The sequence below is a fragment of the Ruegeria sp. CF8 genome (assembly GCF_056537285.1).
This window is the reverse complement of sequence record NZ_JBQFRG010000012.1, coordinates 56,617-109,249: the sequence shown is the minus strand read 5'-3', so window position 1 is coordinate 109,249 and position 52,633 is coordinate 56,617. Positions and strand designations below refer to the sequence as shown.

71 protein-coding genes (1 of these 71 cut by a window edge) are annotated in these 52,633 nt (G+C 57.9%); 34 read left to right on the top strand and 37 right to left on the bottom strand.

Features of this window, described 5'->3' with window-relative positions; all coding sequences use genetic code 11:
• Positions 1-268: the 3' portion of a multicopper oxidase family protein gene (locus ACR0EV_RS21705; protein ID WP_480801997.1), read on the top strand. It extends 1,115 nt beyond the left edge of the window; the window shows 268 of its 1,383 coding nt (coding positions 1,116-1,383); the start codon falls outside the window, past its left edge; it ends in the stop codon at positions 266-268.
• A 121-nt stretch (positions 269-389) separates the two neighbouring features.
• Here ACR0EV_RS21705 and rnc read toward each other — a convergent pair whose 3' ends face one another.
• From rnc to folK, 9 genes are all read right to left on the bottom strand, one after another.
• Positions 390-1,070, bottom strand: coding sequence for a ribonuclease III (rnc, locus tag ACR0EV_RS21700; RefSeq protein ID WP_480801996.1), 681 nt, complete (start codon positions 1,068-1,070; stop codon positions 390-392).
• Complete coding sequence (gene lepB / locus ACR0EV_RS21695) at positions 1,067-1,906, bottom strand: signal peptidase I (protein WP_480801995.1); 840 nt, start codon at positions 1,904-1,906, stop codon at positions 1,067-1,069. Before lepB ends, rnc begins: the two co-directional genes overlap by 4 nt.
• A 59-nt stretch (positions 1,907-1,965) precedes the next feature.
• Complete coding sequence (acpS, locus tag ACR0EV_RS21690) at positions 1,966-2,385, bottom strand: holo-ACP synthase (RefSeq protein WP_480801994.1); 420 nt, start codon at positions 2,383-2,385, stop codon at positions 1,966-1,968.
• Positions 2,382-3,005 carry a LysE family translocator gene (locus ACR0EV_RS21685; protein WP_480801993.1) on the bottom strand — a complete coding sequence of 208 codons (624 nt, stop codon included), beginning with the start codon at positions 3,003-3,005 and terminating at the stop codon, positions 2,382-2,384. Before ACR0EV_RS21685 ends, acpS begins: the two co-directional genes overlap by 4 nt.
• Positions 3,002-3,748 carry a pyridoxine 5'-phosphate synthase gene (locus ACR0EV_RS21680; RefSeq protein WP_480801992.1) on the bottom strand — a complete coding sequence of 249 codons (747 nt, stop codon included), beginning with the start codon at positions 3,746-3,748 and terminating at the stop codon, positions 3,002-3,004. The genes ACR0EV_RS21685 and ACR0EV_RS21680 overlap by 4 nt, the downstream gene beginning before the upstream one ends.
• Positions 3,741-4,439 (bottom strand): DUF2062 domain-containing protein, encoded by a 699-nt coding sequence (locus tag ACR0EV_RS21675; protein ID WP_171096108.1) that lies wholly within the window; start codon positions 4,437-4,439, stop codon positions 3,741-3,743. The genes ACR0EV_RS21680 and ACR0EV_RS21675 overlap by 8 nt, the downstream gene beginning before the upstream one ends.
• A gap of 16 nt (positions 4,440-4,455) precedes the next feature.
• A complete protein-coding gene (locus ACR0EV_RS21670; protein WP_480801991.1) occupies positions 4,456-6,588 on the bottom strand; it encodes a RelA/SpoT family protein in 2,133 nt (710 codons plus the stop codon).
• Positions 6,589-6,614: 26 nt separating this feature from the next.
• On the bottom strand, positions 6,615-6,968 hold the full coding sequence (rpoZ, locus tag ACR0EV_RS21665) for a DNA-directed RNA polymerase subunit omega (protein WP_171096112.1): 354 nt from the start codon (positions 6,966-6,968) through the stop codon (positions 6,615-6,617).
• A gap of 94 nt (positions 6,969-7,062) precedes the next feature.
• Positions 7,063-7,632 (bottom strand): 2-amino-4-hydroxy-6-hydroxymethyldihydropteridine diphosphokinase, encoded by a 570-nt coding sequence (folK, locus tag ACR0EV_RS21660; protein ID WP_480801990.1) that lies wholly within the window; start codon positions 7,630-7,632, stop codon positions 7,063-7,065.
• Positions 7,633-7,770: 138 nt separating this feature from the next.
• Here folK and ACR0EV_RS21655 point away from each other — a divergent pair, with 138 nt between their 5' ends.
• The 7 genes from ACR0EV_RS21655 (at position 7,771) to ACR0EV_RS21625 (ending at position 12,269) form a co-directional block, all read left to right on the top strand.
• Positions 7,771-8,346 carry a LabA-like NYN domain-containing protein gene (locus ACR0EV_RS21655; protein WP_171096116.1) on the top strand — a complete coding sequence of 192 codons (576 nt, stop codon included), beginning with the start codon at positions 7,771-7,773 and terminating at the stop codon, positions 8,344-8,346.
• Between the two features lie 188 nt (positions 8,347-8,534).
• The gene (gene ispH / locus ACR0EV_RS21650; RefSeq protein WP_480801989.1) at positions 8,535-9,485 is read left to right on the top strand and encodes a 4-hydroxy-3-methylbut-2-enyl diphosphate reductase; all 951 of its coding nucleotides are present in this window, start codon (positions 8,535-8,537) and stop codon (positions 9,483-9,485) included.
• Positions 9,482-9,934 carry a DUF3429 domain-containing protein gene (locus ACR0EV_RS21645; protein WP_480801988.1) on the top strand — a complete coding sequence of 151 codons (453 nt, stop codon included), beginning with the start codon at positions 9,482-9,484 and terminating at the stop codon, positions 9,932-9,934. The genes ispH and ACR0EV_RS21645 overlap by 4 nt, the downstream gene beginning before the upstream one ends.
• Positions 9,931-10,518 carry a class I SAM-dependent methyltransferase gene (locus tag ACR0EV_RS21640; protein ID WP_480801987.1) on the top strand — a complete coding sequence of 196 codons (588 nt, stop codon included), beginning with the start codon at positions 9,931-9,933 and terminating at the stop codon, positions 10,516-10,518. The genes ACR0EV_RS21645 and ACR0EV_RS21640 overlap by 4 nt, the downstream gene beginning before the upstream one ends.
• Positions 10,511-10,978: a ribonuclease HI gene (gene rnhA, locus ACR0EV_RS21635; RefSeq protein WP_480801986.1), complete on the top strand. Its 468-nt coding sequence runs from the start codon at positions 10,511-10,513 to the stop codon at positions 10,976-10,978. Before ACR0EV_RS21640 ends, rnhA begins: the two co-directional genes overlap by 8 nt.
• Positions 10,975-11,598, top strand: coding sequence for a trimeric intracellular cation channel family protein (locus tag ACR0EV_RS21630; RefSeq protein WP_480801985.1), 624 nt, complete (start codon positions 10,975-10,977; stop codon positions 11,596-11,598). The genes rnhA and ACR0EV_RS21630 overlap by 4 nt, the downstream gene beginning before the upstream one ends.
• A 68-nt stretch (positions 11,599-11,666) precedes the next feature.
• Positions 11,667-12,269, top strand: a complete 603-nt coding sequence (locus ACR0EV_RS21625; RefSeq protein WP_480801984.1) for a COG3904 family protein — start codon at positions 11,667-11,669, stop codon at positions 12,267-12,269.
• Between the two features lies 1 nt (position 12,270).
• Here the strand turns inward: ACR0EV_RS21625 and speB are convergent, their stop codons facing one another.
• The 6 genes from speB to def (ACR0EV_RS21595) all read right to left on the bottom strand — a co-directional run bounded on the left by speB (position 12,271) and on the right by def (ACR0EV_RS21595) (position 15,602).
• Positions 12,271-13,092: an agmatinase gene (speB, locus tag ACR0EV_RS21620; protein ID WP_480801983.1), complete on the bottom strand. Its 822-nt coding sequence runs from the start codon at positions 13,090-13,092 to the stop codon at positions 12,271-12,273.
• A 61-nt stretch (positions 13,093-13,153) separates the two neighbouring features.
• Positions 13,154-13,390 carry a GlsB/YeaQ/YmgE family stress response membrane protein gene (locus tag ACR0EV_RS21615; protein ID WP_171096132.1) on the bottom strand — a complete coding sequence of 79 codons (237 nt, stop codon included), beginning with the start codon at positions 13,388-13,390 and terminating at the stop codon, positions 13,154-13,156.
• Between the two features lies 1 nt (position 13,391).
• The gene (locus tag ACR0EV_RS21610; protein ID WP_480801982.1) at positions 13,392-13,628 is read right to left on the bottom strand and encodes a hypothetical protein; all 237 of its coding nucleotides are present in this window, start codon (positions 13,626-13,628) and stop codon (positions 13,392-13,394) included.
• A 6-nt stretch (positions 13,629-13,634) separates the two neighbouring features.
• Positions 13,635-14,549: a methionyl-tRNA formyltransferase gene (gene fmt, locus ACR0EV_RS21605; protein WP_480801981.1), complete on the bottom strand. Its 915-nt coding sequence runs from the start codon at positions 14,547-14,549 to the stop codon at positions 13,635-13,637.
• Between the two features lie 43 nt (positions 14,550-14,592).
• Positions 14,593-15,087, bottom strand: a complete 495-nt coding sequence (gene def / locus ACR0EV_RS21600) for a peptide deformylase (RefSeq protein ID WP_480801980.1) — start codon at positions 15,085-15,087, stop codon at positions 14,593-14,595.
• Positions 15,084-15,602 carry a peptide deformylase gene (gene def / locus ACR0EV_RS21595; protein WP_480801979.1) on the bottom strand — a complete coding sequence of 173 codons (519 nt, stop codon included), beginning with the start codon at positions 15,600-15,602 and terminating at the stop codon, positions 15,084-15,086. Before def (ACR0EV_RS21595) ends, def (ACR0EV_RS21600) begins: the two co-directional genes overlap by 4 nt.
• A gap of 94 nt (positions 15,603-15,696) precedes the next feature.
• Here def (ACR0EV_RS21595) and ACR0EV_RS21590 point away from each other — a divergent pair, with 94 nt between their 5' ends.
• Positions 15,697-16,869, top strand: coding sequence for a MalY/PatB family protein (locus tag ACR0EV_RS21590; protein ID WP_480801978.1), 1,173 nt, complete (start codon positions 15,697-15,699; stop codon positions 16,867-16,869).
• A gap of 3 nt (positions 16,870-16,872) precedes the next feature.
• A complete protein-coding gene (locus ACR0EV_RS21585; protein WP_480801977.1) occupies positions 16,873-17,400 on the top strand; it encodes a L,D-transpeptidase family protein in 528 nt (175 codons plus the stop codon).
• Here the strand turns inward: ACR0EV_RS21585 and ACR0EV_RS21580 are convergent.
• The gene (locus ACR0EV_RS21580) at positions 17,397-17,750 is read right to left on the bottom strand and encodes a hypothetical protein (RefSeq protein WP_480801976.1); all 354 of its coding nucleotides are present in this window, start codon (positions 17,748-17,750) and stop codon (positions 17,397-17,399) included. The two genes, ACR0EV_RS21585 and ACR0EV_RS21580, sit on opposite strands and share 4 nt — an antisense overlap.
• 212 nt (positions 17,751-17,962) lie before the next feature.
• Between ACR0EV_RS21580 and ACR0EV_RS21575 the strand changes: the two genes are divergently transcribed.
• Positions 17,963-18,952: a glutathione S-transferase family protein gene (locus ACR0EV_RS21575; RefSeq protein WP_480801975.1), complete on the top strand. Its 990-nt coding sequence runs from the start codon at positions 17,963-17,965 to the stop codon at positions 18,950-18,952.
• On the opposite strand, the gene ACR0EV_RS21570 is transcribed toward ACR0EV_RS21575, so the two are convergent.
• The gene (locus ACR0EV_RS21570) at positions 18,934-19,296 is read right to left on the bottom strand and encodes a response regulator transcription factor (RefSeq protein ID WP_171096153.1); all 363 of its coding nucleotides are present in this window, start codon (positions 19,294-19,296) and stop codon (positions 18,934-18,936) included. The two genes, ACR0EV_RS21575 and ACR0EV_RS21570, sit on opposite strands and share 19 nt — an antisense overlap.
• Before the next feature lie 185 nt (positions 19,297-19,481).
• On the opposite strand from ACR0EV_RS21570, the gene ACR0EV_RS21565 reads away from it, so the two are divergent.
• The 3 genes from ACR0EV_RS21565 to ACR0EV_RS21555 are packed head-to-tail and all read left to right on the top strand — an operon-like array spanning position 19,482 to position 22,539.
• Complete coding sequence (locus tag ACR0EV_RS21565; RefSeq protein WP_480801974.1) at positions 19,482-20,447, top strand: threonine-phosphate decarboxylase; 966 nt, start codon at positions 19,482-19,484, stop codon at positions 20,445-20,447.
• Positions 20,444-21,364, top strand: coding sequence for an adenosylcobinamide-phosphate synthase CbiB (gene cbiB / locus ACR0EV_RS21560; RefSeq protein WP_480802024.1), 921 nt, complete (start codon positions 20,444-20,446; stop codon positions 21,362-21,364). Before ACR0EV_RS21565 ends, cbiB begins: the two co-directional genes overlap by 4 nt.
• An 11-nt stretch (positions 21,365-21,375) precedes the next feature.
• Positions 21,376-22,539: a lytic murein transglycosylase gene (locus tag ACR0EV_RS21555; protein ID WP_480801973.1), complete on the top strand. Its 1,164-nt coding sequence runs from the start codon at positions 21,376-21,378 to the stop codon at positions 22,537-22,539.
• Between the two features lie 15 nt (positions 22,540-22,554).
• On the opposite strand, the gene ACR0EV_RS21550 is transcribed toward ACR0EV_RS21555, so the two are convergent.
• The 5 genes from ACR0EV_RS21550 to ACR0EV_RS21530 all read right to left on the bottom strand — a co-directional run bounded on the left by ACR0EV_RS21550 (position 22,555) and on the right by ACR0EV_RS21530 (position 28,762).
• Positions 22,555-22,893 (bottom strand): acyl-CoA thioesterase, encoded by a 339-nt coding sequence (locus tag ACR0EV_RS21550; RefSeq protein WP_480802023.1) that lies wholly within the window; start codon positions 22,891-22,893, stop codon positions 22,555-22,557.
• Positions 22,894-23,116: 223 nt separating this feature from the next.
• A complete protein-coding gene (locus ACR0EV_RS21545; protein WP_480801972.1) occupies positions 23,117-23,467 on the bottom strand; it encodes a hypothetical protein in 351 nt (116 codons plus the stop codon).
• A gap of 53 nt (positions 23,468-23,520) precedes the next feature.
• Positions 23,521-26,976, bottom strand: coding sequence for a chromosome segregation SMC family protein (locus tag ACR0EV_RS21540; protein ID WP_480801971.1), 3,456 nt, complete (start codon positions 26,974-26,976; stop codon positions 23,521-23,523).
• Positions 26,977-27,116: 140 nt separating this feature from the next.
• The gene (locus ACR0EV_RS21535) at positions 27,117-27,542 is read right to left on the bottom strand and encodes a hypothetical protein (RefSeq protein WP_480801970.1); all 426 of its coding nucleotides are present in this window, start codon (positions 27,540-27,542) and stop codon (positions 27,117-27,119) included.
• A 26-nt stretch (positions 27,543-27,568) separates the two neighbouring features.
• Positions 27,569-28,762: an aminotransferase-like domain-containing protein gene (locus ACR0EV_RS21530; protein ID WP_480801969.1), complete on the bottom strand. Its 1,194-nt coding sequence runs from the start codon at positions 28,760-28,762 to the stop codon at positions 27,569-27,571.
• Positions 28,763-28,911: 149 nt separating this feature from the next.
• Between ACR0EV_RS21530 and ACR0EV_RS21525 the strand changes: the two genes are divergently transcribed.
• Complete coding sequence (locus ACR0EV_RS21525) at positions 28,912-29,682, top strand: FadR/GntR family transcriptional regulator (RefSeq protein WP_480801968.1); 771 nt, start codon at positions 28,912-28,914, stop codon at positions 29,680-29,682.
• A 42-nt stretch (positions 29,683-29,724) separates the two neighbouring features.
• Here the strand turns inward: ACR0EV_RS21525 and ACR0EV_RS21520 are convergent, their stop codons facing one another.
• The 7 genes from ACR0EV_RS21520 to ACR0EV_RS21490 form a co-directional block, all read right to left on the bottom strand.
• Entirely contained in the window at positions 29,725-30,579 is an 855-nt protein-coding gene (locus ACR0EV_RS21520; RefSeq protein ID WP_480801967.1) for a hypothetical protein, read from the bottom strand.
• A gap of 176 nt (positions 30,580-30,755) precedes the next feature.
• Positions 30,756-31,316, bottom strand: coding sequence for a F0F1 ATP synthase subunit B (locus ACR0EV_RS21515; RefSeq protein WP_171096173.1), 561 nt, complete (start codon positions 31,314-31,316; stop codon positions 30,756-30,758).
• Between the two features lie 5 nt (positions 31,317-31,321).
• Positions 31,322-31,873, bottom strand: a complete 552-nt coding sequence (locus ACR0EV_RS21510; RefSeq protein WP_171096175.1) for a F0F1 ATP synthase subunit B' — start codon at positions 31,871-31,873, stop codon at positions 31,322-31,324.
• Positions 31,874-31,959: 86 nt separating this feature from the next.
• Entirely contained in the window at positions 31,960-32,184 is a 225-nt protein-coding gene (locus ACR0EV_RS21505) for a F0F1 ATP synthase subunit C (RefSeq protein WP_005981269.1), read from the bottom strand.
• A gap of 48 nt (positions 32,185-32,232) precedes the next feature.
• Positions 32,233-32,991, bottom strand: coding sequence for a F0F1 ATP synthase subunit A (locus ACR0EV_RS21500; protein ID WP_480801966.1), 759 nt, complete (start codon positions 32,989-32,991; stop codon positions 32,233-32,235).
• Between the two features lie 2 nt (positions 32,992-32,993).
• A complete protein-coding gene (locus ACR0EV_RS21495) occupies positions 32,994-33,326 on the bottom strand; it encodes an AtpZ/AtpI family protein (RefSeq protein ID WP_480801965.1) in 333 nt (110 codons plus the stop codon).
• A 200-nt stretch (positions 33,327-33,526) separates the two neighbouring features.
• Positions 33,527-34,426: a LysR substrate-binding domain-containing protein gene (locus ACR0EV_RS21490; protein ID WP_480801964.1), complete on the bottom strand. Its 900-nt coding sequence runs from the start codon at positions 34,424-34,426 to the stop codon at positions 33,527-33,529.
• 50 nt (positions 34,427-34,476) lie between these two features.
• Here ACR0EV_RS21490 and ACR0EV_RS21485 point away from each other — a divergent pair, with 50 nt between their 5' ends.
• On the top strand, positions 34,477-34,743 hold the full coding sequence (locus ACR0EV_RS21485) for a hypothetical protein (RefSeq protein WP_480801963.1): 267 nt from the start codon (positions 34,477-34,479) through the stop codon (positions 34,741-34,743).
• Between the two features lie 40 nt (positions 34,744-34,783).
• Positions 34,784-35,119, top strand: a complete 336-nt coding sequence (locus ACR0EV_RS21480) for an ArsR/SmtB family transcription factor (protein WP_480801962.1) — start codon at positions 34,784-34,786, stop codon at positions 35,117-35,119.
• Here ACR0EV_RS21480 and ACR0EV_RS21475 read toward each other — a convergent pair.
• The 3 genes from ACR0EV_RS21475 to ACR0EV_RS21465 all read right to left on the bottom strand — a co-directional run bounded on the left by ACR0EV_RS21475 (position 35,116) and on the right by ACR0EV_RS21465 (position 37,445).
• On the bottom strand, positions 35,116-35,529 hold the full coding sequence (locus ACR0EV_RS21475) for a universal stress protein (RefSeq protein ID WP_480801961.1): 414 nt from the start codon (positions 35,527-35,529) through the stop codon (positions 35,116-35,118). The genes ACR0EV_RS21480 and ACR0EV_RS21475 overlap by 4 nt on opposite strands.
• Positions 35,530-35,655: 126 nt before the next feature.
• On the bottom strand, positions 35,656-36,570 hold the full coding sequence (locus ACR0EV_RS21470) for a DMT family transporter (protein WP_480801960.1): 915 nt from the start codon (positions 36,568-36,570) through the stop codon (positions 35,656-35,658).
• Positions 36,567-37,445 carry a LysR family transcriptional regulator gene (locus ACR0EV_RS21465; protein WP_480801959.1) on the bottom strand — a complete coding sequence of 293 codons (879 nt, stop codon included), beginning with the start codon at positions 37,443-37,445 and terminating at the stop codon, positions 36,567-36,569. Before ACR0EV_RS21465 ends, ACR0EV_RS21470 begins: the two co-directional genes overlap by 4 nt.
• Before the next feature lie 120 nt (positions 37,446-37,565).
• Between ACR0EV_RS21465 and ACR0EV_RS21460 the strand changes: the two genes are divergently transcribed.
• A complete protein-coding gene (locus ACR0EV_RS21460; protein ID WP_480801958.1) occupies positions 37,566-38,147 on the top strand; it encodes an FMN-dependent NADH-azoreductase in 582 nt (193 codons plus the stop codon).
• Between the two features lie 71 nt (positions 38,148-38,218).
• Positions 38,219-38,956 carry an aspartate/glutamate racemase family protein gene (locus tag ACR0EV_RS21455; RefSeq protein ID WP_480801957.1) on the top strand — a complete coding sequence of 246 codons (738 nt, stop codon included), beginning with the start codon at positions 38,219-38,221 and terminating at the stop codon, positions 38,954-38,956.
• On the opposite strand, the gene ACR0EV_RS21450 is transcribed toward ACR0EV_RS21455, so the two are convergent.
• A complete protein-coding gene (locus ACR0EV_RS21450; RefSeq protein WP_480801956.1) occupies positions 38,957-39,487 on the bottom strand; it encodes a prolyl-tRNA synthetase associated domain-containing protein in 531 nt (176 codons plus the stop codon).
• A 185-nt stretch (positions 39,488-39,672) separates the two neighbouring features.
• Here ACR0EV_RS21450 and ACR0EV_RS21445 point away from each other — a divergent pair, with 185 nt between their 5' ends.
• On the top strand, positions 39,673-40,194 hold the full coding sequence (locus ACR0EV_RS21445) for a hypothetical protein (RefSeq protein ID WP_480801955.1): 522 nt from the start codon (positions 39,673-39,675) through the stop codon (positions 40,192-40,194).
• Here the strand turns inward: ACR0EV_RS21445 and ACR0EV_RS21440 are convergent.
• Positions 40,181-41,077, bottom strand: a complete 897-nt coding sequence (locus tag ACR0EV_RS21440) for a sulfotransferase domain-containing protein (RefSeq protein ID WP_480801954.1) — start codon at positions 41,075-41,077, stop codon at positions 40,181-40,183. The two genes, ACR0EV_RS21445 and ACR0EV_RS21440, sit on opposite strands and share 14 nt — an antisense overlap.
• Positions 41,078-41,329: 252 nt before the next feature.
• On the opposite strand from ACR0EV_RS21440, the gene ffh reads away from it, so the two are divergent.
• The 11 genes from ffh to ACR0EV_RS21385 all read left to right on the top strand — a co-directional run bounded on the left by ffh (position 41,330) and on the right by ACR0EV_RS21385 (position 48,248).
• Positions 41,330-42,838: a signal recognition particle protein gene (gene ffh / locus ACR0EV_RS21435; protein WP_480801953.1), complete on the top strand. Its 1,509-nt coding sequence runs from the start codon at positions 41,330-41,332 to the stop codon at positions 42,836-42,838.
• Positions 42,839-43,447, top strand: a complete 609-nt coding sequence (locus ACR0EV_RS21430) for a GNAT family N-acetyltransferase (RefSeq protein ID WP_480801952.1) — start codon at positions 42,839-42,841, stop codon at positions 43,445-43,447.
• Positions 43,444-43,983, top strand: coding sequence for a GNAT family N-acetyltransferase (locus ACR0EV_RS21425; protein WP_480801951.1), 540 nt, complete (start codon positions 43,444-43,446; stop codon positions 43,981-43,983). The genes ACR0EV_RS21430 and ACR0EV_RS21425 overlap by 4 nt, the downstream gene beginning before the upstream one ends.
• Positions 43,980-44,276 carry a chorismate mutase gene (locus ACR0EV_RS21420; protein ID WP_480801950.1) on the top strand — a complete coding sequence of 99 codons (297 nt, stop codon included), beginning with the start codon at positions 43,980-43,982 and terminating at the stop codon, positions 44,274-44,276. The genes ACR0EV_RS21425 and ACR0EV_RS21420 overlap by 4 nt, the downstream gene beginning before the upstream one ends.
• Before the next feature lie 96 nt (positions 44,277-44,372).
• On the top strand, positions 44,373-44,762 hold the full coding sequence (gene rpsP, locus ACR0EV_RS21415) for a 30S ribosomal protein S16 (RefSeq protein WP_170388164.1): 390 nt from the start codon (positions 44,373-44,375) through the stop codon (positions 44,760-44,762).
• 12 nt (positions 44,763-44,774) lie between these two features.
• Entirely contained in the window at positions 44,775-45,410 is a 636-nt protein-coding gene (bluB, locus tag ACR0EV_RS21410; protein ID WP_480801949.1) for a 5,6-dimethylbenzimidazole synthase, read from the top strand.
• Positions 45,411-45,416: 6 nt separating this feature from the next.
• Entirely contained in the window at positions 45,417-45,566 is a 150-nt protein-coding gene (locus ACR0EV_RS21405) for a hypothetical protein (protein WP_171096206.1), read from the top strand.
• Positions 45,559-46,062, top strand: coding sequence for a ribosome maturation factor RimM (gene rimM / locus ACR0EV_RS21400; protein WP_480801948.1), 504 nt, complete (start codon positions 45,559-45,561; stop codon positions 46,060-46,062). Before ACR0EV_RS21405 ends, rimM begins: the two co-directional genes overlap by 8 nt.
• Positions 46,062-46,877 (top strand): hypothetical protein, encoded by an 816-nt coding sequence (locus ACR0EV_RS21395; RefSeq protein ID WP_480801947.1) that lies wholly within the window; start codon positions 46,062-46,064, stop codon positions 46,875-46,877. The genes rimM and ACR0EV_RS21395 overlap by 1 nt, the downstream gene beginning before the upstream one ends.
• Positions 46,874-47,683 (top strand): tRNA (guanosine(37)-N1)-methyltransferase TrmD, encoded by an 810-nt coding sequence (gene trmD, locus ACR0EV_RS21390; RefSeq protein WP_480801946.1) that lies wholly within the window; start codon positions 46,874-46,876, stop codon positions 47,681-47,683. Before ACR0EV_RS21395 ends, trmD begins: the two co-directional genes overlap by 4 nt.
• Before the next feature lie 139 nt (positions 47,684-47,822).
• Entirely contained in the window at positions 47,823-48,248 is a 426-nt protein-coding gene (locus tag ACR0EV_RS21385; RefSeq protein WP_480801945.1) for a hypothetical protein, read from the top strand.
• On the opposite strand, the gene ACR0EV_RS21380 is transcribed toward ACR0EV_RS21385, so the two are convergent.
• On the bottom strand, positions 48,245-49,045 hold the full coding sequence (locus ACR0EV_RS21380) for a glycoside hydrolase family 25 protein (RefSeq protein WP_480801944.1): 801 nt from the start codon (positions 49,043-49,045) through the stop codon (positions 48,245-48,247). The genes ACR0EV_RS21385 and ACR0EV_RS21380 overlap by 4 nt on opposite strands.
• 381 nt (positions 49,046-49,426) lie before the next feature.
• On the opposite strand from ACR0EV_RS21380, the gene rplS reads away from it, so the two are divergent.
• Positions 49,427-49,810, top strand: coding sequence for a 50S ribosomal protein L19 (gene rplS, locus ACR0EV_RS21375; RefSeq protein ID WP_170575547.1), 384 nt, complete (start codon positions 49,427-49,429; stop codon positions 49,808-49,810).
• A gap of 11 nt (positions 49,811-49,821) precedes the next feature.
• On the top strand, positions 49,822-50,043 hold the full coding sequence (gene rpmE / locus ACR0EV_RS21370) for a 50S ribosomal protein L31 (RefSeq protein WP_170428949.1): 222 nt from the start codon (positions 49,822-49,824) through the stop codon (positions 50,041-50,043).
• Positions 50,044-50,114: 71 nt separating this feature from the next.
• Here rpmE and ACR0EV_RS21365 read toward each other — a convergent pair whose 3' ends face one another.
• The gene (locus ACR0EV_RS21365) at positions 50,115-50,486 is read right to left on the bottom strand and encodes a VOC family protein (RefSeq protein ID WP_480801943.1); all 372 of its coding nucleotides are present in this window, start codon (positions 50,484-50,486) and stop codon (positions 50,115-50,117) included.
• 92 nt (positions 50,487-50,578) lie between these two features.
• The gene (locus ACR0EV_RS21360) at positions 50,579-51,466 is read right to left on the bottom strand and encodes an AEC family transporter (protein ID WP_480801942.1); all 888 of its coding nucleotides are present in this window, start codon (positions 51,464-51,466) and stop codon (positions 50,579-50,581) included.
• 218 nt (positions 51,467-51,684) lie between these two features.
• On the opposite strand from ACR0EV_RS21360, the gene ACR0EV_RS21355 reads away from it, so the two are divergent.
• A complete protein-coding gene (locus ACR0EV_RS21355) occupies positions 51,685-52,494 on the top strand; it encodes a division plane positioning ATPase MipZ (RefSeq protein ID WP_152457022.1) in 810 nt (269 codons plus the stop codon).
• Positions 52,495-52,633 lie beyond the last annotated feature (139 nt).

The window sequence follows — 52,633 nt, the reverse complement described above, 5'->3', positions numbered from 1 at the left end:
CGTGCTGAAGCAGGGCAAGAGTTATGTCCTGCGACTGCGCAATGAATCGCCCAACCTGCATCCGATCCACCTGCACGGGTTGGCTTTTTTGCCGCTGAAATCGAACCTCCGTCAGCTGCCGCCATTGATGACCGATACAATGCTTTTACTGAAGGATGAGATCATCGACATCGCGCTGGTTGCGGACAATCCCGGTGACTGGGCGTTTCATTGTCATGTGATCGAACACCAGAAAACCGGGCTGGCCGGGTTCATTCGGGTCGCTTAAAGACAGGGTAAGTGTTGCCAGTCCGAAAGAAAGGGGGCCAGCCCCCTCGCCCGGATTCTATCCGGGCTCACCCCCGAGATATTTTTGGCCAGATGAAGTGGATCTGGTCAGGTGCAGCAGATCACTGCGGCAGGGAGGACAGCAAAGCCTTAGCCGCTGCCTGTTCGGCTTGCCTTTTGGAACCCGCTGTGGCCAGTGCCTCAGTGCCGTCCTGAAGACGGGCGGCGATGGTGAAGATCGGGGCGTGGTCAGGGCCGCTACGCTTGATCTCGACATATGAGGGCGGTTTTTGACCTCGGGCCTGCGCCCATTCCTGCAACGACGTTTTGGCGTCGCGCGCGTCAGCTTCCACCGTGTGAATGCGGTCGCCCCAAAGGGCCAGAATGACATCGCGCGCTGCCTCGAACCCTGCGTCGCGGTAAATTGCGGCAATCACGGCTTCCATTGCGTCGCCCAACAGGGCTTGTTTGCGGCGGCCACCAGATAACATCTCGGACCGGCCCAGCTTCAGCACCCCGCCCAGATCGATCTGGCGGGCCACATCGGCGCAAGCCTCTTTCCGGACCAGTGCGTTGAATCGGGGGGCCAATTGGCCTTCGGATGCCGTCTTGTCGGCCTCAAGCAGAGCCGTGGCCATGACAAGGCCCAGCACGCGGTCGCCCAGAAATTCAAGCCGTTGATTGTCGGGCCTTGTGGACGACGAGACCGAGCCATGTGTCAGCGCACGTACCAGCAATTCAGGATTGGCGAACTCATACCCCAAACGCTGCTGGAACGCCTTTATTTCAGCTGAAAGCTTCAATTGACCGCCTTGAAGAACCGGTCACCGCGCCAGGTCCAGAAGAACAGCATCGACCGGCCAGCAGATGAGAACATGATGCGATCAGCCCGGCCGATCAGGTTTTCGTAAGGCACGTAGCCTACGCCACCCGCAGATTGGGGAAGGCGGCTGTCGGCAGAGTTGTCGCGGTTGTCACCCATAAAGAAGTAGTGGCCTTCGGGCACGTTGTAGATGCCGGTGTTGTCCGATCCCTGGTTCCCGATATTCAGCACGTCATACGAGACGCCGTTGGGCAAAGTTTCAATCAGGCGCGATTTTTCGCATGCACCGCCAATACCAACAGGTCCGTTTTCGCAGCGAGGGCGCAGGCGTTGCGGGCCTTGCGGCTCGGCAACTTCAGTGAATACGCCATCAGGCTGCTGAGGAACCGGAACATCGTTCAGGATGATCTGACCTTCGCGGATCTGGATACGATCACCCGGCAAACCAATCAGGCGCTTGATATAGTCGCGACCTGTGACCGGATGACGGAAAACGATGACATCGCCGCGCTCGGGCTCGCCACCCCAGATGCGGCTGTCACCGTCACCCTGCATCCATCCGCAGATATCCTCGGCATCCACGTTCAGTCCAACGCTTGGGATGATCAGGCTCGGACAGGACGCGTAGGAATAGCCATAGGTCATCTTGTTGACGAAGAGGAAATCACCGATCAGCAGCGTTTCCTTCATTGAGCCCGAGGGGATCCAGAACGGCTGAAAGAAGAGGGTGCGGAATACGCCCGCAATCAACAGAGCATAGACGATGGTTTTGATCGTCTCCCAGATGCCGCTTCCGGTTTTGGCTTCCTCGGCCATACTGCTCTCTCCAGTCTATGCGTGGTTGGGGTGCTACATGCGGGTCAGGTGGGGGCAAGTCAAGGCTGCGCGGGCGCTTCTTGAAGCGGACGCGCCTCGATCACCACAAAGGCCTGTGCCCAGGGGTGATCATCGGTCAGGGTGACGTGGATGATCGCCTCGTGCCCGTCAGGGGTCATTTCCTTAAGGCGTTCGGCGGCCCAGCCGGTGACGTGCATGACAGGCTGGCCAGTGCGTAGATTGGAGACCGCCATGTCTTTCCACGAAATGCCCATGCGCAGGCCGGTGCCGAGCGCCTTGGAACACGCCTCTTTCGCCGCCCAACGTTTGGCGTAGGTGCCAGCCGTATCATGGCGGCGCTCGGCTTTGCGTTGTTCGGTTTCAGTGAAGACACGATTGCGGAAGCGATCACCAAAGCGATCAAGCGTGCCTTGAATGCGGTCGATATTTGCAAGGTCTGTGCCGATGCCGAGGATCATGACAACCGTACCGTCAGGATCTTGTAGCTCGCGACACCAAAGAACCCGGCAAAGGCGAAATCGAACCAGCGCCGGGCGCGGCGGTAGGTGCGGACCATACGCACGGAAGAAAACAGAAACGCGTAGCCGATGAAAATCAGCAACGATCCGGCGTAAAGCATGGCGAAATAACCCAGCAGCATCGACAGGCTGGCATCATTGGGCGCGACAATGGCATAGATCGAGCCCCAGCTGAGGATCGCTTTGGGATTGGTCAGGTGGATCGCAGCACCCTTGGCAAAGATCGTCGGAAGCGAACCGGTGACAGGTTTGCCCAAGGCGACCTCATCCGAGTTCATCGCGCGGCGCAGGGCCTTGAAGGCCAGCCAGCCAAGATAGGCGACACCGACGTACCGGATCACTTCGAACACCCAGACATTGGCCAGCATGATCGCCGACAAACCCAGCGCAGCGGCTATGCCCCAAGCGGCAGATCCGGCACAGATGCCCAGCGCAAAGACGAGACCGGCGCGGCGGCCTTCGTTCATCGCAGTTCCGGCAATACCCATCGTGGCAGGCCCCGGAGAGCCGCCGGCCATCAGCCAGGCCAGCCAGATGGCCACAAAGCCGGGCGTGATCACGAGCGGGCCTCGTCCATCAGGCGGCGCATTTCCTGAATGGCGGGGGTGAGTCCCAGAAAGATCGATTCACCAATCAGGAAGTGACCGATATTCAGCTCCTTCACTTCGGGGAAGGCGGCAATCGGTTGTACGCTGTCATAGGTCAATCCGTGCCCCGCATGAACCTCGAGCCCCAGAGAATGGGCAAAGGTGGACATTTGGCGCAGCGCCTCAAGCTCGCGGGCGGCGTCTTCCTTACGGCCTTCGGCATGTGCATCGCAATAAGCGCCTGTGTGCAGCTCGATCACCTCTGCACCAATGCGATGTGCAGCCTCGATCTGGCGTTGATCGGCAGCAATGAAGATCGACACGCGGCAGCCGACATCGCGCAGCGGCGCGATGAAATGGGCCAGTTTGTTTTCCTCGCGCGCAACTTCCAACCCGCCTTCTGTGGTGCGCTCCTCGCGCTTTTCGGGGACAATGCAAACCGCATGGGGTTTGTGGCGCAGAGCAATTTTCTGCATCTCGTCTGTCGCGGCCATTTCAAAGTTCAATGGCACCGACAGAACCTCCATCAACCCGTCGATATCAGCGTCCGAGATATGGCGACGGTCTTCGCGCAGGTGGGCGGTGATGCCGTCGGCGCCTGCCTCTTCCGCCAGTTTGGCGGCGCGCAGCGGATCGGGATAGGCCCCGCCCCGTGCATTGCGCACGGTGGCGACGTGATCGATGTTCACACCCAGACGCAGATCGTTCTCAGACATCTCTCGATTCCTTTTTCAGTTTCGCGGCGGAGCCTAGTGGCTTTGCCTCCGGAACGGCAGTCGATTTTTCAGCCAAACGTTTGATTTCCTCGAACTTCGCTTTGATCCTGGCGCGGCGGCGTTGTTGATAGGTGAGGATAAGTGGCAGGCTCAGATAATAGCAGATCACACCGGCCACAATGCCGGGAATGATGCCGCCAATCATATAAGGGAAAAAGACGTCATCGTAGAACTGGTCCAGCCCACGCCAGTCTGCCACGCGGTCGGTGAACAAGGCCAGAAAGTTGTTCTTTAGGTCACCGATGGCATCGGCGAACTTCCCCATCAGCCCCTGCGTGTCACCCTCTTCGTATTTGGTGCCCAAAAGAAAATGCCCGGTTTGAAGGCAGATGACACCGATTGGCACATAAGTCAGTGGATTTCCAAAAAACGTACCGCTGAGCGCCGCCAGGATATTTCCCTTGATCAGACGCGCACCAATGGCTGCGACCAGAAAATGCAGCCCATAGAACGGGGTAAAGGCTGCGAAGACTCCTGCCCCAATACCACGCGCAATTCGGTCAGGGGTGTCCGGCAGACGGCGGACACGATGTTTTACATAGTGAAAAGCGCGGGTCCACCCGCCGCGCGGATAGACAAACTCCGACGCGACTTGGACAGCAGAGCGTCGGTCTCGGCGCTTGAATACCACGCGTGATCACCCCTTCTCAGCCAGCCGCGGTTGCGGTCTTGGTCCGGTCTCTGTGCCGTTCGACGGCTGCAACGTCGCTTTCCGCCTCGAGCATCAGCATCAGTGAGTGCAGCTGTTCAAGGTCGCGCAGTTCGACATTGATCAACAGACGGTAAAAATCCGGTTTGCGGTCAACAAATTCCAGGTTCGAAATATTGGCCTTTTTCTCACCGATCAATGTGCAAATTCGCCCCAGAACCCCGGCATCGTTGCCGATGGTCAGATCCAGCGTCGCACCGTACACGGCTGGGTGGGTGCCTGAATGCCAGTGCAGATCGACCCAGCGGTCGGGTTCACCTTCGAATTCGCTCAGCCGGTCGCAGTCGATGGCATGTACCACCACGCCTTTGCCCCGGTAGGTGATGCCAACGATCCGCTCGCCAGGCAGAGGCTGACAACACGGCGCACGGTCGAATTTCTGACCCGGCTCAAGGCCAATCACCGCGCGACGCAGCGGAATGGCGTCACCGTCGTCTTTGGCCAGTTCCGGATAGACGGCTTCGACCACCTCATGCGCCGTCAATTCCGCGCTGCCCAGACGGGCCAACAGCTCGTGCCGGTCTTTCAGACGCAGGTGTTTGGCAGCCGTATCCAGCGCCTTGTCCGTTGCCTTGCGGCCAACATGTTCGAAACCGGAACGGGCCAGTTCCTTGCCCAGCTTGATGAACCGCTCTCTGTCGACCTCGCGCAGGGCGCGTCGGATGGCAGTTCGGGCCTTGCCGGTGACAGCAATCTCAAGCCAGGTGACCTGCGGTGTCTGACCATCAGCTGTGATAATGTCCACCGACTGACCATTCTTAAGCCGTGTCCACAGCGGCACACGAATGCCGTCTACCTTGGCCCCGACACAGGCATGGCCGATCCGGGTGTGGATGGCATAAGCAAAATCAATCGGCGTTGCCCCACGCGGCAGCTTCACAACATCCCCTTTGGGCGTGAAGCAGAACACCTGGTCGGAATACATTTCCAGCTTGACCGCTTCGAGAAAATCTTCGTGATCTTCCTCATTGTCGAACTGCTCGGTCAGGTTCGAAATCCACTTGGCCGGGTCAACGGCAAACGGGTTCTCGGTGCGCACACCGTCGCGATAGGACCAATGCGCCGCAACGCCGGTTTCAGCCACGTCGTGCATCTGACGAGTACGGATTTGAACTTCGACTCGTTTACCGTCACGCCCCGAGACAGTGGTGTGAATCGAACGGTAGCCATTTGATTTTGGCTGGCTGATGTAATCCTTGAATCGCCCCGGCACCGCGCGCCAGCGCTGGTGAATCGCGCCAAGGGTGCGATAGCAGTCTTCCTCGGACCCCGTGATGATGCGGAAGCCATAGATGTCGGACAGGCGCGAAAAGCCCTGATCCTTTTCCTGCATCTTACGCCAGATCGAATAAGGTTTCTTGGCGCGGCCGAAGACCTCGGCCTCGATGCCGGCTTTTTCCAACTCGTGCCGCATATCGCCGGTGATGCGGTGGATCACGTCACCGGTTTCGCGTTGCAGCGTGATAAAACGCCGGATGATCGACTGGCGACCTTCGGGATTCAGCACACGGAAAGCAAGGTCTTCCAACTCTTCGCGCATCCATTGCATACCCATCCGGCCTGCCAATGGCGCATAGATATCCATCGTCTCGCGCGCTTTGATCACCTGCTTTTCTGGTCGCATCGCCTTGATCGTGCGCATGTTGTGCAGACGGTCAGCCAGCTTTACCAGAATAACCCGCAGATCCTTGGACATGGCCATGAACAACTTGCGAAAGTTCTCGGCCTGCTTGGTCTCGCGGCTGGACAGTTGCAAGTTGGTCAATTTGGTCACGCCGTCGACAAGCTTAGCGACTTCATCCCCAAACAGTTCGGCGACCTTGCGATAGTTGGCTTTGGTGTCTTCGATCGTGTCGTGCAGAAGCGCCGTAATAATAGTCGCATCATCCAAACGCTGTTCGGTCAAGATGGCGGCAACTGCAACGGGATGCGTAAAGTAGGGCTCACCGGAATGGCGAAATTGCCCGTCATGCATCTGCTGGCCGAACTCGTACGCCAGCGTGATGCGATCAGCATTTGTCTTGGGATTGTAGTTGCGGACCAGCGCAATCAGGTCGTCTTCAGAAATCATCCGGTCCGCACCTTCGTTTTTAGGGCTTACCCCTGTCCCTGAGCCTCCATCAGAGCGCGCAGGAGTTTTTCTTCGGACATGTCGTCCATGGCAGGCTTGTCCGATTCGGCACCCATCAGCAGCGCCATCTGATCTTCTTCCGGCTCATCGACCTCGATCTGGGTCTGGTTGGCCTCGATCAGACGCTCGCGCAAGTCATCCGCGCTCTGAGTTTCGTCGGCGATTTCGCGCAGAGATACGACAGGGTTCTTGTCGTTGTCACGGTCAACGGTAATCGCAGCACCAGCGGAAATTTCGCGCGCCCGATGGGCGGCAAGCATCACCAGCTCGAACCGGTTTGGAACCTTATCTACGCAATCTTCAACCGTCACGCGGGCCATGGGGCGCTCTCCGTTTCTGAATCCATGTCAGGAAGAGGTTTATCTAAGCGCGAATCCGCGCCTTGACAAGCATGAAATGCTGCATTTGCGAGGATCACAGCGGTGTGACCGCCTCAACTTCGGCCAAAGGTAAGTCGGCGATCATCTGCGAAACCGAGCGTTCCAGAACCGGATGGCACCAGTCGGGCGCAATATCCGCCATGGGAACCAGCACAAAAGCGCGATCCTGCAGGCGCGGATGGGGCAGGATCAGTTGATCGGGTGCTTCGTTCTGCTGTGCGTCAGGATGTAACGTCAGCCAGCGATCGAACATCGCCCGATCCGGCAACACCAGATCGTCAAAGCAAACAAGATCCAGATCCAGCGTCCGCATACCCCAGCGTTGTATCCGTTCGCGCCCGAACTCATGTTCAACTGCATGAAGCACGCGCAAAAGTTCGGTTGGTGACTTCTCGGTGGCAATCAGGGCCGCCGCATTCACATAGTCAGGACCCGCACCCACGGGGAAACAGGGGGTTGCAAAAAACCGGCTGACTGACCGAATCACCACCCCCTGACGCGCAATGGCGTCAAGTGCATTTCGAAGTGTCATTGCGGGCTCATTTCCTCTCAAACTGAGATTTGCACCCAGCGCAACAACGGCATTTGACAACGAATTGCTCATCTAGCACCCTATATTCGACACATTGCATACTTGCGATAACCGGCAAAAGTTCTAATTATAGACCGACAGAACGCGCCAATTCATCACTCACTCACTCATCTAGCGGTGCGGTCTGTATTATACCGGAAGGGACTATTTATGTTTTATAAGGACGAACGGCTAGCGCTGTTCATCGACGGCTCGAATCTTTATGCCGCGGCAAAAGCACTCGGTTTCGACATAGACTACAAACTTCTGCGGCAGGAATTCATGCGCCGTGGCAAGTTGCTTCGGGCTTTCTATTACACAGCGCTCCTGGAAAACGACGAGTATTCGCCGATCCGCCCATTGGTTGACTGGCTGCATTACAACGGCTTCACCATGGTCACGAAACCGGCCAAGGAATACACCGACAGCATGGGGCGTCGGAAAGTCAAAGGTAATATGGACATTGAACTTACCGTTGATGCCATGGAGCTTGCGCCGCGTGTGGATCATATTGTGCTGTTCTCGGGCGATGGGGATTTCCGCCCGCTGATCGCCAGCCTGCAACGCCAAGGCGTGCGCGTTTCCGTTGTATCGACCATCCGCAGCCAGCCACCGATGATTTCGGACGAACTGCGCCGTCAGGCCGACAACTTCATCGAACTGGAAGATCTGCGTGACGTGATCGGTCGCCCGCCACGTGAAATGCCGGCCGAGCCGCGCAACGTAGCGATGGCCGGCAACAGCTAATCTGGCACACGCTTTTTTGATGGGGAAAAATTCGCGCGGTCAGGACCAGGGTCCTGGCCGCGCTTCTTTAACAATGAACAGGTGCTGAAACACAACTTGGCTAGCATCGATTCGTGTCAGTTGAATGACGATCTCCTGTCTGGACCAAGGCCGGGAAAAGACTTACCTGTGCCCTAAGGAGACACTCAATGACAAAGCCACCACTGACACTTTACCTTGCCGCTCCCCGGGGTTTTTGCGCCGGTGTGGATCGCGCCATCAAAATCGTTGAAATGGCCCTGCAAAAATGGGGCCCTCCGGTCTATGTGCGCCACGAGATTGTGCACAACAAGTTTGTCGTCGACGGGCTGCGGGCCAAAGGGGCCGTCTTTGTCGAAGAGCTGCACGAATGCCCCGATGATCGTCCGGTGATCTTTTCTGCCCATGGCGTACCGAAATCGGTTCCTGCCGAGGCCGCCAAGCGCGAAATGATCTATGTCGACGCCACCTGCCCGCTGGTCTCGAAAGTGCATGTCGAGGCACAGCGCCATGCGGATGCAGGGTTGCAGATGATCATGATCGGCCACAAGGGCCACCCCGAAACCGTTGGCACCATGGGACAGTTACCCGAAGGCGATGTTCTGTTGGTCGAAACCGTCGAGGATGTGGCCACGGTTGATGTGCGCAATCCCGAAAAGCTTGCCTATGTCACCCAAACCACCCTGTCGGTTGATGACACCAAAGACATCATAGCTGCGCTTCAGACCAGGTTCCCGGCAATCGTCGGACCACATAAGGAAGACATCTGCTACGCCACCACGAACCGGCAAGAGGCCGTCAAGGCCGTGGCACCCAAGGCAGACGCCCTGTTGGTTGTGGGCGCGCCGAACTCATCGAATTCGCGCCGTCTGGTTGAGGTCGCCTCGCGCGAGGGCTGCAAATACGCACAACTGGTGCAGCGCGCCACCGAGATCGACTGGCGCGCGCTCAAGGGCATCTCGACTGTGGCTGTCACCGCTGGTGCATCGGCCCCAGAGCTTTTGGTTAACGAAGTGATCGACGCCTTCCGCGCGCATTACGATGTCACTGTGGAATTGGTTGAAACCGCCACCGAAAACGTCGAGTTCAAAGTGCCGCGCGTCCTGAGGCAACCAGCGTGATCGGAGTACCAAAGGCACCGCTTTATCTGGGGTTGGCAGGGCTGATCCCGTTTGTCTGGGGTGCGTTGACCTATCTGAACGGCGACCTGAACGCTTGGGGCACACAGAACCTTGGCACGCGGTTTGTGGGCCCATATGTGCAGCTGTTCTATGGCTCGGTGATCCTGAGTTTCATGTCTGGTGTTTTGTGGGGGTTTGCCACCAAGACCTCGGGCAGCAAGGCAGGTCTGTGTTACACACTGTCGGTCCTGCCCGCGCTTTGGGCCTTTTTCATGACGGGCGGCGGGCCGGTGCAGGCGGGCACAAACCTGATGTACGGGTTCGCCGGTTTGCTGGTGCTGGATGCCCTGTTTTCTTATTGGCGGCTGACACCGGTTTGGTGGATGCGGTTACGCGTCCTGCTGACCGCCGTTGTTCTGGCCAGCCTTGCCGTCGGAGTATACCTGTGACCGATAAACGCACGATCGACGCATATACCAACAGGGTGGCCGAATACCTGAACATTCCCCTGCCCGAAGCACAGCTTGAGGCCAGACAAGCATTTGTAGATGCAGTCGTCGCAGGTGGACATGTTCTGGATCTGGGATCCGGGCCGGGATCAGATAGCAGTTTCCTTTTGCGTCAAGGATTGACGGTAAAGGCGCTGGATGCGACGCCTGCCTTCGTGGATCACGCCCGGCAGAACGGAGTGGACGCGTATCTGGGCACGTTCGATGACGTCACCGAAATCGCTGTCTATGACGGTGTTTACGCCAGCTTTTCTCTGCTGCACGCACCACGCACAGATTTCCCGCGACACCTGAAGGCGATTCACTCTGCTCTGAAGCCTAAGGGGCAGCTTTTTCTTGGCATGAAGCTGGGTACAGGAGAGCACAGGGACGAGTTGGATCGGTATTACACCTATTATACCGAAGCCGAGATCGAAGAAGCACTGACCCAAGCCGGGTTCACAATTGATCGCTCGGTCAAGGGAATGGGAACAGGTCTGGCCGGGTCTTACGAGGGTTTTATTCTGGTGTTCGCCCATGCCTGATTTGTATGCCTATACCGACGGTGCCTGTTCCGGCAATCCCGGCCCCGGAGGCTGGGGCGTGTTGCTGCGCGCGATGGACGGGGACACTGTCTTGAAAGAGCGTGAGTTAAACGGGGGCGAGGCCGAGACAACCAACAACCGAATGGAACTGCTGGCCGCCATTTCCGCGCTGGAGACGCTGGAGCGCCCGTCTAAAATCACTATCGTGACCGACAGCGCCTATGTGAAGAACGGCGTCACCGGCTGGATCTTTGGCTGGAAGCGCAATGGCTGGAAAACCTCGAACAAGAAGCCGGTCAAGAATGTCGATCTGTGGCAACGTCTGGACGAAGCACAGGGACGGCATGATGTGACCTGGGAATGGGTCAAGGGTCACGCGGGCCACCCCGAGAATGAAAAGGCCGATGAACTGGCTCGTTCCGGCATGGCCCCATTCAAACCCAAGAAGGCGCAGGCGTGACCGCGCTGACACTGCTGGATTATGCCTCGGTCCTGATCTTTGCACTGACCGGGGCCTTGGTGGCAAGCCGCGCGCAGCTGGATCTGGTGGGGTTTGCCTTCATGGCCTGCCTGACGGCAGTCGGGGGCGGCACCGTGCGTGATCTGTTGTTGGACCGGCACCCGATCTTTTGGATCGGCCAGCCGGATTACATCCTGATCGCCGTCGCGGCTGCGGTATTGGTTTTCTTTACCGCACATCTGATGGAAAGCCGTTACAACTGGCTGGTCTGGCTGGACAGTTTCGCTTTGTCGGTTGCAGTCGCCGCCGGTACTGGCGCTGCACTTTCGTTGGATCAATCCGGTGTCATAGTTGTGTTGATGGGCGTGACGACCGGATGTCTGGGCGGGTTGATGCGCGATGTCGTCTGCAACGAGGTTCCGCTGGTACTGAAACAGGGCGAGCTTTATGTTTCATGCGCATTTACAGGCGCGCTGACAGCGGTGATTGCTGTCCGGCTTGGATTGGAACCCGCGCTCTCACTGGCTCTTTGTGCGCTGGTTTGCTGGGCGTTGCGGGCGGGTTCTTTGACGTTTGGATGGCAATTGCCCGTCTACAAAAGTCGCCCGCCACGCAGCTAGGCCAGCCGGTGGACGCAACAGAACTGTGCTGATACCTCTTTGGGCAGTACAATTCGGCGAGGCCCATGATGACCCTCAGATTCACATCCCTAGCAGCTTGTCTGGCTCTGCTGGCCTCGTGTGGCGACTTTTATACGCCTGTCAGTTTCGTTGCACAGGGCGACCAGATCATTGCGTCAGGCACGATTGATGAAACAACGCTTTCGGCATTTGAGGAAGTCGTTGCTGAAAATCCCGATGCCCGAACTCTGGTCCTGCAATACATCGAAGGATCAGTGGATGACGATGCCAATGTCATCTTCAGCCGCGAGGTGCACAAGGCCGGTTTCGATACAGTCGTACCCTCAGATGGTCTGGTTGCCAGCGGGGGCACCGATCTGTTTCTGGCCGGAAACCGCCGCATCTTGCAACCGGGGGCCTGTGTCGGCGTTCACAGCTGGGCCGGATCGGGATTGGTCGCGACCGAGTTGCCCGAAGACGACCCGGAACATGACCGATATCTGGACTATTTCAAAGACATCGGCGTGGATGAAGAATTTTACTGGTATACCCTCTTCGCAGCCCCGGCCGAAAGCATGCACTGGATGACCGCTGCTGAGGCGAACCGCCACGATATGACCACCAAGGGTGCCCCGGCCCTTGGTTCGGCTACGGTGTGCGACGCGCGCTGAATCAACGCGACAGCAAGCGCGCACCGATCTCCTTGACGAATTTTGCGGCCACCATCGCGGTCATACCGTACGGGTCGCGATGCGGGTTCAGTTCGACAATATCCGCACCGACCAGTTGGCCTTCGAAGCGGTGGATCAGGTTGATGACCTCGCGTGTACTCAGCCCACCGGGTTCGTGATGTGAGACACCGGGGGCAAAGGCCGGGTCAAGTGCATCCAAATCCAGTGACAAATAGACGGGTCCATCAAAAGAAATTTGCAGGTCGGCGCTCCAGTTGCGCATATCGATCACCTCGACCCCAAACTTGTTGGCTTGCTCGCGCTGATGGGCGTTCATGGTGCGGATGCCGACCTGTACCAACCGGTTGACCGGGCAGTTCTCCATCACCCGCGCAAAGGGGCAGCCATGGCCCAGCGGCCCAATATCCTGTTCGTCATACAGATCGGGATGGCTGTCGATATGCAGAATGTTCAGCCCTTCGTATCTGTCCGCATGGGCCTTGATCAGCGGATAGGCCACAGAATGATCCCCGCCCAGAGACAACAGGCGCGCGCCGGTTGCGATCCGCTTGGCTGCTTCGGTTTCGATCCGGTCAATCGGCTCTTGGCCACGCATTTCGAACACGTCCAAATCGCCGGTATCACGAAACCGCTCGGTCGCGCCCAGATCGATGCCATCCTCGGCCGTCAGATTGGCAGCACCCGAATGCAGCGCCTCGCGAATTCGTCCGGGGGCGAAAGCCGGGCCTTGCAGGAAAGAGGAATGCAGATCCAGCGGCACGCCCATCAAAGCGACATCACCCGGTTTCAGATCGTGCTGCATCGGCATCCTCCCAAATCGTTTGGACGCGATCTGGACGGACAAAAGACCCAAGGTCAAGCGGTTATCGGCGCAGATAGGTTTGCCAGATCCAGATCACCAGTAGCGCGCCTAGGACTGCGCCAACAAAGCCAGACAGCCATCCCATGACTGTTACCAAAAACCGCAGCAGAAACCCTCCGATCAGAGCGCCAACAATCCCAATCAACATGGTCGTCGGGATATCTGCCTCGATCCGCATCAACCGGGTGGCCAAAAAACCGGCGGCTGCTCCGATGATGATCAGGGCGACGACGGGCATCTTACTTCCTCCAATGGGTCGGTACGATGATCAAAGCCCCGACAGATGAAATCACCGCGTCCAATCCCGGCGGGCCGAAGCTTATGCCAAACATAATGCGCACAAAATAAAACAGGAACGCCCCGCCCACACAGATGATGATCGATGGGAGATAACCGTTGTGTGTAAATCCCGTTTTTTCTGACAGATAACCCACGATCCCGGCAATCACGACGGTGCCCATCATCACCATGAACATATGGCTTTACTCCGAAGACAACCGAGTGCCGGTCGGTATCGCCCAGCCCCGCAGAAACGTTTCCCTATCCTGCGCGCCTTTGCCTGCCCTTTGCAAGCGCAGCAGTTCAACAGCACCCTGCCCGCAGGCCACGTGCAGATCGTCGTTCAAAACCTCGCCAGAAGCGCCCTGCCCGTCTGCGACGCGCGACGCAAGCACCTTGATCCGCTCACCGTCCATTTCGGTCCAAGCCCCCGGAAAGGGCGACAGGCCGCGGATCTGCCGATCAACCTCAACCGCCGGGCGTTTCCAGTCAATGCGCGCCTCGGACTTGTCGATCTTAGCGGCATAAGTCACGCCGTCCTCGGGCTGAGGTTCAGGCGTAAGTCTCGACAGATTGGCCAGTGCATCGACGATCAACGCGGCCCCCATGGTCGACAGGCGATCATGCAGTTGTGCGGTGGTTTCATCGGGTTCGATTGCAGTTACCTGCCGCAACAGAACGGGACCAGTGTCCAGACCAGCCTCCATCTGCATGATGCAAATCCCGGTCTCAGCGTCGCCGGACATGATCGCCCGATGGATCGGCGCGGCCCCGCGCCAACGCGGCAACAGGCTGGCATGGATGTTCAGGCAACCCTGTTTGGGCGCATCCAGAACAGGCTGCGGCAGGATCAGGCCATAAGCTACGACAACGGCCACATCCGCGTTTAGCGCGGCAAAGGCGTCCTGCTCCTCGGTAGACTTCAGTGAAACTGGATGGCGGACGGGAAGGCCCAGTTCCTCCGCCCGGGCGTGAACGGGCGTGGGGCGGTCTTTTTTGCCGCGACCAGCAGGGCGCGGCGGCTGACAATAGACGGCGGCAATTTCGTGCCCAGCCTCATCCAGCGCATCCAGCACCGGAACTGAGAATTCGGGCGTTCCCATGAAGATGACGCGCATGCTCGCCTCCGGAGTTGTTTCGGGTGCGGGGCTGAAGCCCGCCTTACGTCAGTTTCTTTGCTTTACGCAGCAGCATGTCGCGTTTGACCTTACTGAGCCGGTCGAAATACATCTTTCCGTTCAGGTGATCGATCTGATGCTGTACGCTAGTGGCGTCGATCCCGACAAAGTCACGACGGTCCACCATGCCCTGTTCGTTCACGTATTTCACAGTCACTGCACGCGGGCGTTTGATCTTGGCTGACACACCGGGCAGGTTCGGGCTGGCTTCTTCATGTTCGCGAAGCTCAATCGAGCTGTGCAGGATTTCCGGGTTGGCCAGACGCACGGCCTTGCCCCGCTCAGCCGATCCATCAACCACGGCCAGACGCAACATCACACCGATCTGCGTCGCAGCAAGGCCAACACCGGGCATTGCCTCCATCGTGTCGATCATGTCGTCCCAGATCGCCCGAATTTCATCGGTGATTTCTGCCACCTCATCCGCTTTGGTGCGCAGACGTTTGTCGGGCCACGGCAAGCAGGTGCGCACGGTCATGAGCGTGCTTTCTCGCGTTTCAGCTTTTGCATCTTGCGCGTGATCATCTGCCGTTTCAGCGGTTTGAGATAGTCGATGAACAGCTTACCGTTCAAATGATCGATCTCATGTTGCACGCAGGTGGCCCAAAGCCCGTCAAAAGTCTCCTGCTGCAGATTGCCATTCTGATCCATCCAGGTGACATCCACCACTTTGGGGCGGGTCACTTCGGCATATTGATCGGGGATCGACAGGCACCCTTCCTCGTAAACATTGGTTTCATCCGATGATGCGATGACCTCGGGGTTGAACATGATCAGTGGGCGGGGGGCTTCACCCTCTTCCTTGACGCAATCCAGAACAATCAACCGATCCAGCACACCGATCTGCGGCGCGGCGAGGCCGATGCCGGGCGCGTCATACATGGTTTCCAGCATGTCGTCAGCCAGTTTGCGCAGCTCGTCCGTAAGGTCGCCCACGGGCGCACAGACCTTCTTCAGGCGGGGGTCGGGATGGATCAGGATATTGCGTTTCATGGGGCTGATTTAGGCCATCCCGTCCCGCGCCGCAACGCCCCCCTTGCACCTGCCCGATTTGCGGTTAGCTTTCGACCAACAGAACGGAGCAGACATGACTTTCAACGACCTGATCGACCGCCGGGGCACCAACAGTTCCAAATGGGACAAGATGGAGATGTTTTACGGCGTCTCACCCAATGACGGGCTGGCCATGTGGACGGCCGATTCCGATTACCAAACAGCGCCTTGCGTAATCGATGCGGTGCGCAAAGCCGCTGATCATGGCGTGTTCGGGTATTCCTGGATGCACCCGGATTATCTGGCTTCCGTCCAGTGGTGGATGAAGACCCGCCATGACTGGGAAATCGATACAGATTGGATTCTGACAACCCAAGGTCTGGGCAATGCAATCGCGCTGTCGCTGGATGTCTGGACCGAACCCGACGATGGCATCGTGATTTTCACCCCCGTCTATCATGAGTTTGCGCATAAGGTGAACAAATCAGGCCGCCGGGTCGTCGAATGTCCGCTAGTGCGGGAAGGCGACAGCTATGGGCTTGATCTGGACGACGCGCAGTCGCGGCTGGACGGGTCCGAGAAGATGCTTTTGTGGTGTTCGCCACAGAACCCGTCGGGGCGTGTCTGGACGCCAGATGAACTGCGTGCCGTGGCCGCGTTTGCCGAGCGGAACGGTTTGATCCTTGTGTCGGACGAGATTCACCACGATCTGGTCTATCCCGGTGCCAAGTTCGTGCCGATGGATGTGGCCGCCCCGGATGCGCGACCCTGGACAGTGACGCTGACCGCTGCGTCAAAGACCTTCAACATCGCCGGGCAGCGGACCGGCAACATGATCATTCCCGATCCCAAACTGCGCGCGGCAATGAAGCATCGGTTGCAGACGCTGGACTATGACCCCGGCTCTTTGGGTGTGGCGATGATCACTGCGGCCTACAGCCCCGAAGGAGCCGAATGGGTGGATGCGCAGATTGCACATCTGGAAGGCAATAAGCGTTTGTTCGATCAGACCATCGCCGAAATTCCGGGTCTGTGGTCTATGCCGTTACAAGCAACCTATCTGGCTTGGGTCGATTTCTCGGGCACGGGCATGGATCACGCTGAATTTGTCCGCCGCCTACGCGAGGACGCGCGGATCGCAACATCCTCTGGCCCCGGCTTTGGTAAAGGTGGAGAGACGTTCGAACGCTTCAACCTCGCTACGCAACGCGCGCGGGTTGAGGAAGCTTGCTCCCGGCTGAAACGGGCTTTCGGAGATTTGCAGTAAGACATGCGGCGGCTGGGGCTGATAGGTCTCGCTCTGTTGATCGCGGGTGCCGGCTGGGTTGGCTGGCACCGCTTTGGCCCGCGCCCGCCTGCGCCGCCAATGGCACCCGAAGCCACGCGCATTGACCATATCCTGATCGAGAAATCTGCTCGCCGCCTGACGGCCACGCTGGACGGGGCAGTGGTGATGCAGGCTGACATTGTACTGGGCTTTGCTCCGGATGGGGACAAAGAGATCGAAGGGGACGGTAAAACGCCCGTCGGGCTGTTCAGGATCGATCGGCGCAATCCAAACAGCGCCTTTCATCTGTCGCTGGGCATTGACTATCCGCAACCCGACGACATCGAACGCGCACGCCAGCAGGGTACGGACCCCGGAGGAGACATCTTCATCCATGGCCAACCCAACGGGGTGGCCGGTTTTACGCTGCCCGGAGACTGGACATTGGGCTGTATTGCGCTGTCAAACGCCGAAATGGCGCAGCTTTGGACTCTGACTGAAACCGGAACGACCGTCGAAATCCGGCCCTAGTCCTCGTGCCCCAACAGGGCAATCGGTGCATCCGGCGCGCGATAGAAATCCAGCGGAGCCTTGTCATGGGCCGCAGTGCTGCGCTTGAACTCATACCGCATCTCACCACCCTCATCCTCATCCGCGACGATCAGGCATTGGTAGAGGTGGTTGGCCCCATCGTAGATATCGACCAGCCCACGCAGGCGGGGTGTCGTTTCGGCCTCAACAGTGAAGCCGTCCTTCCACAATTTGAGGATTTTATAGGTATTGTTGCCCATTTCCACCCGCAAACGGCTGGCTTTCTTCAACGTGGTGATTCGGGCCGCGTCCAACTCGGCGCGTATTTCCTTTGAAACATAAGTACTCATTAATCCGTTCCCCCGTGAATGACATCTATTGTGCGGGAACGGTTGTAAAAATCCAGTGAACCACATCACAGAATTCAGCGCGATTGCGAATTGTTGCACAGAAATCCCAACCCTGATTGTGCGCGAATGCAGGGCAGTTGCGCGGGCGTTCGGATAGGCACAGGGCGGGCATGGACCTATCTTTGGTCAAACGCCTACGCGGAGGAAAAGAAATGGGCCTGCTGGTCAACGGAACATGGCATGACACTTGGTATGACACAAAGTCTACGGGAGGCGCGTTCAAACGCAGCGCGGCGCAATTTCGCAACTGGTTAACGGCTGATGGAAGCGCGGGGCCGTCCGGCAAAGGCGGATTCAAGGCAGAACCCGGGCGCTATCATCTCTATGTCAGTCACGCCTGCCCCTGGGCGCACCGCACCCTGATCTTTCGCGAATTGAAAGAGCTAACTGACCTGATCTCTGTCTCAGTTGTGCACCCTGACATGCTGGACAAAGGCTGGACCTTCGTGACGGACGATCAAGGCGCAACAGGTGACGATCTTTATGGCCTGGACTTTGCGCACCAAATCTATACCAAGGCCGACCCGTCTTATTCCGGTCGGGTCACGGTGCCGATCCTGTGGGACAAGCAGCAGGAAACCATTGTCTCGAACGAGAGTTCGGAAATCATCCGCATGTTCAATTCGGCCTTCAACGGGATCACCGGCAACACCGATGACTACTGGCCCGAGGCGATGCGGGACGAAATCGAAGAGGTCAACGCCCGCATATATTCAGACGTGAACAACGGCGTCTACAAATCGGGCTTTGCAACCTCGCAAGAGGCCTATGACGCAGCTGTGGGCCCGCTGTTCGACACACTGGACTGGCTTGAAGAGCGCCTGTCCCGCAATCGCTATCTGATGGGCGACCGGATCACCGAGGCTGACTGGCGTCTGTTCACGACATTGATCCGTTTTGATCCGGTCTATCACTTGCATTTCAAGTGCAACAAGCGTCGCCTGATCGATTACCCTAATCTTTGGGCCTATACGCGCGAGCTGTATCAATGGCCCGGTGTCGCGCCCACGGTGAACATGAACCATATCGTGCGCCACTATCACTACAGCCATGACAGCATCAATCCGTACCGGATCATCCCAACCAATCCGGTGTTGGAATACATGGAACCGCACGGACGTGATCAACGCCCCGCTGCGTAATGTTCCACCATCGCCGCCAGGTCCTCTGGCGGCGTTTCACTTTGCACATAGGCGCAGGCATTCGGACTGTGGGCAAAGATCGACCCGTCCGAGAAAAAGGTGGTGTTGGTGACAAAGATCACCCGCGCCTCGGGGCGGCGATAGCTGGCAAAATCAGCCACAGCCAACGCACTGCCGCTTTCCAAAACCAAATCCAGCACGATGATTTCAAAATCCGTGCCATACAGCGCCAGAATGGCGGCCTCCTGCGTCTCGACCAGCGTGACCTCGGCGCCTTGCCGCTCCAGATGCCTTTTCCAGACCCGACCAAGGTCGGGGTTACTCTCAACAATCAGAACTTTCATTTGCAACAACCTCGGCACTTGATATGGTGAGTGGTGCCGACCCCCGTGGTCCGTGATCTCGTTATTTCCTTAACAAAGTGTTAACAGCGGCCCCACAGGTACGTGATCACACGGATTTGCTTGTGTAAGAGGCGAAAATCCGCTTGAAACGCGCCAAAATCGGTCATTTCCCACAGAGAGAGCAGATGAGCACATTGGATCACGGTCTGGACCCACGCGCCGCGCGCGACCACGGTGGCGGACTGGACAGAGCGATTGCCAAATATGGCGGTCAACGCGCCGACTGGATCGATCTGTCGACCGGCATCAACCCGCACCCGTATAAGGTGTCAGGGCTTATAGCAGGGGACTGGACGGAACTGCCGGACCACGGGGCTTTTGAACGCCTGAGCGATGCAGCACGCCGGTTCTGGAACGTGCCGGATGGGGCAGCGATCCTTCCTGCACCAGGGGCATCCGCCGTCATCGCTCGTATCCCAGCGCTGGCCACATCCGGCACGGTTCAGATCACGCCACCCACCTATAACGAACACGCGGCCGCCTTTTCAGCTCAGGGTTGGAATGTTCAGGCCGACACAGCTGGAGACGCCCGTGTGATCGTGCATCCGAACAACCCCGATGGGTGGATCTGGCAGGAAAGCGATGTCACAGCGCAGTTGAGTGTGATTGATGAAAGCTTCTGCGACGTCACACCGGACGCGTCTCTGATCCATCTGGCGGACCGCCCCGGCGTGATCGTTCTGAAAAGTTTTGGCAAATTCTGGGGGCTGGCCGGGATGCGTCTGGGGTTTGCCATCGGGCGGCCAGACATGATCAACCGGCTGAACGATTTGACCGGTCCGTGGTCCGTGTCGGGCCCTGCCCTGCGCATTGGAACCCAAGCCTTGTCAGACGGCGGTTGGGCTAACGCCACACGCGAGCGTCTGACTGATGAGGCCGCGCGCCTGGATGCGTTGGTGACGGAAAAGGGCGCTCAGATCGTTGGTGGCACCAGCCTGTTCCGCCTGTACAAGGTCGACGACGCCACCAATTGGCAGGACAGACTGGCACAGAACCATATCTGGAGCCGCATTTTCCCCTATTCAACCACATATCTACGCCTAGGCCTGCCACCCAAGGATGGATGGGACAGATTGGCGGCCGCGCTGTGAGCGTTGGCCTGATGCTGGTCTGCGCCATGTGCCTGGACGCCGCACTGGGAGAGCCTGACTGGCTCTGGTCTCGCGTCAAGCACCCGGCAGTGATGATCGGCAATCTGATTGGCTGGCTGGACAAACGGCTGAATGACGGGGCCGCGCGACGATTGAAAGGCGTTTTCGCGCTGTTCCTGTTGGCTTGTGGCGCATGGATACTTGGCTGGGCGCTTTCGTTGCTGGGACCGGTGGTCGAGATTCTGGTTTGCGCGATCCTGTTGGCACAGAAATCTCTGGTCACGCATGTGCGTGCTGTGGGTGACGGGCTGTTGACTTCGCTGACCGAGGGGCGGGCACAGGTGGCGATGATCGTCTCACGCGATACCCGCGACATGACCGAGGCGCAGGTGGCGCGTTCGGCTGTTGAAAGCGCGGCAGAAAACCTCAGCGACGGGGTGATTGCACCCGCGTTCTGGTTTCTGGTCGCCGGGTTGCCGGGGCTGCTGGTCTACAAAGCCGTGAACACCGCCGACAGCATGATCGGGTATCGCAACGAAAAGTACCTTGAGTTCGGCTGGGCTTCAGCCCGGTTTGACGACCTGCTGAACCTGATCCCTGCCCGCCTGACCTGTGTGCTGATCGTGGCGCTCTCAGGCCAACGGTCGCGCTGGCGCGAAATTGTGGGGGATGCGCGCCGCCATATCTCACCCAATGCAGGCTGGCCCGAGGCCGCGATGGCCCGCGCGCTGAACATCGCCCTAGCCGGGCCACGCAGCTATGATGGAAAGCTGCGGGACCTGGCCTGGGTCAATGGCGACGCGCCGCGCGAGATAGGGGCGGCGGAGGTTTTCCGCGCATGTCACATGTTGTGGAGCGTTTGGGGGCTTGCGCTTGGGCTCGTGTCAGTGTGGGTTGGGGTCAATCTGGTTTTCTGACGGGTCTCTTCATGCGTTTTCTTTCCGGCCTGGTTGCCGCCGCTTTGCTTGCTTCTCCTGCCTTTGCCCAATGTGGCGGTGGGTTCAATTCCTTTGTCAAAGGGTTGAAGACCGAAGCCATGCAACAAGGCTTTGACAAATCCACCGTGAACGCGTTTTTCAAAGGCGTGCAGCAAGACAATGCGGTACTCAGGGCTGACCGGGCGCAAGGGGTGTTTCAGAAACCGTTCATCGAGTTTTCGCGCCGCCTGATTTCGGCCAACCGGATTGAACGCGGGCAAGCCATGTCGCGCAAATACGACGCGGTGTTTGACCGGATCGAACAGGAATACGGTATCTCACGCGGGGTGCTGCTGGCCTTCTGGGCGTTCGAGACTGACTTTGGCTCGTTCCAGGGGGACTTCAACACTCGAAACGCGCTGGTGACTTTGGCGCATGACTGCCGCAGGCCCGAATTGTTTCGCCCGCAAATCTTCGCCGCCATCGAACTGTATCAGAACGGCGATTTCGACCCGGCGCGCACGACAGGTGCATGGGCCGGAGAGATTGGAATGGTCCAAATGCTGCCGCGCGACATTTTGGAAAATGGCGTAGATGGTGATGGTGACGGGCATGTCCGCCTCAAGACCTCGGCTGCCGATGCGCTGATGTCCGGGGGCAAAATGCTGTCGCATCTGGGTTGGCGTCCGGGCGAACCTTGGCTGCAAGAAGTCACGGTGCCCGCGCAGATGGACTGGTCCCTGTCCGGTCCGGGTAAACCCCGCTCGGTTGCAGACTGGCAAGCCATGGGCGTACAAGCGCGCAGCGGGTCGTTGGCCAACCTGCCTGCCTCGCTTATCCTGCCGCAAGGGCGCAATGGTCCGGCCTTTCTGGCCTACCCGAACTTCGACGTCTATTTCGAATGGAATCAAAGCTTTGTCTACGTTCTGACCGCCGCCTATTTTGGTACAAGACTGGAAGGCGCGCAGATCTATGACGCAGGCAATCCGGCGCAAGGTTTGAACAGCGCGCAGATGAAGCAGTTGCAAAGCAAATTGCAGGCCAAAGGCTATGATGTCGGAAAAGTCGACGGCATTCTGGGCGCCGGGACGCGAGCAGCTGTGCAGGCCGAGCAGCAACGCCTCGGCCTGCCCGCAGACGCGTGGCCGACGGTCGCCTTGCTAAGTCGGCTTTAACCTGACGCGTCGCGCTTAGTTGTCGTCGAACACCGGGCGCGGCGCACCGGCTTCGTCCAAAGCGACGAACACGAACTCTGCCTCCGTAACCTTTTTTCCATTCTGCGATTGCCTCGGGCGTGCCCAGACATCCACGTGAACGCGAATGGATGTACGCCCGACATGCGTCAGCGCCGCATACAGCGTCACTTCGTCCCCAACCTTGACCGGGTGCAGAAACTGCATCGCCTCGACGGAAACGGTCGCCGTTCGACCCTGCGCCACGCGCGCCGCCATATTGCCCGCGGCCAAATCCATTTGCGACATCAGCCAACCGCCAAAAATGTCGCCGGCCGGGTTGGTATCTGCTGGCATCGCTATCGTGCGAATGACCAGAACACCCTCGTCCTGTTGGCGGCCATGCGATCCGCGTTTTTTCCCTAAAGCAAGCCGGTCGTCGGTGTCTTCTGCCACAGGTTAAATCCCCTCCTAAGCCATTGACTGGCATGGTCGTGTGTTCAGTCTGGCAAGATTTCCCACCAAAATGAAGAGAGAGCCTGCTTTGCGCTCAGGTTGCGCACCTCAAGTCCGAAAAGCTTTACTCGGGCCGGACCGGATAGCGGTCTCCTTTCTGATCAATCAGGATCAGCCGCTCACCACTTTTTACATAGAGATCACACCGGCTGAACCCGTTGCGATAGGCGATACAGACGCTGCCATCCTCGGCGATGGAATAGGTGCCGAAAGCCGAGTCTCCGCTGGCATATGTATAGGAATAGGCCCCACCGGCCGAGAATTTGGCCTGACCATCATCATAAAACGTAAGCGTGCGCCCAGCCAAACCGTCAAGTTCTGCAGGGGTCAAAGGAACGTCATCGGCCTTGGTGGGCCAGTCTGCAGCACAGGCCGAGCTTGCCGCGATCAGGGTGGGGATCAGAAAGCGTAACATGATGCCAAACTAGCGCGATACGCGTGCAACGCTCATAAAATTGCAGTGAACGGTCAGGCTACCATCTGCTCGGCCTTCTTGAGGTCGACCGAAACCAGCTGGCTTACGCCCTGTTCCTGCATCGTGACACCGAACAGCCGGTCCATCCGCGCCATCGTCACTGCGTGGTGCGTGATGATCAGGAACCGCGTATCGGTCTGGCGGCACATTTCGTCCAGCAGGTCGCAAAAGCGTGTGACGTTGGCGTCGTCCAGCGGCGCATCGACCTCGTCCAGCACACAGATCGGTGCGGGATTAGCCAGGAACACACCAAAGATCAACGCGGTCGCGGTCAGGGTCTGTTCCCCACCCGACAGCAGGCTCAGGGTTGATAGCTTTTTGCCCGGTGGCTGGCACATGATCTCAAGACCGGCATCCAGCGGATCGTCGCTTTCCACCATGACCAGATTGGCCTCACCACCCCCGAACAGGTGCTTGAACAACATAGCGAAGTTGGAGTTCACCTGTTCAAACGCGGTCAGCAACCGTTCGCGCCCTTCGCGATTGAGGCTGGCAATACCGCTGCGCAAGGCTTTGATCGCCTCTTCCAGATCCGCTTTTTCGCTGCTGAGTGTATCAAATTCTTCCTGAACTTCTTTGCTGTCTTCTTCCGCCCGCAGGTTTACCGCACCCATAGCATCGCGTTGACGCTTGTGGCGGTTCACCTCGGATTCCAGTACATCCGCAGCGGGCATCTGGTCGGGGTTCACGTCCAGCTGGTTCAGCAACTGGTTCGGGGTCAGCTGCTGATCCTCGGCGATCCGTTCTGCCGCAGCGACGACGCTTTCCTTTGCCGCGTCACAGCGCGCTTCAGCCGCCGCGCGGCTTTCGCGCGCTTCCGAAGCCAGGCGTTCCGCTTCACGTTCTGCCAGAACAATCTCACGCTGCTGGGTCTCAGCCTCGGCCAGCTTGTCCGCAGCCTCTGCCCGGCGCGCCTCGGCGGCTTCGATCAATTCGTTCAGCTCTTCCCGCGCTTCGGCAATCTCACCGGGTGCGGCCATGGCGTCGGTCAGCTCTTCTTCCGAGCTTTCCTTGCGCTCGGCCAGTTCCGAGATCCGTTTTTCTGCGGTTTCCAATCTATGCCGCCACCCGCTGAGGTCTTTTGTGACCTCCTGCGAGCGGCGGGTGCGCGCATCCCCCTCACGACGCAGCTCATCATGGGTCGAACGGTGGGTCAGCATCGTGATCCGCGCCGCCTCGACAGTTTGTTTGATGTCTTCGACCTCGGCACGTGCACTGTCGAGATCGCCCAAGCCGCTCAATGCGCCCTCGGCTTCGCGCAGTTGCGCGCGGGCCGCCATAGCGTCTTCTTTGTGGCGATCTACGGCAAGGGTCAGGGTCTCGAGCTTGCCCTGTGCCAGATTACGATCCGCTTCGGCCCGGCTGAGCAAGCGCGCGGATTCGGCCATGCGCTGATCCGCCGCGCGGCGGGCTTCACGCGCACGGCGGTCGGCCTCGGTCACATCCGCCAATTGCCGCGACAGCGCCTCATGCGCGGCGCGGGCGCCATCTGCTTGCGCTTCGGTGCGTGTCAGTTCCTGCTTCAGCGCTTCCAGCTTGTTGAGTTGCTCCAAACGCAGTGCCGCTGCGCTTGGGGCATCCTCGGCCCATGCACGGAAACCGTCCCAGCGCCACAAATCACCGGAACGGGACACCAGCCGCTGGCCCGGTTTCAGCGCTGCTTGCAAACGCGCGCCCTGATCGGCATCCACAAGACCGATCTGTGCAATGCGACGGCTAAGACGATCCGGACCCGAGACGTGCAGCGCCAGCGGTTCGACCCCATCTGGCAAAGGCTGATCGCTGTCATAGCCTGCCACCTGCACCCAGCCAGATGGGCCATCGCCCTCGACCAAGGGTGCACGCAGATCATCAGCCAGAGCCGCGCCCAGAGCCTTTTCAAAGCCCGGCGCAACCCGCAGCAGATCCAGCACTTGGCCACCTTCGGCGGTGTCGCGTTCCACCAGCTTGGCCAGCGCCGTGGTTTCGGCCCGGATCGCGCCAAGCTCACCTTCGGCCTCAGAACGCTGCGCGCGCGCTTCGGCCTCGCGGGCCTGTGTTTCGTTGCGCAACTCATCTGCGGCTGCCAGCGCCTCTTCGGCGGCTTCAGCGGCTTCGCGGGCTTCTTCCTCACCTGTCTGGGCGGCTTCAAACGCCTCGCTGGCGCGGGTCACAGCGGTTTTGGCCTCATCAACTGCCAGCCGCGCCTTTTCCTCTTCACCCTCAGACCGGGTTAATGTCTTGCGGCTGTCTTCGACCAAACGCTGGGCTGACTGGTGCCGTGCGACAAGGCGGGCCATGTCTTCGGTCTGTTGTGACAGGTGGTCTTCACGGTTTTGCAGGATCGAGGCTGCCTCACGCGCGATTTCTGCCGCCTCGGCCACTTTTTCTTCATGACCTTCAGCGGCCTTTGCCAGCTCGCGCGCTTCCCATTCCAGACGCTCGATCATCTGCCCTGCATCGCGGTTCAAACCGGTTTCACGCTCAATGTCGTTACCAAGCTGCTGAATACGGTTTGTCAACGTCTCAATGGTCTGCCGCGCGCGGGTTTCCTGATCGGAAAGTTGATCGCGCTGCACCTGCTGACGTTGCAAAACCGCAGCTGCGATTGCCTCTTCTTCACGAAGGGGCGGCAAAGTTTCTTCGATCTCGGCACGTTTTGCAGCGGCAGAGCGCGCCTCTGCTTCGGCACGTGAAGCTTCGGTGATACGTTCGCGCAGCTTTTCCTCTGCCTGCTGGCGGGTCATATCAGCCTCTTTCCAGCGCCGATAAAGCAGCATCCCTTCGGCCTGACGCAGTTGCTCGCCGATTTCACGGTATCGCGCGGCCTGACGGGCCTGGCGCGCCAACTGAGCCAATTGCCCACCAAGCTGTTCCAAAACGTCATCGACGCGGGTCAGGTTCGCCTCGGTGCCTTTCAGCTTCAGCTCCGCCTCGTGCCGACGCTGATACAGACCCGAGATCCCGGCAGCTTCTTCCAAAATGCGGCGGCGCGCGCGCGGTTTGGCGTTGATCAATTCGGCAATGCGGTTCTGCCCGACCAGAGCAGGCGAATGCGCGCCAGTCGAGGCGTCCGCGAACAGCATCTGCACATCACGCGCGCGCACATCTTTGCCATTGGTCTTGTAGGCGCTGCCGACATCGCGGGTGATGCGCCGGACGATTTCCAACTGATCACTGTCGTTGAACCCCGACGGCGCAAGACGTTCCGAGTTGTCCATGGTCAGGACAACCTCGGCAAAATTGCGCGCGGGTCGCGTGGCCGCGCCGGCAAAAATCACATCCTCCATCGCGCCACCACGCATGGATTTGGGTCGGTTTTCGCCCATCACCCAACGCAATGCTTCCAGAAGATTGGACTTGCCACAGCCGTTTGGCCCCACCACACCGGTCAGCCCGTCCGCGATGATCAGATCGGTCGGATCAACAAAGCTTTTGAAGCCGGTCAGTTTGAGCTTGCTGAAACGCAATGGCGACGTGTCCCATGATTCCTATGAGTTGAAAGTCTGCGCAAGGGACAGGGTCCGAGTCAACGGAGTTGCGCAGGATATGGGATATCATTTTGAGTTATCCACAATATCTTGCCGAAATACCCAAGAACACGCGTATATCAATAAGGGGTGCACTCAAAGACCTGATAGCCGTAGTCATCCCCAACGTTTTCGTAGATGCCATAGTCGATGCATTCATAGTTGGGCGTAGAAACAGCGGTCAGCAGCAAACGCTCGCCCGCGTCTCGATCACAGCCCAAAACACCAACCGTTACCGCCGCATCGCCCAGCACATCCAGAATCGGACAACCCGAAACCTGAGCCATCGCAAGGGCGGCCCGGTCTCGGACCGGACCCAGCCGTGGTGCGTATTGCGCGTTGACCCGAACCGCTTCGGCCAACTCACCGCGCACGCGCACGTCGAATACGCTGCCATTCACCGCCACGCGCGTGGCAGGCACTTCGCGGAAATGAGGGGTTCCGGCCGCACAGGCAGCCAACAACAAAGGGGCAAGACACCGGATCATGCCGCAGATTTGCAGCATTTTGGTTAACAGAACCTTTCTGTGCCTCAGACCCGCAATACTTCACCCAACCGTCGAATTCCCTCCCGGATTGCTGCCTCGTCAGAATTTGAAAAACTCAGGCGAATGGTATTTGCGCCGCTGCCATCCGGGAAGAATGCCTGACCCGGCACAAAGGCCACTTTCACCGTGTCCAACGCACGCGCCAGCAATTCAGACCCACTGACCCCCGCAGGCAGCGTGACCCAGATAAACATACCGCCCTCGGGTCGGGTCCATTCGACCCCCGCGGGCATATGCTGTTCCAACGCGTCCAGCATCACATCGCGACGGCTTTGATACACAGTACGCACTTTGGGAATATGGATGTTAAAACACGCTTGCGCCACGTCATGCACGGCCATCTGGTTGATAGTCGCCGAATGCAGGTCCGCCGCCTGCTTCAACAGAACCAGCTGAGAGATGATCGGCTTGGGTGCCACGACCCAGCCCATGCGCAGTCCCGGCGACAGGGTTTTTGAAAAGCTGCCGCAATAGATCGTCCGGCAGTCTTCAACAGATCCTTTGCGAGCCAGTTCCAAAGACAGGATCGGTGGGATCGGATCCCCGTCATAGCGCAACGCCTGATAGGCACCGTCTTCGATTATGGCGCAATCCAACTCTTCTGCCAGATCCAACAAAGCTTCCCGACCTTGCGGATCCAGAGTTTCGCCTGTTGGGTTGGCAAAGTCCGCCGAAAGGTAAGCGAATTTCACTGCCCCGTCCCCTGCAGCGGCTTTGTATTCTGTGGCCCCGCTGTTGCCGTTCAGCCGATCAAACCGGGGTTCATACGCGTTGAACGCAGCAAGCGCGCCCAGATAGGTGGGCCATCCGACCAAAGCCGTGTCGCCCGGCGACAGAAACAGCTTGCCCAGATAATCCAGCGCCTGCTGGGACCCTGACGTGATCAGGATGTTGTCGATGTCACACGCCACTCCGATTTCACGCATGTGCTGCGCCAGCCATTCGCGCAGCGGGACATAACCCTCGCTGACCGAATATTGCAGCGCTTGTGCTTGTGTTTTAGGTCCCAGCGCCGCTTGAAAGGCTTGTGCAAACGCATCGGCGGGAAACAACGCTGGATCCGGAATGCCGCCCGCAAAAGAAATGATCCCTGGTTGGTCGAGCAGTTTCAGCAGTTCTCGGATTTCTGATGCCTTCATCCGGGAAGCCCGGGTGGCAAACAAGGGATGTTGTGACATGAGGCTCCTCCGATCTCAGTTCCGGGCAGCCTATGGTCAGATGATTTAAAGTCAATAATACTGACCTATTATTTCAACTGATGTGAACAGGTGTTCTTGAACGTGCCCCATGTCCGTGGTCAAATGACTTGACCAATTGCGGAAACAACATGCCCTTTCACAAAGTTGAAACCGAAAAACTGTCGCTTGCCGTTGTTCGCCAGATCGAACTTCTGATCCTGCGCGGCATCCTGCGTCCCGGCGAACGTCTCCCTTCGGAACGTGAACTGGCCGAGCGGATGGGAGTGTCGCGCCCATCTCTCCGCGACGCAATATCTGAGCTTCAGGCGCAAGGGTTGCTGACCGCCAAGGCTGGATCTGGGATCTACGTGGCCGAGGTTCTGGGATCGGCCTTTTCCCCTGCACTGATCCGTTTGTTTGGCAGCCATGACGAAGCGGTGTTTGATTACCTGTCTTTTCGCCGCGACATGGAAGGGCTGGCAGCGGAAAGGGCAGCACGCCAAGGATCCGAAAGCGACCTGAAAGTGGTTCAGGCGATCTTTGACAAGATGCAGGCGGCCCACGACCGGAATGCAGCGGATGACGAGGCGCGACTGGATGCTGAATTCCATATGGCCATTATCGAGGCCAGCCATAATGTCATCATGTTGCATATGATGCGCTCGATGTATGATTTGTTGGTGCAGGGCGTGTTCTATAACCGTCAGACGATGTTCCAACAGCGCGCCACGCGCGAAGCGATTTTGGACCAGCACCGGGCGATCAATGACGCGTTACAGGCCCGCAATCCTTTGGCCGCGCGCACCGCAATTGAACAGCACCTTGATTTTGTCGAACGCTGCATGGCCGATCAAAGGAAGACGGACCGAAACGAAGCCATTGCACAACAACGATTGCAACATGAAAACGGGCGCACCTAAGCGCCACCTTAAATTGCCACTCGAATGTGGAATAGGCCGCGACTAAGCGGCCCCTGTTGCAGCGAGCAACAGGTGGCGCGGAAAAAGTTTTCCACTGCCTTCTCCCAAATGATGGTCCGGGGCCAGTGTTGTCAGGGCCGGGTCAATGAACAGCCTTGCTCCACGATCCCGAAGACGTTTGTGAAGCATCACATGTTCACAGACCCGCTGCCCCTTTTCGTCGCGGCAAGAATAGCGCAAGCCACGCAGCGCGCGGGTTTTGTACAACCCGGCACCCCCGAACGCGCTGTCGACCGGAATAAGCGGGGTTTCGGCCGGTATATGAAACTGGCGGTCATAAACCGCTGACTTCAACAAAGCCCGGCGCCATTTGCGGCGACCGAACAACGGCCTGCGCGTGCTCTGAATACGCTGCCATACATCTTCATCACACCAGCCGGGGCAGCGCAGAGCATAAATGTCGTAGTATGCAGGTTTGGAATTGGCAAAGACACCTTCCCACAAAGGGGCAACCCTTTTTGCGGCTGTCAGAACCGCCTGAACGTCCAGGCGCGTATTCGGGCCATTCAGATCCAGCACCAGGGTCAGCTCGTGATCATCATCTTTCTCTTCCAGCCTGTTGAGCACGGCATTTCTGGCCGCTGTGATGCGCTCAATCCGGTCAGGAAATCTTGAAACAAGCCCGTCCATCTGAATGATACCGACTTGCCGGTTTCGTTCAGCGTAGTCGATCAGCACTCGGTCAGTATCGTCGGCATTGTCATTGGTTGCGATGGTGACCGAGTACCGGTGCAACTGGGCGGACAGGTTTTCTATCCTGCTGATCGTGTCGATCAGCGCCGCGCCACCATTTCTGACCACGCCAACAATATTCATCGAAACTGCGTCGCCCGACACGGTCTGTCTTTCCCTGTATTATCACGCTAGCTGCAAAGCTTTCCTGTCGACCAGTTCCCCAACGGTTGGCAGGATTCGGAGTGTTATTCAAAACAAGCAGAACTCATCACAAAACAAAAGACCCGAAAGCGAAACGCCCTCGGGTCAACTGTATCATTTGTCTGGCGGGTTAACCGTCAGTGCAGCTTGGTGCCTACATCCGCAATCGACGCATCGATCAGTTTGTTGGCCTGTGCTGCGGTCATTTGCTTGGCCAGAACCGAACCTGCCGCAGCAACTGCGACCGAAACGGCTTGGTCACGCACTTCTTTCACAGCAGACGCTTCAGCCGAAGCAATCTGATCCTGAGCTGCAGCCAGACGGCGTTCAATCGACTTTTCAAGGTCAACCTTCGCCTGTTCAGCTGCCAGAGCCGCATCTTCCTTGGCCGCTGCAACGATGGCATCAGCCTGCCCCTGTACTTCGCGCTGCTTGCGCTCGTACGAGGCCAGCAAGCTGCGTGCTTCTTCGTGCAGGGCGCGTGCTTCGTCCAGTTCGGACTTGATGCCTTCCGCACGGTTGTCCAGCGCGCCACCGATCATGCCGGGGACCTTGAAGTAGAACAGAACCGCAATGAAGACGATAAAGCCCAGAAGGACGACAAAGTCCGTATTGCCAAGCGAAAAAAACGGGCCTTTGGCCGCAAAGGCCGGGCTGGCCGCACCAAAAGTCAGGATAAGGGCAAGAGTGTTCCGCATGTCACTTATCCTTTCGTCTGAGCATCTACGGCACCGGCAATGGCATCCGCATCCGCTTCGCCGCCAAGTGCTGTGACCAGTTCGGCAGCCGTGTCCTTGGCAACCACTTGAATGCTTTCCAGCGCACCGGCACGGATTTCGGCAATTGCCTTTTCCGATTCAGCCGCTTTTGCAGCGATTTCCGCATCCGCCTTTGCAATCGCGTCATCCAGACCAGCCTGAATTTCGGCGCGGGCTTCCGCTGCGATACGCTGTGCCTCAGAACGGGCATCGGCCAGCGCCTTGTTGTAGGCTTCTTCAGCCTCGACCGCCTTGGCCTTCAGATCTTCGGCCGCAGCCAGGTCGTTGGTAATGGTCCCCTGACGTTCAGCCAGGATTGCCGCGATGCGAGGCAGAGCCACGCGGGACAGGACCAGAAAGATGACGACCAGCGTAATGACCAGCCAGAAAATCTGGTTGGGGAACCAATCGAAGCAGAGCTGCGGCATACCGATGGCAGAGCCATAGGAGTCAACGCACGAGCCAGCTACTTCTTTCGTAATGGGTTCAGTCGCCATGATGTCCTCCGTCGGAACGTTGTCTTTACAACAGGTGGGCCGCTATGGCTTGGGCCCACCTGCGCGTAAGGATCAGGTTCCGCAGATTAGACGGCGAACATCAGCAGCAGCGAGACCAGGAATGCGAAGATCCCCAGGGCTTCTGCGAATGCGATACCGATGAACAGGGTTGCGGTCTGCGAAGCAGCCGCCGAAGGGTTGCGCAGGGCGCCGGCCAGGAAGTTGCCTGCAACGTTGCCCACCCCGATTGCGGCTGCGCCGGAACCGATTGCTGCCAGGCCTGCGCCGATGTGTGCGAGATCGCCTTCCATGATGTATCTCCTTACGAATTGGAAGTTTCGATGTTTGAGTATCGGACCTTAGTGCGAAGGATGCAGCGCATCTTTCAGGTAAACACAGGTCAGAATGGTGAATACGTAGGCCTGAATGAAGGACACGAGGACCTCAAGACCATACATTGCAGTAATCGCCAGAACGGACACGGGCGAGATCACGGCAATCGCGGCAAAGCCTGCGAAAACCTTGATAACCGCGTGGCCTGCCATGACGTTACCGGCAAGACGAATAGAGTGGCTGACAGGGCGTACGAAGTACGAAATCAGCTCGATAATCGCCAGGATAGGGCGCAGCGCCAGCGGCGCGCTGGACACCCAGAACAAGCCCAAAAAGCCCGCGCCATTCTTGACAAAGCCCAGAATGGTCACGGCCAGGAACACAGCAAGCGCCAGCGGGATGGTCACGGCGAAATGCGATGTGGTGGTGAAAGACGTCGGGATCAGGCCCAGGAAGTTCGCGCAAACGATGAACATGAACAGTGTCATGACATAAGGGAAGAACTTAACGCCTTCCTTGCCACAGATGTCTTCCAGCATCTTGTAGATGAAGCCGTAGGTTAGTTCCGCGACAGACTGCATCCGGGTGGGGACAATCGCGCGCTTGGACGTGGGCAGCACCAGCAGGGCAATAACCGCAAGGATCGCAAAGAACAGCCACAAGGTCACGTTGGTGACTGTGAACATGCCGACAGCACCGTCGCCGAACAGCGGCTTGACGATGAACTGATCCATCGGGTGGAATACCAGGCTGCTGCCTTCTGCTGCGGTGGTCTCAGTTGCCACGTTCAGTCCCTCTCGTCCTTCTCGGCAGCCGTTGCCGCCGTTTGTTTCTCTTGAACCTCTTTCGCGCTGCGGAGCATAACCTTCACGCCCGCGACAAGGCCCAGCAATGTGAACAGCACCAGAAAAATCGGGATCGTCCCGAGCAGGCTGTCCAGCCCGTATCCGATGCCAAACCCGATCCCAAGACCGGATACCATTTCGATGACCATCCTCCAGGCAAGCTCGCCCCCGGATACGTCAGCATCTGCACGGGGCTTTGGCGCTTTGGCCTTTTTCACCGCTTCGATCTTGGCCTCCAGCTGCGCCATACGCTGCTTTTGGTCGTCATCGGTCACGGGCGTTTCCCTCGTACAGTCTTGGGCATGGTGCTAAGGCGCGACGGGCGCAGAGTCAACGCTCTTGAACGCCCTGATTGACGCAGGTTAAGATATTGTTTTTAATTCACTTAATCGACGCCGACATGATGCCGGAGAGTCACCGAAACCTTCCCCAGCCTCAAAATGCATTGAATCTGCATATTCAACCAAAGAGTTGATTATTCGCGCAGGATGGGTTGGCCGCGCAGGTTTGCGCTTTCGTCCAGCAACCACGCGCGGAAGGCCTGCACCGTTCTGCGACGCACCGCACCAGCGCCCAATACCAAGCGGAAGCTGCCCTCGCGGAACCCAATGGGAAAACACCGGATCAAGCGACCAGCTTGCAGATCACTTAGGACACAATCTTCAGACCCCAGAAAAACGCCCAGCCCGCTAACGGCTGCCGTCAAAGACAGATCCGTTTCCATTCGCCAACTGTTCACGCGGGACTCTGGCATTTCAAACCCCGCCAATTCTGCCCAGCGCGGCCAAACTTCCCCGATCCGGTCGCGATACAAACGATAATTCAGCACCTGTTCGGGGCTGTCCCACCCCTCGGGCCTAAGATCCGGTGTGGCGTAGGTAAATAGTGGTTCGTCGCTGATCAGGTCGGACGGAATATCCAGCACACCCCGATGTGCAAACCGGATCGCCAGATCCGCGTCATGTCGTTCGACATCTGCCAACGCCCGCGAGGCCTCCAGCCTTAGATCGACCCCCGGGAACGCTGAATAGAACCCCGGCAGCCGGGGGATAAGGTATTTCATGGCGAACAGCGGCTCACAACTGATGGTGAGTGTGCCCTCGGGCCTTTGACGAACGATCTCAGTGGCCTCCGCGATTTCATCAAGGGCACTCATGACACGCAACAGCAAGCCGCGCCCTTCCAAGGTCAGTTCGACACCACGCGGCAAATCCCGAAACAACGAGACGCCAAGCCGGTCCTCCAACCCACGCACATGGCGGCTGATAGCAGAATGGCTGACGTTCAACTCTTCGGCTGCCCGGCTAAAGCTTTGGTGCCGCCCGGCTGCTTCAAATGCTTTCAATGCGTTCAAGGGAGGTAGTGTTCGAGCCATGCTTTATATGTGCTTTTTTAGCACATAATAAGTCAAGTAATTGATTTTGATTGACCGCTCGATTTGACGCATTTTTCCGCAAAAACAGCGATAAAGGTGTCCTCATGGAAAAAATTCAAACAAGTTTCTCCGTTATTTCATATCTGTTTTTCAAACATATACTGCGGAAATGTCGCCCGGCTTCGCGCTCTCGGAAAAACGCAACACCTTTGCCGCCAAACGCGCACATGGCCCGTGACATCGGCCTGACCACAAGCGCAGCAGAGCAGTTAAACCTGCGCTTCCCCACCGACACCTATCGCCATCCGATGCTGTAACGCCCTTTCCGCCCCTGCCCCAAGCGGTTATGACAGGGCAATGACTAATCCGCTCGACACTGTGTTTGCTGCCCTCGCCGACCCCACGCGCCGTGCCATTCTGGCAATGCTGCTAGAGGACGACATGGCCGTGACAGATGTCGCAGAACCTTTTGAGATGTCATTGGCAGCGATCTCAAAACACTTGGTTATCCTGACCAAAGCCGGGTTGATTTCTCAGGAAAAGCGCGGGCGGGTGAAATGGTGCAAGCTGGAGCCCGACGCCCTACGCGCCGCTTCGGTTTGGATGCAGGGGTTCGGACAATTCGAACCCGTCAATCTGGACGCGTTCGAACGGTTCCTGGAAGTTGAGCTTCCGACGTCGGACGACGCTTAACGCACCACAAAAACCGACATGCTGGCATGTTTGGCCAGATAACCCGCGTGACTTGAAAAGATATAGTCCGTGATCCGCGGAGCGTGGGTTCCCACGATGATCAGATCAGCGCCCAGCTCTTCTGCGGCCCGGGTCAGGTCGCTGTCTACTTCGGCGGCGACGTCGACAGAATGAATTTTGCGAGTGGCAACCTTAGCACCGCTTTCGACGGCGAGCGTTTCAGTAAACTTCGCAAGATCCTTGTCGATCTCGGCTTCGGTTGTTGTGGATTCACCCAAATGGGCACCGGTGACACTGACCAGAGTGATTTTAGCACCTTGCCATTTCGCAACTTGCGCCGCGATATCAGCAGCTTTACGGACTTCGGGCGGCAAGTGCCGGTCTATCGGCAGCATGATATGCTTAAACATAATCTCCTCCTCTCACCTAAATCTCAGTGTATTGGAGGGACCTGCCCCGAACCTTGATCTGGCTCAACAAATTCTACATTTGGAATGCATTTGAGATTGGAAGCACCTTCTAGCGAAAGTGCAGCGCTATTCTGCGGTCCTTCGCACCGGCATTGCACGCGGCGCTTCCTCTTTCAACAGCATCAGCAGAGCGATGACTGTCAGCGCAACACCGCCCAATATCAAGCCTGTGGGTACAGCTTTGCCCAAAGCGATTTCCCACAAAATAACCCAACTTGGCACCAAGTAGGTATAAGCCATGACCTTTGCTGACGGCAGCCTCAAAGACGAGAACTGCACCAAGACAAAGCTGGCAGCCGTTGCAAAGAACGAGATGTAAAGCAAACCGATCCAAACGATGGCCGGCAGCGCACTCCAGTCGGTTGCTCTCAGATCAGACCAACCGAACACGGTCAGCAGCAGGCATCCGGCGACCAAAGTGCCAAAGGTGAACACCACGGCCGGTTCACCACGATTCAGTTTGCGAACCATCGGTGTATAAATTGCGTGGGCGACGCATCCCCAGAAATAGATGATCTCACCGCTCCCTATCTCAAAGGCGCGAAACATCTGCCAATCGGCCCGAAAGATCACCCACAGTGCACCCACGGCCCCAATGGTCAAAGCCAACGCCATACGCGGTGTGGTAATCTGTCGTAACAGAACCCATCCCGCGACTGCTGAGACAACCGGTGTCAGAGTGAACACCGCAGCAGCGCTGACCGGTGGGGCCGTTTGCAATCCGTAGAACATCAGTACGAAATAGGTGGCAAACAGCCCACCCAACACCAGGTAACGCCACGGGGCTTGCGCGGCGCTACGCGGCAAACCAGTTGTGGCCAAAGCCGCCACGCCAATCACCACAGCCGCAATCGCAAATCGGACTGCATTCAGCGCGGCAGGCGCAATTTCGTTCGCGATCATGGATCCCAACGAAAAACTGCCCGCAACTAGAGCTGAGAAGGTCAGCATGGCCAGATGACCACGCGCCTGAGGGTTCATGGCTGCCAGCCTTTGGCTTCTTCTTTGAGAAAACTGAGGAACGCCTGCACCTTGGTGGTGCGGTGTAAATCCACGTGAGTCACAAGCCACAGGTTCCCGAACCACTCAGGAAGCGGGTCCATCACCTCGACCAGGTTGTCGTGGCGGGCCGCTTCCCAGCGGGCCATGAAACCTATACCCGCCCCGGCCAGGACAGCTTCGCGCATGCAAAAGTTGTTTGTACAGCGGAAGGTTATGCGACCGGCGGGAACAGTTGCACGTAGCCAACGGGTGAACGGCGCGCGGCTGCTTTCGTCGTCAGAACTGACGAAGTGATGGTTGCCGAAATCCTCAATACCTGACGGTTTACCAAAGCGTTCGACATATGCGGTGCTGGCGTAAAGGCCGACTTCTTCTTGTCTAAACGGTTGTACCACGTTGTCGGGCTGATCCGGGGCTGATCCTGCGCGGATCGCCACATGCGCCTCGCCGTATTCCAGACGGAAAAGCCGGTCGCCGGTCAGGTAACGCACGATAAGATCCGGGTGCATCTTTTGAAACGCCGTGAGTGTGGGCACAACCAACGGCGCGAGTGATCCTAGCGATGTCACTACTAATTCGCCTGAAACGTCATCGCCCCGACCCTTCATCCGACCAACAAGCTGGTTGAACTGGTCTTCGGTGGCCTGTGCGACGCGCAACAGATCGTCGCCTGCCTCGGTCGGCGTGTACCCTCGTGCGTGACGCTGGAACAATTTTACACCCAGCCGTGCCTCGATCGCATCAATGTGGCGGATCACAGTGGCGTGGTGAACACCAAGAACTTCGGCCGCGCCGCTGACCGTCCCCATACGCGCCACCTGATAGGCGGTCCTCACTTCGTCCCAATTGTCCATGGCAATAACATCACTGTGCAATTTCCAACAATAACTGTTGATGTATCCGAGTTTTGTTCACAAACGCAATAATCATATTGGGAGCAGGACAAGATTTCCCTGACCCAAAGGACCTGAACAATGACTAAAACCATCCTTCATATCGACTCATCCGCCCGCCGCGTGGACTCGACGACCCGCGATCTGTCCGGCCGTGTGGTCCAGCAGCTGGGTGCAGAGCGCATCATCCGCCGCGACCTGGCCACACCCCTACCGCTTTTGACCGAGGACTGGATCGCCGCCAACTTCACCCCGGCCGATCAGCGCGACGATGTACAGCGTGACCGACTGGCCCTGTCCGACGAACTGGTGTCCGAACTGCAAGACGCCGACACCATCGTGATTGGGCTTCCGATCTACAACTTTTCGGTTCCTGCCGCATTCAAAGCCTGGGTAGACTTGGTTGCCCGCGCGGGTTTGACCTTTTCTTATAGTGAAAACGGCCCCAAGGGTTTGCTGGAAGGTAAACGCGCCATTCTGGCGATTGCCTCGGGTGGTGTACCTGTCGGCTCCGAAGCGGATTTTGCCACCAACTATGCCCGCCATGTTCTGGGCTTCATCGGCATTCATGACGTAGAGGTTATCGCTGCGGATCAGATGGCGGTGAACCCGGAAGCTGCATTGGAAAGCGCCCGGAAGGCCGTTGCTGAACTGGCAGCCTGATTGGCTCTGGTCAAAAAGAATTGAAACGTCCAGTCTGCCGGTAATTCAAAAGAGCAGGCTGGACGTTACTTATGAAGAAAATCGGCATTCTGGGCGGTGTGGGCTGGGCTTCGACCGTCGATTATTACCGGGCCATTGCAGAAGGCGCAGGGCGCCACTTCGCGCAACTGGGTCAAGGCTCTCCTTTACCAGTCCCGCCCATGACCATTGAATCCGTCACTCAGGCCAAGACACGCGCTTTGCGCGGTGTCGCCGGGGATGAAGCAAGCTGGGCGGAATTTGACAACGTGTTCCGCGATGCTCTGCTGACTTTGGAACGCGCGGGCTGCGACTTCGGAATCATCGCCTCAAATACGCCGCACGCCCGGCTGCACGCAATCCGGCAAGGCGTTTCCATGCCTATTCTCAGTATCTTTGACGCAACCGCCGACGCCACGGCAAGCACCGGCGCATCCAAGGCTTTGGTCTTGGGAACTTCTGTGACGATGCGGGCCACGAACTACGCAGATCGGTTGGCTGCCGAGGGTATCACTGCAAATAATCGCCTGCCCGAACCTGAAATAACCGAGATGCAGGCCATGATTGACAGCGACTTTTATGGAGGCGCGTCCGATACGGCGCGAGCGCGATTGCTTGCCTTTTGCAACAAACACGCAGCCAGAGGAACGGCAATTCTGTTGGCCTGTACCGAGCTGCCACTGGCGTTTCCGGCCCACCTTGATGATCCGGTTTTTGAGGCGGAAGGGCACCTGTTCGTCAACCCATCAGCCGCACATGTCTCTGCTGCGCTGAAAGAGGCGCTCGGGTGATCAGGGCAACCAGGTCACCTCACATCCGATGCGATCAAAGAAAGCCATCACGTCAGATTGCTTGAGGGCCACCGTGCGATCATTGACCAGCGGATGCATGTAGATCACTTCGGCTTGCCGGGCCGCTGCGTCCATAAAGAAGCGGACATTGTTTTGAACCCCGTTGATCATCGCCAGCGGACTGACTGCCCCGGGACGAATGCCGAGATTCTGCATCAGCCGGTCTGCCGACCCGAAAGACAGGTTTCCAACACCCAGATCCGCACCCAGCGCCTTAAGATCGATTTCGCGGTTTTGTTCGAGCGTTACCAAGTAGTTGCGCTTTTTCTTGTCGCGCAAATACAGGTTCTTAACCCGTAACGCATTTTCGCCGGGAACCATGAACTGATCTTCGACTGCTTTCGAATCCTCAACCGTGCGCAGCGGCACATGCGTATGCAGACGATAGGCCAGACCCCAATCATCCAGCTGCGCCAGCAACGCATCGGAACTCAATGGTAATGTGTCCTGAAAAGCGGATGAAGCGTCCATACTGGTCTCCTTGCACTGAATTTTCCGCGCTGTGCCACAGAACGCACCAGCCTGCAATCAGTGATCGGGAAGACCCTGTGTATCCAGTTCTGTAGGATCTGTTTGTCGCCTGCGCTCAGTTTGACCAAAGGCCCAAGCGCTGCGCTTTGCTTCAACAACACCGGAAAGTGCTGTAGCGTTCCGCCATGAAAGTCACGCGAAACACCCCTGACCAACTGATCCTGTCAAACACGCCATGGTTCATCGGCATCACACTGGTCTTCTTCATACTTGCCTTTGTAGGTGCCGGCCTGTTCATGGCCAGTGAAGGTGGCGAGGGCATTTGGTTCGGCCTTTTCTTCGCTGTTTTTGGGGGCGGAATGGGCCTGGGTGCTTTCTGCGCGTTTGTTCGACGCGTTCAGGTCGTGTTGGATCGTCGTGACAACAGCATCTTGATCCGCCGCCAATCCGTATTTGGCTATGAGGCCGTCGAACATACGCTGTCCAGCTTGTCTCATGCAGAAGTCGAAAGCACGAAATCCAGAAACGGCAAGCGCACGTCGACGATGTATCGCCCGGTGCTGATACTGGACGAGGGAATGAGCGCCGGCCGTCATCCCATTGTCGAGGCATATGTCAGCGGGTCAGGCTCGCATCGGCTGGCTGAGGCTGTGAATGGCTGGCTGCCCGCGTCCAATCAGGGTGACCAAGACGTCAGCGTGGGCTAGAGGTTAAACCGCGTTCCAACCACAGACGTTCTTCAGGTGAAACCAGCTCGGACATGCGTGCGTCGTACCTGGTCATGTCATCAGTCGTCAATTTGCCTTCCCACTTGTTGCTGGTGCCCGAAGAAAAGAACTGAGCGAAGTCGTGAAACCCGCTGGTGAAACCGGGAGTTTGCTCCAGACGTTGCGCATTGTTCTTCATCGACCCGAAACTGCCTGCCTCGGCGATGTCATTGATAAGCTGCGGGCTGATCTCGACATCCATGATGTTGGCTAGGCGCGCGACTTGTCCGGGCAAATCGCGGCTAAGCTCTGCGTAGTGCAGGAAATGAATATTGGGCAATTCACGGAAAGCCCAAAAAGATCGGAAATGATGGACAAATGATCCAAGTGTCAGATCGTCGGTGCCTTTCGATGAAACGGGACGATCCAGAAACATGGAAAACGCTTCTGAAAGATCATCGGGAAAGAGGTAATCCAACCAATCGGCCTTCATATTCTCGACATGACTGCGCATTGAGAAATGCACGTCGACAGGATGGCGGTGCACAACCAGATACTGCGCATCAGGCGAGAAGGTAATTCCATCCAGCGGCGTATGTGTCTTGATGCAGCGCCGATGGGTTTGCGCGCCCAGCGTATTTGCCTGCTCAACACGGTCGCGAAAGCCGCAATCCAGCCATGGCGATATCTTGTTGTCGTATACGCTGGGATCGGCAGTTTGCGTGATCAGCATTCTCACCAATGTCTGCGTCCACGTGGTGCCGCATTTGGGCGGCGTGCATACGAAGACGTCGTCAGACCGTATCTCGAAACCGGACCAGATATCGGTGTTTGTCACCTCACCAACATAATCCGTTGTCTTTTGCGGAAGATCGTCCCTCATCGTCCTCTCCCCGAATTGGTTTCGATCAGAGTACCCTACACCAGCAGGCTTCACACAGCTTATCTTGACTCACCCGGCCCCAGGGCGTAAACGACCGCCAAACATCCGGAAGCCTTTCGATCTTCCGGTCCCTTGAGTCGTTCAGGGATCGCCCCCCACCAGCGAGTTTCGCCCGTGGGGGCGATTGTGTATTTAACCGGTGTTTCCTACGTAGGAAGTGCCATCAGATAACCGGCTTAGGAGGCCGAAGGCATGTTTGAAAATCTATCCGAACGCCTCTCTGGCGTCTTTGACCGGCTGACCAAACAGGGCGCGCTATCCGAGGAAGACGTCAAGACCGCGCTACGCGAAGTGCGTGTGGCTCTGCTTGAGGCCGACGTCTCGCTGCCAGTAGCCCGCGCTTTCGTCAAAAAGGTTCAGGAACAGGCGACAGGTCAGGCTGTTACTAAGTCGATTACCCCAGGCCAGCAGGTCGTGAAGATCGTGCATGACGCGCTGGTCGATACACTGCGCGGCGAGGAAGACCCCGGCAAGCTGAAGATCGACAACCCGCCTGCCCCGATCCTGATGGTCGGTCTGCAGGGCTCGGGTAAGACGACGACCACCGGTAAGCTGGCGAAACGCCTGAAAGAGAAAGAGGGCAAGAAGGTCCTTATGGCCTCGCTCGACGTCTATCGCCCGGCGGCGATGGATCAGTTGGCGGTTCTGGGCACGCAGGTGGGCGTCGATACCCTGCCGATCGTTCCCGGCCAGAAACCCGTCGATATTGCCAAGCGCGCCAAGCAGCAGGCGACACTGGGCGGCTATGACGTCTACATGCTCGACACCGCGGGTCGTCTGCATATCGACGAAGTCCTGATGGACGAGGTCGAGCAGGTCCGCAACGTGGTGGACCCGCGCGAGACCCTGCTGGTCGTCGACGGCCTGACCGGTCAGGTCGCCGTCGAAGTCGCCGAAGAGTTCGACGCCAAGGTCGGCATCTCGGGCGTAGTTCTGACCCGTATGGACGGTGACGGCCGTGGCGGTGCGGCGCTGTCGATGCGTGCCGTCACCGGCAAACCCATCCGCTTTGTTGGTCTGGGCGAAAAGATGGATGCGCTCGAAACCTTCGAGCCCGACCGGATCGCCGGTCGCATCCTGGGCATGGGCGATATCGTTGCCCTGGTCGAAAAGGCCCAAGAAACGATGGAGATGGAACAGACCGAGCGCATGATGAAGCGCATGGTCAAAGGTCAGTTCAACATGAACGACCTGAAAATGCAGCTGGAGCAGATGATCCAGATGGGCGGCATGCAGGGCATGATGGGCATGATGCCGGGCATGGGCAAGATGGCCAAGCAGATGGATCAGGCCGGTCTGGACGACAAGATCCTGCGCCAGCAGATCGCCATGATCCAGTCGATGACCAAACGCGAACGCGCCAACCCACAGCTATTGCAGGCGAGCCGCAAGAAACGCATCGCGGCAGGCTCGGGCATGGAGGTCAGCGACCTCAACAAACTGCTCAAGATGCACCGGCAGATGTCGGACATGATGAAAAAGATGGGCAAGATGGGCAAAGGTAAGATGCTGAAACAGGCCATGAAAGGCATGTTCGGCAAAGGCGGCCCCTCGCCCGAGGATATGGCCGCAGGCATGGACCCCAAGGCGCTGGAACAAGCGGCTAAGGCGATGGGCGGCAAGATGCCCGGCGGCCTGCCCGGATTGGGCGGTGGCATGGGTCTGCCGCAGGGCCTCAGCGGGTTCGGCAAGAAAAAGTAAATGACACCCCTTTCGGCATATCCTTGGGAGGCTCCGGCCACCGGTCCCGCAGCCGCGCTGTCCGCGCGGCTGGGTGCGCTGGTGCCGCGCATCGAGACCACGCGTTTAGTGCTGCGCGCGCCCGAGTTGCGGGATTTCGAGAAGTATGCCGGGATTCTGATGTCGGACCGCGCGCGATTTATGGATGGCCCGTTTGATCGCAATGGCGCCTGGCAGGATTTCACCCAGTACGTCGCTGGATGGATGCTGCGCGGCACGGGCGTATGGACGGTCGAGAACAAGGCCACCGGAACCGTCGTCGGGTTTGTTTCGGTCGGCATGGAATTCGGCGATCAGGAGCACGAACTGGGCTATATGCTGACCGCCGCAGCCGAAGGCCAAGGCATCGCGACAGAAGCGGTGGCAGCAGCACGCAGCTTTGCGCTCGATACTCAGGACCTGCCTTCTCTGGTCAGTTACGTCGATCCCGACAACGCGAAATCCGCAGATGTCGCACAGCGCGTGGGTGCAAATCGGGACGCGCAAGCAGAACGCGTTTTTGACGAACCCGTGCACGTTTACCGTTACCTCGCATCGGATAGTGATGGCGGGATGGAGGCATACGCATGACCTCGTTCACCATCCCCGCCGTCGAGAGTGAGCGACTGATCCTGCGCGCCCCACATCTGGACGATCTGCCTGCGATGACCGCGTTCTTTGCGACCGAGCGCAGCCATATGGTCGGTGGGCCTAAGGATGAGCTTGGCAGCTGGGACTCGCTGGTGAAACGCCTCGGACATTGGGCTCTGAAGGGCTTTGGACTGTGGCACCTGACCGAAAAGACCAGCGGCGCATTTGTTGGATGGGCCGGAATGATCGATGCCCCCGGCTGGGCCGAGCCCGAGCTGGGCTGGACCCTTATGGCCGAGGCCGAAGGCAAGGGGTTAGGATTTGAGGCGGCGCAGGCGGCACGCGACTATGCGGCACGGCATCAGGGGCTGAACGGCGTGATCTCGTACATCGCACACGCCAACGACCGCTCGCGCGCTTTGGCAGAACGCCTTGGAGCCACGCTGGAGCTTGAGAATGCCGAACTACTGGGCAAGCGCGCTCAGATCTGGCGCCACCCGCAGATTGACCTGACCACCGAAAGGACCGGCCAATGACCAACCCCGTGACACAGGCTGCCACGCTGTTGAAAGAGCATCGCGAAAGCATCGACCGACTGGATGCGATCCTTGTCTATACGCTGGGTGAGCGGTTCAAGCACACGCAGGCCGTTGGCAAGCTCAAGGCCGAACACGACCTTCCCCCGTCTGATCCTTCGCGCGAAGCAGCGCAGATCGCACGGCTAGAAGACCTGGCGAAAGAGGCCGATCTGGACCCCGATTTCGCCAAGGCTTTCCTGAATTTCATCATTCAGGAAGTCATCCGACACCACCGGAAACACCAAGAGTGAACCTCCGGTTCAACAAACACCAGAACTAACCGGCACCTAAGCCGGCTCAACAAAAGACACGCCTCCGGCGTGATGCCATTCAAAGGAGATACCACCATGGCAATGAAAATTCGTCTCGCCCGCGGCGGCTCGAAAAAGCGTCCCTTCTATCGCATCGTGGCTGCTGACAGCCGTATGCCCCGCGACGGCCGTTTCATCGAGAAACTGGGCACCTACAACCCGCTGCTGCCGAAAGACAGCGAAGAGCGCGTGAAAATGAACATGGAACGCATCCAGTACTGGCTGGATCAGGGCGCCCAGCCCACCGACCGTATTGCACGTATGCTGGAAGCTGCCGGCACTCGTGAAAAAGCCGAGCGCAACAACCCCAACAAGGGTACCCCGGGCAAGAAAGCTCAGGAACGCGCAGAAGAAAAAGCGGCCAAGGCTGCTGAAGCTGCCGAAGCGGCTGCTGCACCGGCTGAAGAAGCGGCTGCAGAAGAATAAGCAGGCATACGCGTGCGGGATCAGACTTTCACCGACGATTTTCGCACGCAGTTCGATCTGTTGTTGCGGCTCCGGCGCGATGTGCGCCGGTTCCGCACCGATCCCGTGGACGAGGCAGTGCTGGCGCGCTGCCTCGACGCATTTCAACTGGCCCCTTCGGTGGGGCTCAGTGAACCCTGGCGCGTGATCCGCGTCGAAAGCGAAGTGGCGCGATCCGCCGCAACAAAGAATTTCCAAAACGCCAACGATGACGCGTTGGCTGGGTATTCCGGCGACAAGGCGCAGCTTTACAGCCGCCTGAAACTGTCCGGGATGCAAGAGGCCCCCGTACAACTGGCCGTATTCTGCGATGACAGCACCGACAAAGGCATGGGGCTGGGTGCGGGCACGATGCCCGAGATGCGGCGTTACTCTGTCGTTTCGGCAATCACCCTGTTCTGGCTGGCCTTGCGGGCCGAGGGGTTGGGCTTGGGTTGGGTGTCGATCCTGGATCCCGACCAAATGATACGCGATCTGAAGGTGCCGGAAGACTGGCGACTGATCGGATACTTCTGCGTTGGATGGCCTGAACAGGTATCAGACACGCCGGAACTGGAACAGGTGGGCTGGGAAAACCGCGCCCGAGCTCTGACGATCGAAACACGGTAAGGCCCCATGTTCGGATTGATTCGACTTCCCATTTTGCTGCTGATCGCCTTTATTGTCGGCGTGTTCTTCGAACGCAACAATCAACGCGAAGCCTGCGAAGGCCTTGGCGAATGGAGAAACGGGATTTGTTTGACAACAGGCGCGTCCAATGAGTGATCTGATCTGCGTCGGCAGCGTTGCAGGATCTTACGGCGTGCGCGGCGAAGTGCGCCTGAAAAGCTTTTGCGCTGTACCCGAAGATATCGAACACTACTCTCCTTTGACAGATGAGACCGGCGAACAACGCTATCCGGTTGTTCTGACACGCGCAATCAAAAACGGGTTTGCGGCACGTCTGGGCGGGATCGAAACCAAGGAAGAGGCCGATGCGCTGAACGGTCTGCGCCTGTTTGCGCGGCGCGACCAGTTGCCTTCGTTGCCCGATGATGAGTTTTATCACACTGACCTGATCGGGCTTGAGGTCTATGACACCGGCGGCACGTTGCTGGGCAAGGTTAAATCCGTACAAAACCATGGCGCTGCGGACTTGCTGGAACTGCATGGGCCGGGTCTGAAATCCACCGTTCTGCTGCCTTTTACGCTGCAAGTGGTACCGACAGTGGATCTTGAGCAAGGCCGTATTGTGGCTGACCCGCCCGAAGGTCTTATCTGATGCGGCGCATATTGCTGCATCTGGGCCTACACAAGACAGGCATGACCGCAGCACAGTCGTTTCTGCATGAAAACCGTGAATTGATCTGGCCCCGTTTTGCATTGGTTTTGCCCTACAAGACCCGCAAGTCCGGGCTGAGCGAGGCTGCTACACGCCATTCAGTCTATCGGCTTGACGCAACTCTGGCCGGATTTGGCGGCCAGTTTCACGCCTTTCTGGACGATCTGGATTTTGGCGAACGACGGGGTCTGGTCCTGAGCGAAGAAAACTTCCTGGGCCTGCGCCCCAGCAGAAACCGGGAAGAAGGTTATGGGGCCGCACCCGAACTGGCCGAGACGCTGGTCAGTGTGCTGCGCCGGCGACTTCTGGGCGACGAGGTCGATATCACTGTCTACCTTTCTCTGCGCCAACGCGATGCATGGCTGCGCAGCCTGTGGGCTCACGATTTGCAACAGTCTCGGATTGTGCAGGATCTGGACGGCTTCAGCTCTGAATTGGCGCATCTGCCGACGTTGCAGGATACTGCCGACAGAATAAGGGATCGGCTGCCGTCCGTGACCGTCGAGACCGCATTTATGGAGCATTTGCAGGACAGTCATTTTGGAGCAGGTGCGCCGTTTGCAAGTTTCCTGGATCTGCCGCCCGAGAAAGCTGCGCAGCTCGTGGGCCCCACGCGCGAAAGCCCCAGCTTTTCTGACGAGGTGTTGCAGGAAATGCTGTCTTTGAACCGTTCATCACTGGACGAAGCGGCATTGATCACCCAGAAGAAGGCTCTGATTCAAACCGCCCAGACCGAACTGGCCCGCCAGATATGACAGACACTCCCAGCAAATCCCACGGCCGCAAAGCGATCCGGCCGACTTTGAAACCACGTGAACTAATGACACCGACGCCGGATTTGCACGGGGTTTGGAAAGCAAAGATCATCACGTTGTTTCCGACAGCCTTTCCTGGAGTTCTGGGCGAAAGCCTGACGGGCAAAGCATTGCAGGAAGGCTTGTGGCAGCTTGAGACGGTCGACCTGCGGCAGTTCGGCGTTGGTAAGCACCGCAATGTCGATGACACGCCAGCCGGTGGCGGTGCTGGCATGGTGCTGCGCGCGGATGTTCTTGGTGAAGCTATTGAACATACGATGGCGGGTGTGCACGGCAACTGGCCGCTGATCTACCTTAGCCCGCGCGGACGACGCATGGACCAGCGCATGATGCAGAATCTCGCGCAATGCGACGGCATGACCTTGTTGTGCGGCCGGTTCGAAGGCGTAGATGAGCGTGTATTGGAGCACTACGGTGTACAGGAAGTATCGCTGGGTGACTTTGTAATGACTGGCGGTGAAATCGCAGCGCAAGCGCTGATCGACGCGACCGTTCGTCTGATCCCCGGCGTACTGGGCAATCAGGCTTCTACCGAGGAAGAGAGCTTTTCCTCGGGCCTACTGGAACACCCGCAATACACACGTCCGGCAGACTGGAAAGGACGCCCAATCCCCGAGGTTTTGATGTCTGGTCACCATGGCCGCATTGCGGAATGGCGTCACAAAATGGCAGAAGACGTCACGCGCGATCGACGCCCCGACATCTGGGCAGAGTATGTAAAATCCAAGCCCGGGAAACTGGATTAAAGGACGGGAATGTGGCGGGGATGCCGCAGACTAATTCTTTGTCATATTGCCATTTGAAGTTGAGCACGCCTCAATTTATTCACTTTTTAGGTCCATAGGATACGTGGGCGATTAAGACTGAAGTGAGACTGACTACATTATGAAAAAGTTATTTCTTTGCGCAGTGTTGGCTGCTTCGGCCTGCACCACAAAACCACTTGGGATGTCTGTTCCCACACAAGCTGGCCATAATCTACACTCTGCGCGGGTTGCGGTCGATTCCTGTTCTCAGGAAGCAGATGAAGGTGGCAACAGTGCCGTCATCGGTGGCTATGCGACCAACATTCTTCTTTGGGGAATAATTATCGGGCCAGCCGTAACCGCGCCGGTTCAAGACGAGTTACGCGTACAGGGTGAAATCGATCAGGTGGACCGCTGCCTGCGCGAACGCGGGTTTGAGCGTCGCGAACTCAGCGCGGGTGAGTCTTTCTGGTTGCGCAACGCCTTTGGCGAAGAACGCGAGCGGCGATTGGACCATTTGGTCAGCGGCGGTACGATCGAGACTTACGGAACGCCGAAGATCTAAGGGCCGGCCTTCCATCTGGCCCAGCTTTCCGGCGTGCCGTTGAAGGCGTTGATGTCCACCCTGCCCTGAACCCCTGGCACCAACCCGGTGCCTGTGTACTGCCAGATCCGCCAGACGGTGCGCGGGTAAACCTCACGTGGGTGGCCGGCAACCGAACGCAGCCAGAACTCGGTCTTGGGCAGGCGGCCTATGTCGGTATCCTCGAAGAAATCCACCGTGGTGTAGACAATGGGGCGACGACCATAGTGCCGTTCCAAAATGTCCAGGAACCGTTGCGCCTCGGCGCGAACGGTCTTGCCGTCGGGACGCAAGGTGCAGGTCTTGGAATGTGGTGTCCATTCCATATCCAAAACATGCGGTAAGTCCGCGCCTTTGGGAACGTTGCGGATGAACCAACGGGCCTGTTCACGGGCCGAACGACAGAAATAGTAGTAGTGGTAAGCCCCCCAAGGCACACCGGCACCCTGGGCGCCGCGCCGGTGGTCCTCGAACATCGGATCGGCCACATCACCACCTTCGGTTGCTTTCATGAACACAAAGCTCACACCCGATGCTTTGGCCCTGCGCCAGTCTATAGCCCCCTGCCAGCGAGAGACATCCAGACCGTGGACAGGGTAAAGACCAGGATGACGACCCTCCCATTCATGCGGATCGGCATCACCGAAATCGGGGTAAATCACGGACGGCGCTGTCCGGTCCACGCCCGGCACAGGCTCCACCGCCTGAGGCTTCGGGCCACCGCGTCCGCATGACACAAGCAAAGCAGCCGAAACTGCCAGCACAAATGCAATTCGCATCCTTGAAGTCCTGTTTTAAATTCTGCTCTTTCAATTTGCTTCAGAATGCCCGATCCGGGGGGTAAGGCAACGCTGCAATTTACGACTGGCGGATTCCCACCTGTATTGCCTGGCAATTCGATGCGATTTGCTCTTGATCCCTGCGCGCAATCCCCTTAAACGACCGCAATCCGGTGCCGCAATCTGCGACTCCGGTGTTTTGGTTTGCATCATGGCGTAACGCCCCGCTTTCTTCGGCAGGGAGGTGTCAGATGAAACCAGACCCAAGGAACAGTCGATCTGACCTCTGGCGGGCTGCGTGCAGGACCCGATGAAGACCAAGAGCTCTCAGGCCGTGCCCAAACTTCGTGGACCAACCACGAGCAGATAGGAGTACCTGCGATGGACCTGATCGCACAGCTTGAGGCGGAACAGATTGCCGCCCTGGGGAAAGACATCCCCGACTTCAAAGCCGGTGACACCATCCGTGTCGGCTATAAGGTGACCGAAGGGTCGCGCACCCGTGTGCAGAACTACGAAGGCGTCTGCATCGCGCGCAAAAACGGCGAAGGCATCGCCGGATCGTTCACCGTTCGCAAAATTTCGTTTGGCGAAGGCGTGGAACGTGTGTTCCCGCTGTATTCGACCAATATCGACAGCATCACCGTTGTCCGCCGCGGCCGCGTCCGTCGCGCCAAACTGTACTACCTGCGCACCCGTCGCGGTAAATCCGCACGTATCGCAGAGGTCACCAACTACAAGCCCAAGGCTGGCGCCGAGGCGTAAGGAGCGGAAAGATGAAAAAAGACATCCATCCCGATTATCACGTCATCAACGTCAAAATGACCGATGGCACCGTGGTTCAGATGAAATCCACTTGGGGCGCAGAAGGCGACCAGCTGGCTCTGGAAATCGACCCCTCTTCGCACCCGGCATGGACCGGTGGCTCGTCGCGCCTGATGGACGCTGGTGGCCGTGTGTCGAAGTTCAAAAAGAAATACGAAGGTCTGGGCTTCTAAGCTCGACCCGCTACAAATGCGAAAGGCCGCCCAATTGGGCGGCCTTTTTCTTTGCTCCTGCAAGCAAGGATCTAACCAAACACGTAAAAGCAAAGCTTGTTACCGTCCGGGTCACGCACATAAGCGCCGTAGAACCGGTCGGGCACACGCTGCCCGGGTTCGCCTTCGTCAGTCGCGCCAAGGCTGATCGCCTTGTTGTACAGTGTTGAGACAGCCTCTTTGGTGTCGGCAGGAAAAGATATCATATTGCCATTTCCGGACGCGCAGTCGTTGCCGTCATAGGGTTCGCAAACGGCCAGCATTGGTGCCGCCGGATTATTGCCAATAAATACGATACGACCCGCGTCGATCAAAACTTTGGCACCTTTGTCCTCGAACAGTGAGGTATAGAACGACTTGGCGGCGTCCAAGTTGGAAACACCGATGGTTACATATCCGATCATATACGAACCCTTTTGAATGCTGCATGATTTCCAGCACATAGTCTGTTAGGGTTCGCCGGGTTACAAGTCACGAAACTGACATCACCCCAAGGTCAGATCCAGTAAGACAGCGCCACCGGCAGAACTAGTATCGTCGCCAGCGTCGAGACCAGAATAAAGCCTGCAACGTCCGGCCCGTATTCAGGGACATGCTGATCGATGAAAAGGTAAGTCGCCACGGACGACGGCATAAGGCAACACAGGATAACCGCGCCCCGTTCCGGTCCCGTAAACCCGAACAGCCAAATCAATGCGCTGGCGATAGCAACAGCCATGGCTAAGTGCATCAGCGTCAAAAAGATCGCCCGCCCCAGGCTTTTCACCTGCAATGTCGCCAAAGTATGGCCCAGAGTCAGCAGCATCAGCGGAATCGACAGCCCTCCGAGTATATCAAAGGATTTTGCAATCGGCTGCGGTAGACTGGTTCCTGTTGCCATCAGGATCAGTGAAAGCGCCACAGCATAGATAATAGGTGAAGAGGCCAGTTTCCGGGGCGAGAACTCTCCGGCAGGGATCCACATCCCGACAGTAAAGATGCTGATCAACACAACCACGACAAACGCCATGGTATAGGCCATACCCGCATCACCCAATGCCAGCAGAGTGATCGGCAAACCAATATTGCCAACATTTCCATGCATCAACGGAGTCAGAAACGCCCTGACCGGCAGGCGCAGGGCCTTTAGGGCGACAAACCCCAACACGCCGAACCCTGCCACCGCCAAAGCGGCTGCGGTCATCATGTCCAAAAAGGTGCTCACCGCCAACTTGGTCGTCGAAAGGTGCGAAATAATCAGCGTAGGATAGCCCACCTTTGAGACGATCCCACCTATCACCTTGTTGTCAAATGGGGCGTGAATCAGCGCAAGGCCATAACCGATTCCGGCGCAGATCAGAACCGGCAAGACCACGTTCAAAACGTTAAGGAACAGGTGCTCCAAGCCATATTCTCCCTGCTGAACCGGTATGCGGACTGTGAATCAGGGCCGGTGCTTTGGCAAGCGCCCTTCTGTAACCTGCGCGTCGCGTTGAGTTTTCCAAATTAGGGTCTGATATTGCCCCAAACCGCCGCTTGAGGTTCTTTTCTTCCAACGCGACACAACATATAGTGGGTGCCAACAACGTGTAGTGAAGCACGGCGGGACTTGGGAATACAAGCATGGCACATATCATTGTGGTCGGGAACGAAAAGGGTGGCGCAGGCAAATCGACCGTGTCGATGCATGTGGCCACCGCGCTGGCCCGATTGGGACACAAGGTCAGCACGCTGGATCTGGACCTGCGGCAACGCAGTCTTGGGCGGTATTTCGAGAACCGCAACAACTTCCTCAAAAGCTCGGACCTGACCCTGCCCAGCCCGCGCCATCACGACCTGCCCGAGATCGACGCCGCCACGCTGAAACCAGGCGAAAACATCTATGACCATCGCCTGTCCGCCGCCGTATCGCAGCTGGAAAGTGACAGCGATTTCATCCTGATCGATTGCCCGGGCTCTCACACCCGGCTCAGCCAGGTGGCGCACTCGTTGGCCGACACGCTAATCACGCCACTAAATGACAGTTTCATCGACTTCGACCTGTTGGCGCGGATTGACTCGAAGGGTGAAAAGATCCTCGGCCCATCAGTCTATTCCGAAATGGTGTGGAACGCGCGTCAGCTGCGGGCACAAGCCGGGCTGAAACCCATCGACTGGGTTGTGGTTCGCAACCGCGTTGGTACACAGCGGATGGTCAACAAAGAAAAGATGCAGCGCGCGATCGAGATGCTGTCGCAGCGTATTGGCTTTCGTGTCGCTTCGGGCTTTTCCGAACGCGTCATCTTCCGCGAGCTGTTCCCTCGTGGCCTGACCCTGCTGGACCTCAAGGATATCGGCGTCAAGCAGCTGAACATCTCGAACATCGCCGCCCGTCAAGAGCTGCGTGATATGATGAAAGAGCTGAATTTGCCGGGCGTGGAGATTGATTTCTGATCCAATACTTTGTCGACTGCTGTGCGGTCGAAGCGGACCTTCATGAGCGTTGAAAAATTGTCAGCTTCTTGCGCTGAAGTGCCAGCAGAAGTGAGTTTCTGCACTAAAACTTAACCAATTGGCGAAGTGATATTGACAC

Excerpts from the sequence above, each read along its gene's own strand:
- ACR0EV_RS21425 (WP_480801951.1), top strand. The coding sequence starts at position 43,444 with ATGACCTCGTTCACCATCCCCGCCGTCGAGAGTGAGCGACTGATCCTG.
- rnhA (WP_480801986.1), top strand. The coding sequence starts at position 10,511 with ATGCCTGATTTGTATGCCTATACCGACGGTGCCTGTTCCGGCAATCCC.
- rplS (WP_170575547.1), top strand. The coding sequence starts at position 49,427 with ATGGACCTGATCGCACAGCTTGAGGCGGAACAGATTGCCGCCCTGGGG.
- ACR0EV_RS21545 (WP_480801972.1), bottom strand. The coding sequence starts at position 23,467 with ATGTTACGCTTTCTGATCCCCACCCTGATCGCGGCAAGCTCGGCCTGT.
- ACR0EV_RS21655 (WP_171096116.1), top strand. The coding sequence starts at position 7,771 with ATGTTTTATAAGGACGAACGGCTAGCGCTGTTCATCGACGGCTCGAAT.
- ACR0EV_RS21355 (WP_152457022.1), top strand. The coding sequence starts at position 51,685 with ATGGCACATATCATTGTGGTCGGGAACGAAAAGGGTGGCGCAGGCAAA.
- ACR0EV_RS21670 (WP_480801991.1), bottom strand. The coding sequence starts at position 6,588 with ATGATTTCTGAAGACGACCTGATTGCGCTGGTCCGCAACTACAATCCC.
- ACR0EV_RS21575 (WP_480801975.1), top strand. The coding sequence starts at position 17,963 with ATGGGCCTGCTGGTCAACGGAACATGGCATGACACTTGGTATGACACA.
- trmD (WP_480801946.1), top strand. The coding sequence starts at position 46,874 with ATGACAGACACTCCCAGCAAATCCCACGGCCGCAAAGCGATCCGGCCG.
- acpS (WP_480801994.1), bottom strand. The coding sequence starts at position 2,385 with ATGATCCTCGGCATCGGCACAGACCTTGCAAATATCGACCGCATTCAA.
- ACR0EV_RS21470 (WP_480801960.1), bottom strand. The coding sequence starts at position 36,570 with ATGAACCCTCAGGCGCGTGGTCATCTGGCCATGCTGACCTTCTCAGCT.
- ACR0EV_RS21590 (WP_480801978.1), top strand. The coding sequence starts at position 15,697 with ATGACTTTCAACGACCTGATCGACCGCCGGGGCACCAACAGTTCCAAA.
- ACR0EV_RS21455 (WP_480801957.1), top strand. The coding sequence starts at position 38,219 with ATGAAGAAAATCGGCATTCTGGGCGGTGTGGGCTGGGCTTCGACCGTC.
- ACR0EV_RS21380 (WP_480801944.1), bottom strand. The coding sequence starts at position 49,045 with ATGCGAATTGCATTTGTGCTGGCAGTTTCGGCTGCTTTGCTTGTGTCA.
- ACR0EV_RS21420 (WP_480801950.1), top strand. The coding sequence starts at position 43,980 with ATGACCAACCCCGTGACACAGGCTGCCACGCTGTTGAAAGAGCATCGC.
- ACR0EV_RS21610 (WP_480801982.1), bottom strand. The coding sequence starts at position 13,628 with ATGTTCATGGTGATGATGGGCACCGTCGTGATTGCCGGGATCGTGGGT.
- rpoZ (WP_171096112.1), bottom strand. The coding sequence starts at position 6,968 with ATGGCCCGCGTGACGGTTGAAGATTGCGTAGATAAGGTTCCAAACCGG.
- ACR0EV_RS21585 (WP_480801977.1), top strand. The coding sequence starts at position 16,873 with ATGCGGCGGCTGGGGCTGATAGGTCTCGCTCTGTTGATCGCGGGTGCC.
- fmt (WP_480801981.1), bottom strand. The coding sequence starts at position 14,549 with ATGCGCGTCATCTTCATGGGAACGCCCGAATTCTCAGTTCCGGTGCTG.
- ACR0EV_RS21550 (WP_480802023.1), bottom strand. The coding sequence starts at position 22,893 with ATGCCAGCAGATACCAACCCGGCCGGCGACATTTTTGGCGGTTGGCTG.
- ACR0EV_RS21525 (WP_480801968.1), top strand. The coding sequence starts at position 28,912 with ATGCCCTTTCACAAAGTTGAAACCGAAAAACTGTCGCTTGCCGTTGTT.
- rimM (WP_480801948.1), top strand. The coding sequence starts at position 45,559 with ATGAGTGATCTGATCTGCGTCGGCAGCGTTGCAGGATCTTACGGCGTG.
- ACR0EV_RS21530 (WP_480801969.1), bottom strand. The coding sequence starts at position 28,762 with ATGTCACAACATCCCTTGTTTGCCACCCGGGCTTCCCGGATGAAGGCA.
- ffh (WP_480801953.1), top strand. The coding sequence starts at position 41,330 with ATGTTTGAAAATCTATCCGAACGCCTCTCTGGCGTCTTTGACCGGCTG.
- ACR0EV_RS21445 (WP_480801955.1), top strand. The coding sequence starts at position 39,673 with ATGAAAGTCACGCGAAACACCCCTGACCAACTGATCCTGTCAAACACG.
- ispH (WP_480801989.1), top strand. The coding sequence starts at position 8,535 with ATGACAAAGCCACCACTGACACTTTACCTTGCCGCTCCCCGGGGTTTT.
- ACR0EV_RS21385 (WP_480801945.1), top strand. The coding sequence starts at position 47,823 with ATGAAAAAGTTATTTCTTTGCGCAGTGTTGGCTGCTTCGGCCTGCACC.
- ACR0EV_RS21625 (WP_480801984.1), top strand. The coding sequence starts at position 11,667 with ATGACCCTCAGATTCACATCCCTAGCAGCTTGTCTGGCTCTGCTGGCC.
- ACR0EV_RS21510 (WP_171096175.1), bottom strand. The coding sequence starts at position 31,873 with ATGGCGACTGAACCCATTACGAAAGAAGTAGCTGGCTCGTGCGTTGAC.
- lepB (WP_480801995.1), bottom strand. The coding sequence starts at position 1,906 with ATGGCCGAGGAAGCCAAAACCGGAAGCGGCATCTGGGAGACGATCAAA.
- ACR0EV_RS21475 (WP_480801961.1), bottom strand. The coding sequence starts at position 35,529 with ATGTTTAAGCATATCATGCTGCCGATAGACCGGCACTTGCCGCCCGAA.
- ACR0EV_RS21680 (WP_480801992.1), bottom strand. The coding sequence starts at position 3,748 with ATGTCTGAGAACGATCTGCGTCTGGGTGTGAACATCGATCACGTCGCC.
- ACR0EV_RS21365 (WP_480801943.1), bottom strand. The coding sequence starts at position 50,486 with ATGATCGGATATGTAACCATCGGTGTTTCCAACTTGGACGCCGCCAAG.
- ACR0EV_RS21535 (WP_480801970.1), bottom strand. The coding sequence starts at position 27,542 with ATGCTGCAAATCTGCGGCATGATCCGGTGTCTTGCCCCTTTGTTGTTG.
- ACR0EV_RS21395 (WP_480801947.1), top strand. The coding sequence starts at position 46,062 with ATGCGGCGCATATTGCTGCATCTGGGCCTACACAAGACAGGCATGACC.
- def (WP_480801979.1), bottom strand. The coding sequence starts at position 15,602 with ATGAAACGCAATATCCTGATCCATCCCGACCCCCGCCTGAAGAAGGTC.
- ACR0EV_RS21615 (WP_171096132.1), bottom strand. The coding sequence starts at position 13,390 with ATGCCCGTCGTCGCCCTGATCATCATCGGAGCAGCCGCCGGTTTTTTG.
- ACR0EV_RS21440 (WP_480801954.1), bottom strand. The coding sequence starts at position 41,077 with ATGAGGGACGATCTTCCGCAAAAGACAACGGATTATGTTGGTGAGGTG.
- ACR0EV_RS21565 (WP_480801974.1), top strand. The coding sequence starts at position 19,482 with ATGAGCACATTGGATCACGGTCTGGACCCACGCGCCGCGCGCGACCAC.
- def (WP_480801980.1), bottom strand. The coding sequence starts at position 15,087 with ATGACCGTGCGCACCTGCTTGCCGTGGCCCGACAAACGTCTGCGCACC.
- ACR0EV_RS21450 (WP_480801956.1), bottom strand. The coding sequence starts at position 39,487 with ATGGACGCTTCATCCGCTTTTCAGGACACATTACCATTGAGTTCCGAT.
- ACR0EV_RS21480 (WP_480801962.1), top strand. The coding sequence starts at position 34,784 with ATGACTAATCCGCTCGACACTGTGTTTGCTGCCCTCGCCGACCCCACG.
- ACR0EV_RS21580 (WP_480801976.1), bottom strand. The coding sequence starts at position 17,750 with ATGAGTACTTATGTTTCAAAGGAAATACGCGCCGAGTTGGACGCGGCC.
- folK (WP_480801990.1), bottom strand. The coding sequence starts at position 7,632 with ATGAGCAATTCGTTGTCAAATGCCGTTGTTGCGCTGGGTGCAAATCTC.
- ACR0EV_RS21465 (WP_480801959.1), bottom strand. The coding sequence starts at position 37,445 with ATGGACAATTGGGACGAAGTGAGGACCGCCTATCAGGTGGCGCGTATG.
- ACR0EV_RS21570 (WP_171096153.1), bottom strand. The coding sequence starts at position 19,296 with ATGAAAGTTCTGATTGTTGAGAGTAACCCCGACCTTGGTCGGGTCTGG.
- ACR0EV_RS21405 (WP_171096206.1), top strand. The coding sequence starts at position 45,417 with ATGTTCGGATTGATTCGACTTCCCATTTTGCTGCTGATCGCCTTTATT.
- ACR0EV_RS21460 (WP_480801958.1), top strand. The coding sequence starts at position 37,566 with ATGACTAAAACCATCCTTCATATCGACTCATCCGCCCGCCGCGTGGAC.
- ACR0EV_RS21490 (WP_480801964.1), bottom strand. The coding sequence starts at position 34,426 with ATGGCTCGAACACTACCTCCCTTGAACGCATTGAAAGCATTTGAAGCA.
- ACR0EV_RS21505 (WP_005981269.1), bottom strand. The coding sequence starts at position 32,184 with ATGGAAGGCGATCTCGCACACATCGGCGCAGGCCTGGCAGCAATCGGT.
- ACR0EV_RS21515 (WP_171096173.1), bottom strand. The coding sequence starts at position 31,316 with ATGCGGAACACTCTTGCCCTTATCCTGACTTTTGGTGCGGCCAGCCCG.
- ACR0EV_RS21430 (WP_480801952.1), top strand. The coding sequence starts at position 42,839 with ATGACACCCCTTTCGGCATATCCTTGGGAGGCTCCGGCCACCGGTCCC.
- speB (WP_480801983.1), bottom strand. The coding sequence starts at position 13,092 with ATGCAGCACGATCTGAAACCGGGTGATGTCGCTTTGATGGGCGTGCCG.
- rpsP (WP_170388164.1), top strand. The coding sequence starts at position 44,373 with ATGGCAATGAAAATTCGTCTCGCCCGCGGCGGCTCGAAAAAGCGTCCC.
- rpmE (WP_170428949.1), top strand. The coding sequence starts at position 49,822 with ATGAAAAAAGACATCCATCCCGATTATCACGTCATCAACGTCAAAATG.
- ACR0EV_RS21555 (WP_480801973.1), top strand. The coding sequence starts at position 21,376 with ATGCGTTTTCTTTCCGGCCTGGTTGCCGCCGCTTTGCTTGCTTCTCCT.